This is a genomic window from Streptomyces sp. bgisy130 (assembly GCF_057708345.1).
Window position 1 is genome coordinate 1 of sequence record NZ_JBYISA010000010.1, and the last position, 56,187, is coordinate 56,187.

The window sequence follows — 56,187 nt, forward strand, 5'->3', positions numbered from 1 at the left end:
CCATCGAGCGCGTCATCGGCGTCCCGGGCCAGCCGGTCGGCGATGGCGGTGCCGCCGACGCCGTTGAGATAGGCGGACACCCCGAGCTGTACGACCTTGCTGAAGGTCTGGTAGTGCGCGCTGCGCGGGCGCGGTGCGGCCGCCATCAGCGCCGCGTGCAGGGTGCGGGGGTCGGGCCGGGGCTCCGGCCGCCCCGTGGCGCCGTGCTCACCGCGTTCGGCGTCGTCGGGCGGCAGCGGGCAGTGCGGTGCCGTGGCCGCCTCCCGGTAGGCCGAGTCGCGGGTGGCCGCGAACCCCCGCTCCAGCAGACAGCGTTCGCTGCCGGGGCCGGTCAGCGCCTCGATCAGGGACCGCGCGCCGGCGGGCCGGGTGCTGCCGGCCGCGAGGGCGAGATTCTGCCCGCCCAGCACGGACATCCGTTTGCCGTCGCTGGGGCGGGCCGGCAGCTGGGTGACGTCGAACTGCTCGCCGGGTGTGAGCTTCTCGGCGACCGAGGCGTATTCGACCGGCCAGTTGCGCATGAACAGCGCGCGGCCGTCGGCGAACCAGCGGCGGCTCTCCGTCTCGTCCATCGTGGTGGCCTCGTGCGGCATGATCGAGTCGAGCCGGAGTTTGAGGTCGGCGATGCCCTGCTGGAGCGCGCCGACCTGCGCGCCCTTGGTGAAGCTGGTGGCGTCCGGGTCGCCGCCGTTGACCCAGGCCGACTCCAGGGTGTTGACGGTCAGCCCCTCGTAGGGCCGCAGCTGGGCGACCATGCCGTACATCCTGGGCCGCTGTTTCTTGTGGCCGGAGGCAGCGTCCCGGGCGGATTCGCGGTTGTAGTCCTGCGCCACCTCGGTCGCCACGTCCTTCAACTCGCCCCAGTTGGACGGGGCGCCGTGGCCGTACGCGCGAAGGATGTCCTTGCGGTAGTAGAGCAGCCCGGCGTCGGTGTTGAAGGGCACCCCCCATACCTTGCCGTCGTACTCGACCGTCTTGGCCACGCTGTCCAGGAAGTCGCCGTTCAGGGCCGTGGCCCAGGGACGGATCACGCCCGCCTCGGCGAACTCCGCGGTCCAGGCGACATCGAGGTTGAGCACGTCGTAGCCGCCGTTGCCGGACTGGCCGGCCGCCAGCAGCTGGCTGCGCTGGCCGTCGGCGGTGTCCGGGAGTTTGACGATCCGGACCGTACGGCCGGTCCGCCGCTCCCAGTCGTGGATCAGGTCCTGACGGACACCGGAGCTGCTGAGGTCACTGCCGGTGGCGAGGACGATCGCGCCCTTCTCCGGGACGAGTTGCTCCCCCGGTGCGCAGCCGCTCGCCGCGAACATCAGGGCGAGACAGGCCAGGGCGGCGGGTGCGGCGGTGCGTGGTGCGGTCATCGGTCCCCCTTGGTGGCCGTGCCGATGGAGGCGATCCGTCCGGCCAGGGTGTCGACGGCCTGCGGGCCGCCGGGCACACACTGGCCGTGGGAGGCGTCGGCCAGCCGCTGGAGGGCGAAGGTGTCACAGCCGTTCTTGCCCAGCGCCAGCGCCAGGACGGGCACTTCGGGGCCCTCCTCGACGAGGGTGCCGAGGGTCCGCTCCACGCCCGCCGCGCGCCCCGGGCCCGCACCGTCGTCCTGGTCGAGGATCAGCACGATGGCCTTGTTGGTGGCCGGGGACTTCTTCATCCTGCGCACCGCGCGGGTCAGCGCTTCCTCCATCGCGGCCCCGTGCTCGACCAGTTCGCCGCCCGCGATCCGGTTCAGCGCGGCCCGGCCCGGTGCCGGGTCGGCGCTGCCGGGCGCGACGAGCTCGCGCACCGCGTCGGCGTCGGTGGGGTGCCCGCGGTCCGGGAAGGCCCACAGGCCGTAGGTGTGGCGGGCGCCGACCATCTCCAGGACGCGCCCGGCCGCGCGCAGGGCGGTCGGCAGCCGGCCGCCGTCGGCCATGGAGGTGGAGGTGTCGAGGAGGATCAGCACCTGGCTGGACTTCTGGGCCTTGTCGTAGCCGTCCAGTACCTGGGAGACCTGGTCCGGGTCCGCTGTGAAGGGGACGGTCGGGGCGAGGGGGCTGACGTCCGCGCGGCTGTCGAGCAGCGGTGAGCCCGCCCCCGGGCCGGTGCCGTGCACACCACGGTAGCCCTGGGCGGTGAGGGTGCGCCGGCCGCCGTCCGCGGCGCGCAGCCAGGTCGCGAAGCGGGCCACGGCGGCCTGCCGTGGGGTGGCGTCCCGGGTGCCGTGCCAGTCGACCCGGATCAGGGGGTGGTCGAGGGCGGGGACGTCCCGGGGGTAGTAGGCGACATAGCGGCTGCGGAGCGGGAGCGGGGCGTCCAGGGCCGGGCAACTGCCGGTGGCGCGGCCGAGGTTGTAGTCGGCGAGGGACTTCTCCGAGACCAGGGGGGCGGACTTCGTACGGTCGACGGAGCCGGCGGCGTCCGCGTCGGGGCGCAGCGAGCACAGCAGTTCGGTGCTGCCCGCGTACTGGCTGCCGGGGGCGGACAGCCGCTCCTCGGCGTGCCGGGCCAGGGTGAGGTCGGGCGCGCCGGACGAAGCGGCGTCCGAGCCGTCGTGGGTGAGGTAGAGGCCGAGGGTGTGCAGCAGTCCGGTGCCGGACAGCACCGGGCTCGGCCGCAGCAGCCGGAGGTCGCGGTGGGTGCGGTCGGTGCCGGTGAGCAGCTCCCGCCAGGAGGCGCCGGCCGGTTCGACGTCGTCCAGCCGGCGGTGTGCCGGGATGCCGACGACCAGGGGGGTGTAGGCGACCGGGGCGCTGTAGTGCAGGGTCGCCGGGGAGCCCTTGGCGGGCATCCCGCGGCGGGCCTCGTAGTAGTCGGCGGTGGATTCGGGGATCCAGATGTCGGGCTGGGGTCCGGGCCGGTAGAGGGGGTCGATGCCCTTGTCGTCCGGTCCGTCCTTGCCGGTGCCGTGGGCCTCGCCCTGCCAGCGGTCGGCGGCGGCGAAGCCCTGGTCGACCTGGTCCTTGGCAGCGGAGTAGACGGTGATCTGGGCGCGCCGGCAGCCGTCGGGGAGGTCGCCCTCGCCGTTGAGGGGCCGGGTGTTGGCGTCGGACATCTCGTAGTCGAAGGCCGCCTGGCGCAGCGCGGGTTCGGCCTCGGGCGCGGTGAGCAGCCGCAGTTCGAGGGCGGGCGGGCAGGCTGCGGCGGCGCCCGGGAGGTTCAGCAGGACGACGCCCGCGGTGGCCGGTACGGCGATGATCGCCAGCACCATCAGGATCCGGAACCAGTGCCGGAAGGAGGTGTTCAGCCGGCGCCGTAAGCGGATCCGCAGCGGGGTGGGGGGCCGGATGCCGGGGGTGGCGAAGGACAGGATGACGTCGTCGACGGTGTTCTGCTTGGCCGAGCGGGGCTCCCAGACGTCGCCCATCGGGGTCTGCTCGCCGGCCAGTTGGTCCCGCAGCTCCCGGACGAGGTCCTCGAAGGTGACGAACCGCTTGCCGGGGATGCCCTCTTCCAGGATCTGCCGCAGGGCGCGGGTGAAGACACTGCCGCCGGTGGGCTCCTCGCCGCTGAAGATCCGGCGGTTGGGCTGTGCGGCCATCAGCAGCGACGTGGGGGTGCGGCAGGCGTGGAAGGCCTCCCCGGCGTTGCCGGCGTAACAGCACTCCAGGACGATCACGATCCGGTCGGCCCGCGCGTTGTCCAGGTAGGACAGCACGGTGTCCTGCCAGGAGACGGTTTTGTGCCGCCGTTCCGACGCACCGACCATGAGCTGGAGATTGCCGCCGTCCCGGCCGACCCGGCCGTGGCCGGAGAAGTACACCAGCAGCAGTCCGCGGGCCTCCTGGGTGACGGCGTCCAGGGCCTGTTCGACCTCCCAGGGCTCCTGGGGCCGGCAGATGACGACCTCGCCCTTGGTGAAGAGGTCGGTGCCGGGGGCGAGCAGGACGCGTTCGAGTTCCTGGGGGTTGTCCCGTACGGCGGGCAGCGGCCGCAGGTGGCGGTAGTCGTCGACGCAGATCAGCAGCGCCCGGTTGACCTTGCCGCGTGCGTCGTATTCGGACATCCGGCTCAGTCCCCGGCGGTGCTGCCGCCCCCGTTCGCCGGGCTGCCGGGATCGGGGCGTTCGGGGGCCGGGGCGCCCGGTCCCGGGTCGCCCAGTGCGCGCAGTTCGCCGTCCCCGCCGCCGACCGCCACGGCGGGCCGTTCGCCGGTGTCGCGTTCCTCCCTGCGGCGGCGCAGCCACTCGCGCAGGGCGATGCTCAGGCTCTTGGTGATCTCGGCGGCGACCGCGCCGACCACGACCAGGATCAGGTCGTCGACGCCGATGGCCATGTCGCCGGGGCCGTCGTCGCGCTCCCCCGCCGGCCGCAGCTCCCAGTCGTGCGGCCGCCCGTTCAGCCAGGGCTCGCGCTCCAGCCACGCCTTGAGGTCCTCGGCGTCCTGGTCAGGATTGTTCGTGCCCGTGATCCTGATACGGATCTCGTGACGGTCAGCGCGCTGCGGCATCCCCCGGCCCCCTTCCGGCGGCCCCTTCGCCGCCGTGCACCAGATAGTGACGCGGGATCAGGTGCGCGGGCAACCGTCCGTGACCCCCCAGCCACGCTGTGGCGTGCGCCACAGCGCCTGCCACGGGGCAGCGTCGCAGGTCAAGGGTGAGTTGACGGCGTTCGCGGGGCGTGGTGGACTGCCGGAGCCAATCGGCGACAGCAGAGGAAGTCCGGTGCGAATCCGGCGCGGTCCCGCCACTGTCACCGGGGAGCGTTCCTCCAGCGAAGGCCACGGTCCGCCTCGCATACGTCGGATGACGTACGCGGGACTGGAAGGCCGGAGGACACGCCGATCCGGGAGCCAGGAGACTCTGGTCGCCGTCACGTCGAGCCAGGGCGCGGACCCTGAGTGAGGACATACCGCCATGCCCGGCCGCCCCTTGAGATCGCCACTGCCCGCTGCCGCAGGGCTCCTTCGGGGCCGGGCGGGACGTCACGGACGCGCCCTGACGGCGGTCTGACCCGATGCGCGGCGAACACGCGGGATATGCGTGCGGCGCGGCCCTCGGCTTTCTCGGCGACCTGATCGCGGCGGATCCGCGGCGCGGCCATCCGGTGGCCGCGTTCGGCCGGGCCGCGGGCGCCGTCGAGCGCCGGCTGTGGCGCGACCACCGTGGTTACGGGGCGGCTCATGCCGTGCTGTGTGCGGGCGGGGCCGCGGCCGGTGCGGCGCTGCTGGAGCGCGCGGTGCGGGGCTCGGCTTCCGCTTCTCTGCTGTCGCTCCGTGGTGGCGCCCGGGTCGCGCTGACTGCGGCGACGGCCTGGGCCGTGCTGGGCGGCACCTCGCTGGGCCGGGAGGCACGGGCCGTCGGCGGGGCGCTGACGGCGGGTGATCTGGACGTGGCACGGGAGCGGCTGCCGCATCTGTGCGGGCGCGATCCGCAGGCGCTGGACGGGCCGCAGATGGCCCGTGCGGTGGTGGAGTCGGTCGCCGAGAACACCTCCGACGCGGTGGTCGGCGCCCTGGTATGGGGCGCGTTGGGCGGAGTGCCCGGTCTGGTGGCGTTCCGTGCGGTGAACACCCTGGACGCGATGGTGGGGCACAAGTCGCCGCGCTACCGCCGCTTCGGCTGGGCCGCGGCCCGGCTCGACGATCTCGCCGGCTGGCCCGGCTCCCGGCTGACCGCCGCGCTGACCGTGCTCGCCGGCCCCGACCGGCGCGGTGCGCTGCGGGCCTGGCGGGCGGACGGCGGTGCGCATCCGAGCCCCAACGCGGGCCCGGTGGAGGCGTCGTTCGCGGGTGCGCTGGGCGTACGGCTGGGCGGCACGCTGGCGTACGGCGGGCGGGTGGAACACCGTCCGGTGCTCAACGGCCCGGCGCCGCCGGTGGCGGTGGACGACATCGAGCGCGCGGTGCGGCTCTCCCGGCGGGTAAGTGTGCTGGCACTGGCGACGACGGTGGCGGCGCGGGCGGCGGGCGGCGCCGCGCGGGCTGTGGTGGCCCGGGGGGCGTTGGCTCGGGGGGCCAAGGGGCTCGGGCGTGAGGCGGGCGCGGTATGAGGCCGTCCGTTTTTTCCCCGCCGCCCACCCCCCTTCGGGGGGTGGGCGGGTGTAGTGACCCGAAGCGCAGGAGGAGGAGGAGGAGCCGGTGAACGGGCGGTTGAAGGCAGCCGGCGGGGCGGTCGGCGGTGGCCTGTTGGTGGCCGGGACGACGTCCGACGCCGGTAAGAGCGTGGTGACGGCCGGGATCTGCCGCTGGCTGGTCCGGCAGGGCGTCCGGGTGGCGCCCTTCAAGGCACAGAACATGTCGCTGAATTCGTTCGTCACGCGCGAGGGCGCGGAGATCGGACGGGCCCAGGCGATGCAGGCCGCCGCGGCGCGGGTGGAGCCGACCGCGCTGATGAACCCCGTCCTGCTCAAGCCGGGCAGTGACCGCAGCAGCCAGGTGGTGCTGCTGGGGAAGCCGGTGGGAGAGCTCAGTGCCCGGGGGTACTTCGGGGGGACGTCCCAGGGGAAGACGCAGTACGCGGGCCGCCGGGAGCAGTTGCTCGGGACGGTGACCGACTGCCTCCAGGAGCTGCGGCGTACCCATGACGCGGTGATCTGCGAGGGCGCCGGCAGTCCCGCCGAGATCAATCTGCGGCGCACCGACATCGTGAACATGGGCCTCGCACGGGCCGCCCGTATCCCGGCGGTCGTGGTCGGTGACATCGACCGCGGCGGGGTGTTCGCCTCGTTCTTCGGCACCACCGCGCTGCTGTCCAAGGAGGACCAGGCGCTGGTCGCGGGCTATCTGGTCAACAAGTTCCGGGGCGATGTGACGCTGCTGGAGCCGGGCCTTGCGATGCTGCGCGGCCTCACGGGGCGGCAGACGCTGGGCGTGCTGCCCTTCGCGCACGGGCTCGGCATCGACGAGGAGGACGGCCTGAGGGTGTCGCTGCGCGGCGCGGTGCGCGAGAGCGTGGTGGCTCCGCCGCACGGCGCGGATGTGCTGCGGGTGGCGGTCTGTGCCGCACCGCTGATGTCGAACTTCACGGACGTGGACGCGCTGGCCGCCGAACCGGGCGTGGTGGTGCGGTTCGTGGACCGGCCCGAGGAACTGGCCGACGCCGACCTGGTGGTGCTGCCGGGGACCCGGGGCACGGTCCGGGCGCTGGCATGGCTGCGGGAGCGCGGGCTGGCGGACGCGATCACCCGGCGGGCCGCCGAGGGGCGCCCGGTGCTGGGCATCTGCGGCGGCTTCCAGATGCTGGGCGAGCGCATCGAGGACGAGGTCGAGTCGAGGGCGGGCGTGGTCGACGGGCTGGGGCTGCTGCCCGTACGGGTGCGGTTCGCGGCGGAGAAGACGCTCGCGCGGCCGGCCGGCGAGGCGCTGGGCGAGCCGGTGGAGGGCTACGAGATCCACCACGGTGTCGCCGAAGTGACCGGCGGGGAGGAGGCGTTCATCTCTGATGACCAAGGGCGCAGCCTGGACGGCTGCCGGGCCGGCTCCGTATGGGGCACGCACTGGCACGGGTCGCTGGAGAGCGACGGCTTCCGCCGGGCCTTCCTGCGGCGGGTCGCGGCGGACGCGGGCCGGGCGTTCGTCCCGGCCCCCGACACCCGGTTCGGCGTGCTGCGCGAGGAACAGCTGGACCGGCTGGGCGATCTGATCGAGGAGCACGCGGACACCGGCGCGCTGCTGCGGCTGATCGAGGAAGGGGTGCCGGAGGGACTGCCGTTCGTGCCTCCGGGGGCGCCATGAGGGGTACGCACAGGACGAATACGGAGCTCGACGGCGACGTGGAGGACGACACAGCATGACGACCGCGCACAACACGACCCCGCAGTACCCCTTCACCGCGGTGGTCGGGATGGCCGATCTGCGGCTCGCGCTGCTGCTGAACGCGGTGAGCCCCGCGGTGGGCGGCGTACTGGTCCGCGGGGAGAAGGGCACCGCCAAGAGCACCGCCGTCCGGGCGCTGTCGGCGCTGATGCCGGCCGTGGACGTGGTCAGCGGCTGCCGCTTCGCCTGCGCCCCGGCCGCCCCGGACCCCGGCTGTCCCGACGGGCCGCACGGGACGGGCGGCGTCGAGGAGCGCCCGACGCGGATGGTCGAACTCCCCGTCGGCGCCTCCGAGGACCGGCTGGTCGGCGCGCTGGACATCGAGCGCGCGCTGTCGGAGGGCGTGAAGGCCTTCGAGCCGGGCCTGCTGGCGGACGCGCACCGCGGCATCCTGTACGTCGACGAGGTCAATCTGCTCCATGACCACCTCGTGGACCTGCTGCTGGACGCGGCCGCCATGGGCGCCTCGTACGTGGAGCGCGAGGGTGTCTCCGTGCGCCACGCGGCCCGTTTCCTGCTCGTCGGGACGATGAACCCCGAAGAGGGCGAGCTGCGGCCGCAGTTGCTGGACCGCTTCGGGCTCACGGTCGAGGTCGCCGCCTCGCGCGAGCCCGACGAGCGGGTGACGGTCGTCCGGCGGCGGCTGGCCTACGACGCCGATCCGGCCGGTTTCGCGGCGGAGTGGGCGGCCGAGGAGGACGCGCTGCGCGGGCGGATCGCCGCGGCCCGGGAGCTGCTGCCGCGGGTGACGCTGGGCGATGCGGCGCTCCGGCAGATCGCCGCGACCTGTGCCGCGTTCGAGGTGGACGGGATGCGCGCGGACATCGTGATGGCGCGTACCGCCACCGCGCTGGCCGCCTGGGCGGGGCGGACGGACGTCCTGGAGGAGGACGTGCGACAGGCGGCGCTGCTGGCGCTGCCGCACCGCCGGCGCCGCAACCCCTTCGACGCCCCCGGCCTGGACGAGGACAAACTCGACCGGACGCTGGAGGAGTTCGGCGCGGACGAGAACGCCGACGAGAACGCGGACAAGGACACGGACGGCGACGACGACCCGGAGCCGGACGGTCCGGACGGCGGCCCCGACGGGGGCGGTCCGGACGGAGGCGGTCCGGAGGGCGGCGGGCATCCGCCGCAGGACGGCGGCCCGGAGGAGGCGCCGCTTCCCCCGGAGGCCGAACTCCCCCACCAGCAGGAGCGGGAGGCCCCGCAGACCCCGGAGAAGGCCGAGCCCGAGAGCGCGCCTCAGGGGGGCGCGGCCGGGGAGAAGGCGGCGGTCGGGGCCACCGAACCGTTCCGCACCCGGCGCCTGGATGTGCCGGGCCTGGGCGAGGGCGCGGACGGCCGCCGCTCCCGGGCCCGTACCGCCCACGGCCGGACGACCGGCGCCCGCCGCCCGCACGGTGCCCTGGGCAAGCTGCATCTGTCGGCGACCGTGCAGGCCGCGGCGCCGCACCAGCGGGCCCGTGGCCGCAGCGGGCGGGGGCTGGTGGTGCGCCGGGACGATCTGCGCGAGGCGGTCCGCGAGGGGCGGGAGGGCAATCTGGTCCTGTTCGTCGTGGACGCCTCCGGTTCGATGGCGGCCCGCAAGCGGATGAGCGCGGTCAAGGGCGCGGTGCTCTCGCTGCTGCTGGATGCCTACCAGCGGCGCGACAAGATCGGCCTGATCACCTTCCGCGGCACCGGCGCCGAGCTGGCGCTGCCCCCGACGTCCTCGGTCGAGGCGGGTGCCGCGCGGCTGGAGCAGCTGCCGACGGGGGGCCGTACGCCGCTGTCCGAGGGCCTGCTGAAGGCCCATGAGGTGCTGCGGGTGGAGCGGATGCGGGATGCCTCGCGGCGCCCGCTGCTGGTGGTCGTCACCGACGGCCGCGCGACCGGCGGCCCGGAGCCCGTCGTCCGGTCCGCCCGCGCCGCCCGGCTGCTGGCCGCTGAGGGCACCGCGTCGGTGGTCGTGGACTGTGAGGCGGGCCCGGTGCGGCTGGGTCTCGCGGGCGAGCTGGCCCGTGAGCTCCAGGGCACCGCGATCACCCTCGACGAACTGCGCGCGGACAGTGTCTCCGCGCTCGTACGGACCGTGCAGGGCAACAGGAAGGCCGCGTAATGCCGCAGGGACAGCCGTCCGTCGTACCGAACGACGGGCTCACCACCCGCCAGCGCCGCAACCGTCCGCTGGTGTTCGTCCACACCGGGCAGGGCAAGGGCAAGTCCACCGCCGCCTTCGGGCTGGCGCTGCGCGCCTGGAACCAGGGCTGGCCGGTCGGGGTGTTCCAGTTCGTGAAGTCGGCGAAGTGGAAGGTCGGCGAGGAGCGGGCGCTGAAGGTGCTCGGGGAGTCCGGTGAGGGCGGCACCGTCGCCTGGCACAAGATGGGCGAGGGCTGGTCCTGGGTGCAGCGCGACATCGCCTCCAGCGAGGACGCGGCGCGCGAGGGCTGGGAGCAGGTCAAGCGGGATCTGGCCGCGGAGACCTACAAGCTGCTGGTGCTGGACGAGTTCGCGTATCCGCTGAAGTGGGGCTGGATCGACACCGAGGAGGTGGTGTCGGCGCTGCGCGACCGTCCCGGTACGCAGCATGTCGTCATCACCGGGCGGGGCGCCCCCGAGGCGCTGCTGGACTTCGCCGATCTGGTGACGGACATGACCAAGGTCAAGCACCCGATGGACACGGGCCAGAAGGGCCAGCGGGGCATCGAATGGTGAACAGGGAGCACAGCGCGTGAGCGGCGGGTCGATTCCCCGGCTGGTGATCGCCGCGCCGTCGTCGGGCGCGGGCAAGACGACGGTGGCCACCGGCCTGATGGCGGCGTTCGCCGAGGCCGGGCTCACGGTGTCGCCGCACAAGGTGGGCCCGGACTACATCGACCCGGGCTACCACTCCCTGGCCACCGGACGCCCCGGCCGCAATCTGGACGCCTACCTGTGCGGGCCCGGCCGGATCGCGCCGCTGTTCCTGCACGGCGCGGCGGGCGCCGATCTCGCGCTCGTCGAGGGCGTGATGGGGCTGTTCGACGGGGCGTCCGGAATGGGCGAGCTGTCCTCGACGGCGCAGGTGGCGAAGCTGCTGCGGGCGCCGGTGGTGCTGGTGGTGGACGCGTCCTCGCAGTCCCGGTCGGTGGCCGCGCTGGTACACGGCTTCGCGTCCTGGGACCCGGAGGTGCGGCTGGCCGGGGTGATCCTCAACAAGGTCGGCTCGGACCGTCACGAGGAGCTGCTGCGGGAGGCGATGGACTCCTCCGGTGTGCCGGTGCTGGGCGCGCTGCGCCGGGACGGCCGGGCCGGTACGCCCTCCCGGCACCTGGGCCTGGTGCCGGTCGCCGAACGGCGGACCGAGGCGGTGGAGTCGGTGGCCGAACTCGCCGCCCGGGTCCGCGAGGGCTGTGATCTGGAAGCGCTGCTGGCGCTGGCGCGTACGGTGCCGGAGCTGCCGGACGCGGCCTGGGACCCGGCGGCGCAGCTCGCACCGGCCGGCGATGCGCCCACGCCGCAGAAGCCGCTGATCGCCGTCGCGGGCGGTGCCGCGTTCACCTTCTCCTACGCCGAACACGCCGAGCTGCTGGCCGCCGCGGGCGCCGAGGTGGCCCCGTTCGACCCGCTGCGGGACGAGCAACTGCCGCCCGGCACACAGGGGTTGGTGATCGGCGGCGGCTTTCCCGAGATGTACGCGCCGGACCTGTCGGCGAACGCCCCGCTGCGCGCCGCGGTGGCCGGACTGGCCGCCTCCGGGGCGCCGGTGTCCGCCGAGTGCGCCGGGCTGCTGTACCTCTCCCGGTCCCTGGACGGGAAGCCGATGTGCGGAGTGCTGCCCGCCGAGGCCCGGATGACCGAACGGCTCACCCTCGGCTACCGCGAGGCGGTGGCGCTGCGGGACAACGCGCTGGCCGCGGCCGGCACCCGGGTGCGCGGCCACGAGTTCCACCGCACGGCGCTGGAGCCGGGCGCGGGCGCGGATCCGGCGTGGGGGCTGACGCATCCGGAGCGCCGGGTGGAGGGCTTTGTCTCCGGCGGGGTGCATGCCTCATATCTGCATGTGCACTGGGCCGCCGAACCGTCGCTGGCCGGGCGGCTGGTGGCGAGCGCGGCACGGAGCGCGGCGGCATCGGGGGGCGCGCGATGAGCGGCGTACGGCTGGTGACCGGCGTAAGGCCGGTGGGCAGCGGCCGGCACCCGGGCCGGGGAGCCGTAGCGCTATGACGCACCGGGCCCCCGACGCGACCGACCAGACCGACGGGACCGACGGTGCCGCGGCGCCGCTGGTCGTCGGGGTCGGGGCGCGCCGTGGTGTGCCGATGGCCGAGGTGCTGGAGCTGATCGCGGCCGCCCGCGCGGCGGCGGGGTGTACGGACCGGCCGGTCGTCGCGCTGGCGACGGTCGCGGCCAAGGCGGCGGAGCCGGGCCTGCTCGGGGCGGCCCGCCGGCTGGGGGTGCCGTTGCGGTCGTTCCCGGCGGCGGCCCTGGCGGCGGTGCCGGTGCCCGGTCCGTCCGGCGCCGCGGCGGCCGCCGTCGGGACGCCGAGCGTGGCCGAGGCGGCGGCGCTGCTGGCCGCCGGGCCGGGCGCGGAACTGCTCGCCGGCAAACGGAAGTCGGCGCCGCGGGACCGGCCGCCCGGGGCAACCTGTGCGCTGGCCGGGCCCGCTGTAACGGAGAGCGGTGCCCTTACCGCTGGTAGGAGGGAGCGGCCACCGACCGCTCTTCCGCTGCGGATATCGTCATGACCTCCCCCAACCCGCCCCGCCGTGGCCCGGATCGGTGGACGGGGGCGGTCGCCGGCGACCCGGCGCCCGGCAGCGGACCCACCGGTACCAAGGAGACCTAGTGACGACCTCTCCCGCACTGCTCATCGCCGGTCACGGCACCCGCGACGAAGGCGGGGCCGACGCCCTGCGCGCCCTGGTGCATCTGCTCGCCGAGCGCCACCCCGAGGTGCCCGTCGCCGGCGGGTTCTTCGGCGTCCCCGGCTCGCCGCTGCCGCTGTCCGACGCCGTCGACGGTCTCGTCGAGCGGGGCGCCAACCGCCTCGCCGTCATACCCCTGCTGACGGCCCCGACCGGCCCGGTCCCGGAGGCGCTGCCCACGGTGCTGGCGCAGGCGAGCGAGCGCCACCCCGGGCTCGCCCATGTCTGCGGCGCCGAACTGGGGCCGCACCCCAAGCTGCTCGACGTACTGGAGCGGCGGCTGGACCAGGCACTGGGCAGCGGCGCCCGCAAGCCCGCGGACCGGGCCCGCACCACGGTGCTGCTGGTGGGCCACGGCGCGACCGATCCGTACGCCAACGCCGAGGTGGCCCGGGCCGCGCGGCTGCTGTGGGAGGGGCGCGGCTTCGCGGGCGTGGAGACCGCGTTCGTCGCGCAGGCGGCACCCGACGTCCCGGCGGGCCTGGACCGCTGCCGGGCGCTGGCGGCCGCGGCGGGCGCCGGCGAGGCGGGCCGGATCGTGGTGCTGCCCTACTTCCTGCTGCCCGGCGGCCCGGTGGAGCGGCTGCACATGCAGGCCGAGGGCTGGGCCGCGGCGCACCCCGGCACCGACGTCTTCGGCGCGACGGTGATCGGCCCGGAGCCCGAGGTGGCCGACGTGATCATGGAGCGCTACCGCGCGGCGGTGGCGGGCGAGCCGCCGTTCGGCGCCGCGCCGTGCAGTTGCCGGGCGGCGGCGGAGGACGCCCGGCGGGCACACGGCGCGGCCTGGCCGGGCGCTTCCCTGACCGCGGGCGCCGGGGAACGGTGAGCATGCCCCCACGCACCGCGGCCGCCCGGCTCCCGGACCCCGGCCCGGCCGCCCCGCACGAACCCGATCTGCGGCATCACGGCGACGCCGAGGTACGGGGCGCGGACGCCGGGCTGACGGATCTGGCGGTCAATGTCCGCACCGGCACTCCCCCGGCCTGGCTCAAGGCGCGGATCGCCGCGTCGCTGGACGGTCTCGCCGCGTACCCCGACGGCCGTGCGGCCCGCCGGGCGGTGGCGGCGCGGCACGGGCTGCCCACCGAGCGGGTGCTGCTCACCTCGGGGGCCGCGGAGGCGTTCGTGCTGCTCGCGCGCGCCGTGCCGGCCCGTCGTCCGGTGGTGGTGCATCCGCAGTTCACCGAGCCCGAGGCGGCGCTGCGGGACGCCGGGCACGTGGTCGGGCGGGTGCTGCTCGACGCGCGGGACGGCTTCCGGCTGGACCCGGCCGCGGTGCCGGAGGACGCGGATCTGGTCGTCGTCGGCAACCCCACCAACCCCACCTCGGTCCTGCACCCCGCCCAGGTGCTGGCCTCCTTGGCGCGGCCGGGCCGGACGCTGGTGGTGGACGAGGCGTTCATGGACGCGGTGCCCGGTGAGCGGGCGGCGCTGGCCGGGCGCACGGATCTGCCGGGGCTGGTGGTGCTGCGCAGCCTCACCAAGACCTGGGGGCTGGCCGGGCTGCGGATCGGCTATGTGCTGGCCGCCGCGGACACCGTCGCCGCCCTGGAGCGGGCCCAGCCGCTGTGGCCGGTCTCCAGTCCCGCCCTGGCCGCCGCCGAGGCGTGCTGTACGCCGCGGGCGCTGGCGGAGGCCGCCGCGGCGGCCGAGGAGATCGCCGGGGACCGGGCTCATCTGTTGGCCCGGCTCGGCGAGTTCCGGCAGATCCGGACGGCGGGGCCGGTGGCGGGCCCGTTCGTGCTGATCCAACTGCCGGCGGCGGACCGGGTGCGGGCCGCGCTGCGGGACCGCGGCTTCGCGGTGCGCCGTGGAGACACCTTCCCCGGCCTGGGCCCCGACTGGCTGCGGCTCGCGGTGCGCGACCGGGCCACGACGGACCGCTTCGTGACGGCCCTGGGCGAGGTGCTCGGGTAGCGCGCGGGCCTTCCCCGGCCGGCCCCGCCGGACCGCGCTGCGCGGGGTTCCCGGCGGGGGTGGGGTGTGCCGTACGGTCCGCGGCCCGCACGGCACACCCCGGGCCGTACACCGCGCGCGACGCCCCCACAGCACCGGCGCGGTGTACGGGGTCGGTCAGCCGCGGCCGCCCTGCGGTGCGGCGCTGCGGCGCCGGCGGGCGAAGGCCATCGCACCGGCGCCCGCGGCGAGCAGCAGCCCGGCGCCACCGGCGAGGTACGGGGTGGCCGAACTGCCGCCGGTCTCCGCGAGGTTCTGGGTGCTGGTCCCGGAGCCCGTCTGCGTCACCTCGGTGCCCTTGCCGCCGGCCGGCTCGGTGCCACCGCCGGTCTGGCCGCCGCTGGTGCCGCCGGAGCCGTTGTCCTCGGGTGCCTTGCCGCGCGGCGTGGTGCAGGTGGCCTTGGCCAGCGTGACCCGGCCGTGCACATCGGCGACGTTCAGCTTCAGCGGGTTGACGGAGACATCGAGGTCGAGGGCGGTGGCCGCGGCGCCCTTGGACGTGACGTTCTTCTTGGACAGGTCGAGCCGCACCTGGCCCACCCCCGGCACCTTGACCTTGGTCGTGCCGCCCGCGGTGAGCGTGACCTTCTGGCCCAGGACGCGCACCGTGCCCAGCACGTTCGCCTCGGCCCGGGCCCGCGCGCCCGCCTCACAGACCGCCTTGGCGGTGACCTGCTGGACCTCGATCACGGACAGCAGCGGCAGACCGGGCAGATGCACCTTCGCCCGGACGAGGTTGGCGTAGCCCTCGGCCTTGCGGCGGTCGGCGGTGGCCCGCGCGGTGGCGGCGTCGGCGCGCAGCACGCTGAACGGCTTGCCCTGGTCGATGCCGTCGAGCTTGACGGTGAGCGCGGTCTTGTTGGCGGAGGCCGGGGCGTGCACCTCGTTGAGGGCGACGTTCAGCGGGACATCGACCGTCTTGTTGAGCAGCCCGACGTTCACGCCGGTGCGCAGCACGACCGCGTCGGCGGTGCCGCGGGCCGGGCCATGGTCTCCGGTGGCATGCGCGGGGACGGCGCCGAGGAGGACGGCGGGACCGGCCGTGAGCGCGGTGGCGACGAGGGTCGCGGCGAGGCGTCGGGGCATGCCGGAGGAGCTGGTGGGACTGGTGGACACGTGTGTGGAACCCTCACAGGAGAAATGGAGCCGCCGGCCGCGCCAATGGGGGACATCGCGCGGGCCGACGGCATCGACCCGCACATCGTGTCCGTACCGAGGGTGAACGGGCAGCCACGTGGCGTCAGTTCATCCCAATGGGTGGTTTCCGTGCCTGTATTCGATTCCTGCGACACGAGGCACCACGGGCGCCCCAGCCGCCCCACCTCCCGGGTGACCCGCGTTGACCGGGCAGGTTCACCGGGTCACCCCGGCGGCTAGGGTCTTTCGTTCGGACCAGGCCGGATCAGGGAGCGGGGTCTGGTGCGTGCAGCTGCAAGGCGGAGGAGGGAGTCGACGCGGAGCGTCGGCGAGTGACGACAACGCCGCAGATGCGCGTGCCAGACCCCGCGAGCCCGGCCTGGTCCAAACGACAGGCCCTACCCCACGATCCGCCCGCGCAGCACCACCCGGTGCGGCGCCGCCAGCACCCGGACGTCCTCGCGCGGATCGCTCCCGTAGACCACCAGGTCCGCCGGGGCGCCCTCGGTGAGGCCGGGGCGGCCGAGCCAGTCCCGGGCGCCCCAGGTGGTCGCGGAGAGGGCCGCCACGGCGGGTAGCCCGGCCCGGGTCAGCTCAACGACCTCCTCGGCGACCAGGCCGTGGGCGAGCGAGCCGCCGGCGTCCGTACCGGCGAAGACGGGCACTCCGGCGTCGTAGGCCGCCCGGACGGTGTCGTAGCGGCGGTCGTGCAGGCGCCGCATGTGGTCCGCCCAGCGCGGGAACTTCGCCGCGCCCCCGTCCGCGAGCCGCGGGAAGGTGGCGATGTTGACGAGCGTGGGGACGATGGCCACGCCGCGCTCGGCGAACAGCGGGATGGTCTCCTCGGTGAGCCCGGTGGCGTGCTCGATGCAGTCGATCCCGGCCTCGACGAGCGGGGCGAGGGTCTCCTCGGCGAAGCAGTGTGCGGTCACCCGGGCGCCCAGGCGGTGGGCCTCGGCGATGGCAGCCTTGACCGCTCCCGGGGGCCAGCAGGCCGCCAGATCGCCCGTGGAGCGGTCGATCCAGTCACCGACGAGCTTGACCCAGCCGTCGCCGCTGCGGGCCTCCTGGGCGACGTAGGCGACCAGGTCCTCCGGCTCGATCTCGTGCGCGTAGTTGCGGATGTAGCGCTTGGTACGGGCGATGTGGCGGCCGGCGCGGATGATCCGCGGAAGGTCCTCGCGGTCGTCGACCCAGCGGGTGTCGGAGGGGGATCCGGCGTCGCGGATCAGCAGGGTGCCGGCGTCACGGTCGGTGAGCGCCTGCTTTTCGCTGGTGGGGGCGTCCACCGGGCCGTGCGCGTCCAGGCCCACGTGGCAGTGGGCGTCGACCAGGCCCGGCAGGGCCCAGCCCGTCACGGTGGTGGCATCCCGTGCCATCACCGGCCGGTCGAATGTCACCCGGCCGCCGACCACCCACAGCTCGTCGCGCACCTCGTCCGGTCCGACGAGGACCCTCCCCTTGAGGTGCAGCACCGCACCTTCACTCATGGACGTCATACCCGCACTGTAGGCGGCGCGGTACGGCGGCCGGCCGCGGCGGTCGCAGCCGTTGCCCGGCCGCATTTCCGCGGCCGTTTTCCGGGAACGCGGCACTCCGCCGGACTTTCGTCCCGGACCGTTCTCCGGGCACTCTCCGTGCGGCTTCCACTACCCTCGCCGCACAGTTCTCCGCGCGTTCTCCGCGACTCTCCGTACGTTTCGCGCAGTGTTCCCGAAGATCGCCTCGCGCATGTTCTTGCGGGTCTTGTCAGGGACTTGCCGCGCAGGTTTCCATGGGTCTTCCGACCCGCCTTCCGGCGGCGAATTCCCAATTTCTCAGACGTACAGCTTCCCGTATTCTTCTGCCCGCTTTTCCGCACCTCAAACGCCAAGATTTCGCTAGTGCCAAGTTCCGTAATTCGGACGGATCTCATGGGTGTTACGGAGCTGTGACCGACTACACAACGTGTCCGTTTCACCCCGAACCTCCCGGTCAAATGGGGACATCTCGCGGTGGCATCGCGCGTACGGGCGCCCACGCGCGATAACACACCTCGGCCGCTTCCGTAACCCCTGCCCGCGATGCAATTTCCTTTTTCCCTGGGTAAATTTAATTCCCATGACCGCCGCACAAGCAGACCATGCCGGTGCCCGAAGCGATATCAGAGAATTTCCGGAGGGCTTCAAGCTCGACACCCCACGCGTGGAGGACGGAGCCGCGATCTGGCGCATCGCCCGAGACTCGAAGGCGCTGGATCTCAACTCCTCGTACAGCTACCTCCTGTGGTGTCGCGACTTCGCCGCCACCTCCGTCGTCGCGCGCGACACGGAGGGCGAGCCGGCCGCCTTCATCACCGGATACCTCCGCCCGGAGCGCCCGGAGACCCTCGTCGTCTGGCAGGTCGCCGTCGACGACGCGCACCGTGGGCAGGGGCTGGCGGCCGCACTCCTGGACGGGCTCGCCGCCCGGGCCAGGGACGAGCTGGGCGTACGTTTCGTCGAGACCACGGTGACCCCCGACAACACCGCATCCAACCGGTTGTTCGCGTCCTTCGCCGAGCGGCACTCAGTGCCCCTCAAGAGCGAGGTGCTCTTCGACGCAGGGCTGTTCCCGGAGCAGGGCCACGAGCCGGAGGTGCTGCACCTCATCGGCCCGTTCGAGCCACCGGCCGGCACGGGGCACTCCTGACGCACCCAGGACCGCGCGGCGACGACGCCGCAGCGGTCGTGCGGGACCCGGCACCACACCCCCGTGACACCGCCGGTACCGCCCAGCCCCCTACAGACTTCTCATCCTTTCGCCACTCATCTCCCAGGAGCATGCTGTGACCATCACCCAGCCCGATCTGAGCGTCTTCGAGACCGTGGAGTCGGAGGTCCGCAGCTACTGCCGTAGCTGGCCCACCGTCTTCGACCGTGCGCAGGGCAGCCGCATGACCGACGAGGACGGCCACACCTACCTCGACTTCTTCGCCGGCGCCGGGTCACTGAACTACGGCCACAACAACCCCGTCCTCAAACGCGCCCTGATCGACTACATCGAGCGGGACGGCGTCACCCACGGCCTGGACATGTCCACCACGGCCAAGCGGGCGTTCCTGGAGTCGTTCCAGAACATCATCCTGCGGCCCCGTGACCTGCCCTACAAGGTCATGTTCCCGGGCCCGACGGGTGCCAACTCCGTCGAGGCCGCGCTGAAGCTGGCCCGTAAGGTCAAGGGCCGCGAGTCGATCGTGTCCTTCACCAACGCCTTCCACGGCATGTCGCTGGGCGCGCTGGCCGTCACCGGTAACTCCATGAAGCGGGCCGGCGCCGGTATCCCGCTGGTGCACGGCACCCCGATGCCGTTCGACAACTACCTCGACGGCACCTACCCGGACTTCCTGTGGTTCGAGCGGCTGCTGGAGGACCAGGGCTCCGGTCTGAACACCCCCGCCGCCGTGATCGTCGAGACGGTCCAGGGCGAGGGCGGCATCAACGTCGCCCGTGCCGAGTGGCTGCGCGCCCTCGCCGACCTGTGCGAGCGCTGGGACATGCTGCTCATCGTCGACGACATCCAGATGGGCTGCGGCCGTACGGGTGCCTTCTTCTCCTTCGAGGAGGCAGGCATCGTGCCGGACATCGTCACCGTCTCGAAGTCCATCAGCGGCTACGGCCTGCCGCTCGCGCTCACCCTGTTCAAGCCTGAGCTGGACATCTGGGAGCCGGGCGAGCACAACGGCACCTTCCGCGGCAACAACCCGGCCTTCGTGACCGCCGCCGCGACGCTGGACACCTACTGGGCCGACGGCCAGATGGAGAAGCAGACTCTCGCCCGCGGTGAGATCGTCGAGGCACACCTGAAGGCGATCGCCGAGGAGCACCCGGACACCATCGCCGAGTACCGCGGCCGCGGTCTGGTGTGGGGCCTGGAGTGCAACGACAAGCCCCTGGCCAACAAGATCGCGGCCCGCGCCTTCGAGCTGGGCCTGCTGATCGAGACCTCCGGCCCGGAGAGCGAGGTCGTCAAACTGCTCCCCGCGCTGACGACCACCCCCGAGGAACTGGACGAGGGACTCCGCATCCTCGCCCGCGCGGTCCGCGACTGCGCCTGATCGGCCCAACGGCCCCAGAGATCCTTACCGTTCCACAGAAAGGCACCGAGTCACCGTGATCGTCCGATCCTTCAAGGACATCGAAGGCACCGACCGCCACGTCAAGGCCAAGTCCGGCACCTGGGAGAGCAAGCGCATCGTGCTCGCCAAGGAGCGCGTCGGCTTCTCGCTGCACGAGACCACGCTGTACGCCGGGACCGAGACGTCGATGTGGTACGCGAACCACATCGAGGCCGTACTCTGCGTAGAGGGTGAGGCCGAGCTCACGAACGATGAGACCGGCGAGAAATACACCATCACGCCGGGCACGATGTACCTGCTCGACGGGCACGAGAAGCACACCATGCGGATCAAGGAGGACTTCCGCTGCGTGTGTGTCTTCAACCCGCCCGTCACCGGCCGCGAGGACCACGACGAGAACGGGGTCTACCCGCTTCTCACCGAACCGGAGTCTGAGCCCGAGACGGTCTGAGGCGCCGCCCGCCTGCTGCCCCGTCCGGCAGCACCCAGGAGGCATGCACGCGCACGTAAGCCAGATTCCGTACGAGAGGAGAGGAAGGCAACACCATGACCACCGCACCCGAGCGCACCGCCGACCTGTACCCGACCCGTGGGACCGCTGAGGTCATCACCCCGCGGAAGGACCCGGTGGTGTGGTCGCAGCCCGGAACGGCCGGCCCCTTCGAGCCGTCCGAGCTGAGCGACTTCGAACGCGACGGCTTTTTCGCCATCGGGGAACTGCTCACGCCGGAAGAAGTCGCGGTGTACCGCGCCGAACTGGACCGGCTCGTGCTCGACCCGACGATGCGCGCCGACCCGCGCTCCATCGTCGAGCCGAAGTCACAGGACGTACGGACCGTGTTCGAGGTGCACAAGATCAGCGAGGTGTTCGCCAAGCTGGTCTCCGATCCGCGGGTGGTCGGCCGGGCCCGCCAGATCCTCGGCTCGGACGTGTATGTCCACCAGTCACGGATCAATGTGAAGCCGGGCTTCGGTGCCTCCGGCTTCTACTGGCACTCCGACTTCGAGACCTGGCACGCCGAGGACGGGCTGCCCAACATGCGCACCGTGTCGGTCTCGATCGCGCTGACGGAGAACTACGACACCAACGGCGGCTTGATGATCATGCCCGGCTCGCACCAGCACTTCGTGGGCTGTGAGGGCGAGACGCCGAAGGACAACTACAAGCGGTCACTCCAGATGCAGGACGCGGGCATCCCGTCGGACGAGGTGCTGACGAAGATGGCGGACAAGCACGGGATCCGTCTCTTCACGGGTTCGGCCGGCTCGGCGACGTGGTTCGACTGCAACGCCATGCACGGCTCGGGCGACAACATCACGCCCTACCCGCGCAGCAATGTCTTCATCGTCTTCAACAGCGTGGAGAACGAAGCGGTGGAGCCGTTCGCGGCACCGGTCCGGCGCCCGGAATACATCGGGGCCCGCGACTTCACTCCGGTGCGTTAGGGGACGTTCGCACCGGTGGCGCGGCCGCCGCACAGCAGGTCTGTGCGGCGGCCGCGCCGTGTTTACGGGCAGGTGCGCAGGGCCCCTCCAGGGCGCCCGCACCCGACCGCCGGCCCTCAGACCTCCAGCGCCGGATAGTCGAGGTAGCCCGAGTCGTCGCCGCCGTAAAAGCTGGCCCGGTCCGGGGTGTTGAAGGGCCCGCCGAGCGCCAGCCGCCGGGGCAGATCGGGGTTGGCGAGGAACAGCGCGCCGTACGCCAGCAGATCCGCCGCGCCCTCCTCGACGAGTGACAGCTCCTCGGGACCGGTGGGCCGGCCCTCGGTGGCCGGGTTGAGCAGGAACGTCCCGCCGAAGCGCTTGCGCAGCCGGGCCAGCAGCTCCAGGTCGAACACATCGCAGGTGTGCAGATAGGCCAGGCCCAGCGGGGCGATGGCCTCGACCAGGGTGGTGTAGGTGGCCTCGGGCGCGGGCTCGTCGATGTCGTTGAAGGGGTTGCCGGGCGACAGCCGCAGACCGGTGCGGTGCGCACCGGCCTCGGCGGCGACGGCCTTGACGACCTCGATGGCGAAGCGGGCGCGGGCCTCGTCGGAGCCGCCCCAGGCGTCGGTCCGCCGGTTGGCGTTGGGCGCCAGGAACTGGTGGATCAGATAGCCGTTCCCGCCATGGAGCTCCACGCCGTCGAACCCGGCCTCCAGGGCGTTGCGGGCCGCGGCCGCGAAACCCTCGATGGTCCGGTGGATCTCCTCGTCGGTCAGCTCGCGCGGGGTGACGAAGTCCGTCGGGCCGTCCTGGGTGAAGCCCTGGCCGGCCGCGGCGACCGCGGAGGGCGCGACCGGCACCAGGCCGTCGGGCAGCAGCACCGGGTGACCGATACGGCCGCCGTGCCACAGCTGGGCGAAGATCTTGCCGCCCGCGGCGTGCACGGAGTCGGTGACCCGGCGCCATCCGGCGACCTGCTCCGGGGTGTGCAGTCCCGGGGTGAGCGGGTAGCCACGGCCGACCGGCTCGGTCTGCGATGCCTCGGTGATGATGAGTCCGGCGGAGGCCCGCTGGGTGTAGTAGCGGACCATCGACGGGGTCGGGACGCCCTCGGCGCTGGCGCGGTTCCGGGTCATCGGGGCCATGACGAGGCGGTTGGCGAGGGGGATGCCGGCGAGGTCTATCGGGTCGAACGCGGTGGTCACTGCGGGCCTTTCCTGCGGTCCGGAACAAGATCGTTTCCCATTACACCAGCTGCCGCATCGCCGCCCGCCCGCCCCCTGTTCCCCGCCCGCGCTACCCCAACAGGGCCAGCAACCGGTCCACGTCATCCGTCGAGTTGTAGAGGTGGAAGGCCGCGCGGAGCAGCCCGCCGCGCACCGAGATCCGCACCCCCGCGGCGGCGGCCCGGTCCTCCGCGTCCGCGATCCCGGGGGTGGAGACGATCGCCGAACCCGGCGCGGGCCGCGGCGTCAGACCCCGCTCGGCCAGCCCCGCGCGGTAGTGGTCGGCGAGCGCCGTGTTGTGGGCATGGACGGCGTCCACGCCCAGTTCCTCCAACAGGCCGAGGGACTGCTCGGCGCCGATGTAGGAGAAGTGCGCATAGGGTTCGTCGAAGCGCCGGGCGGTGGCCGCCGGCTGGATCAGCCCGTAGTTGGACGCGCCGATGTCCTCCCCCGCGACCCAGCCCGCATGCAGCGCGGCCGGCCACTCCGCGCCCCGCCCGTAGTCCCCGCCGAACGCCATGAAGGTCGCCCCGCGCGGGCACAGCAGCCACTTGAACGCCCCGGCGACGACGAAGTCGAAGTCGGCGGCGCGCAGCGGCAGCCAGCCGGCGGCCTGGGTGAGGTCGAGGTAGGTACGCGCCCCATGGGCCCGGGCGGCCTCGCGCACCGCCGCCATATCGGCGATCCGGCCGTCCAGCGACTGCACGGCGCTGAAGGCGACCAGCGCGGTGCCCGGGCGCACGGCGTCGGCGAGCGCCTCCAGCGGCACGGTGCGCAGCTTGATGCCCGGGCGGGCGGCGAGCGGATTGACCAGGGAGCTGAAGTCGCCCTCGGGGGCCAGCACTTCGGCGCCCTCCGGGAGCGTGGCGGCGACGAACGCGGACTGCACCGCGACCGAACTGCCCAGGGCGACCCGCTCGGCGGGCACGTCCAGCAGCCGGGCGAAGGCGGCACGGGAGGCGGTGGCGGCGGCGAAGTAGTCGCGGCCCATGGTGCCGTAGGAGGCGGACTCCACCAGGGCCGCGCGCAGGGCGTCGGCGCTGCGGCGCGGGAGGAGTCCGCTGGAGGCGGAGTTCAGATAGGTCGTCTCGGGCGCGAATTCGGCCCCGCCGAGTGGCTCACGTCGATGCATGTCCCCACTCTGCTCGGCCGCTCGCGCCGCGTAAATGGCGTATCTGCCGGGCCGGCCCGCGACAGCTCCTTATCGGCGCAGGTCACGCCGGGTGCGCACGGACCGGCCCCGGCTCATTTCCCGGGCACGGCGCAGCCGTCGTCGGCGCACACCGGGGCCGAACCGGCCGCGTCACCGGCGGCCTGCGGCTGCCCGGCACCGTCGGTCTGTGACTGGGCTCCGTCGGCGTACGCACGCTCCAGGGCCTCCCGGAACACCTCCGCGGGCTGCCCGCCGGAGATGCCGTACCGGCGGTCGATGACGAAGAACGGCACCCCCGTGGCACCCAGCTCCGCGGCCTCCCGCTCCTCGGCGCGCACCTCCTCCGCATACGCCTCGGGATCGGCCAGCACCCGCGCGACCTCCTGGGCGGGCAGCCCCGCGCCGACGGCGATCTCCTGGAGCACGGCGGGATCACCGAGCCGCCTGGCCTCGGCGAAGTTGGCCCGGTAGAAGGCATCGAGCAATGCCTCCTGGACACCGTGCTCCCGGGCGAGGTGCAGCAGCCGGTGCAGCGCGAAGGTGTTGCCGTGGATCCGGTCGGACCGGTAGTCCAGCCCCTCCCCCGCCGCCGCCTCGGCGACCCGGGCCTCCATCGCCTCGGCCTGCGCACGGCTCACGCCGTACTTCCTGGCGAGCATGTCGACCACCGGGATATCCGTGGCGGCCGGCGCATCCGGGTCCAGCTCGAAGGAGCGGTGCACCACCTCGACACCATCCCGGTGCGCAAAGGCCGCAAGCCCGGCCTCGAACCGGGCCTTGCCGATGTAACACCAGGGACAGGCGATATCCGACCAGATTTCGACGCGCATGAGCTGACTTTCCTCGGGGTGGGTGTGCGGCCGGTGCAACGTCGGGGGTGGGGGCAGTATTCCCGGGCGGAACGCCCGGCCTTCGCGTACGCCCCGGATCAAGAGCGTGCCGATCGTCCCGTACCTCGTGGATCTCCCGTGGGGGAAGGAGGCAGGGCTTCTTGAGCCCGCACGCAGCGGGGGCAGCCGCACGGGGGCCAGACTCCCGATGCCTCGGGGCCGAGGGAGCTGTCAGTGCCGTCGGCCGGGTACGTGACCAGGGCCTCCCACGTCTTGCAGGAGTCACGGGAGACCCGCACGGTCATGGTCACGGGCGGTTCCCCACGTGGTCACGGTGGTTCCGGAGGCGCACGTTCGCGTCCGTTGCGGCGGACAGGTCACCGCGTTCGCGAGCTTCCTGGCGCCGCACGGCGAGGTCGCCGCAGACGGCGCAGCACTCCACAGGGGTGGGCTGAAGCTCTGGCAGCGAAAGGAAGACCGCTGCGCCGACACCGCCTCCGGGTGCCCCCTCATTGCCTGTGGTCACGTACTCCGCCTCTCTCTGGCCGGCTCCTCAGCGCTTCGATGCTCTCGCCGCAGAAGGGACATAACGACGACGCTTCAGACGTCGCCGGGGCGTCACTCGGGAGGGCGTCAACGACACCTGCGTGGGCGTCAAACCGGTGTCATTCGGAGGTGATTCGGTCTAGCTTTGACGTCATGACGACGACCGCTGTGGTGCCGAATGATGTGCTGCGGGCCGTACGGCTGGGGCTGCGCATGAGTCAGGACGAGTTGGCGACCGCGTTACGGCGCGCGGGCGTCGAGCTGGGAGAACCCAACGAGGCATCAAAGCGCTTGGTACAGCGCTGGGAATCCGGGGTCAGCAGGACGCCGAGGGGTGTGTACGCACGGGCCCTGGAGCGGGTGACGGGCCGCCCCGTGGAAGCCCTCGGGTTCTGCCTGCCGCTACCGATGGCACGGGTTCACGCAGATGGGACAGGAGGGCATGACATGGATGCCGGGGCGGAGGGCGTCGCCGCTGCGGGAGTGGGCCCGCAGAAGGCCACGCGGCTGGGCGAGGAGGCTTTCACGGGCGTGTGGCTGAGCCGGTACGAGTTCTACTCCTCCAGCAGGGAAGCCACGTACGAGGGCCGGCACCACGTGGTGATCGTGCAGCACGGGAACCGGCTGACCGCGCAGAGCCTGCCCGGTGCGAGCAGCAACCCGGACAGCCCTCTCACGCTGGACCTCACCGTGGACCGCAACATCATCACCGGTACGTGGGTGGAGCAGACGGCCACCGACGGCTACTACAACGGTGCCCGCTACCACGGCGCCCTCCAGATGCTGGTCGAGCCGACCGACCGCCGCATGGCGGGCAAGTGGGTCGGATTCGGCAAGGACTTCGACGTGAACACCGGTCCCTGGGAACTGCGCCTGGTGGATCGCTCGACCGGCAAGGCCGCGCTGGAGCGGTACAGCGCCCCGCCCGAGTGACCCGGTTCCTCAGCGGGGTGGCCTGCTGTCCGGCGGGTACCGTCCCCGCATGACCTCGTCACAAGGATTTCTCGGGTTCTGGGAGACGACCGGGTCCGCCAAGACCTTCACCCACCCGCTCGACCCGGCGCTGCTGGACGCGTATGTGCCGCGGAGCGCGCGGGTGCTGGACTACGGATGCGGCTACGGGCGGCTGACCGCCGAGCTGGCCGGGGCCGGGTACCGCGCGGTGCGTGGGGTGGATGTCTCGGCGGCGCTGATCGCGCGGGGGAAGCGGGAGCATCCGGAGCTGGAGCTGCTGCGCTGTCCCGGTTTTCCGCTGCCGTTCGGGGACGGTGCATTCGATGCGGCGCTGCTGTTCGCGGTGCTGACCTGTGTTCCCCGGGACGCGGACCAGACGGCGATCGTCGGGGAGCTGGGGCGGCTGGTGCGGCCCGGTGGGGTGCTGTATCTGAGCGATGTGCCGTTGCAGGGGGATGCGCTCAACCGGGAGCGGTATGCGCGGTTCGCGGAGCAGTACGGGACGTACGGGGTGTTCGAGACGCCGGACGGCGGGGTGTTCCGGCACCATCCGCCGGAGCGGCTGCGGGGGCTGGTGCGGGAGGCGGGCTTCTCGGTGCTGAAGGAGCGGGCGGGGTCGGTGGCCACGCTCGACGGGCGGACGGCCGAGCGGCTTCAGATCATTGCCCGGCGGGAGCCGGTGCCGACGGAGGTGTCGCCAGGTCCAGCGTCAGGGTGAGGTGGGTGGCGTCCGGAGCGGGGCGGCGGTCCGGGTCGGGGCGCCAGCCGAGCCGGGTGTAGAAGGCGCGGGCGCGGTGGTTGTGCCAGAGCACGTCGAGGACGGCCCGGGAGACACCGGCCGCGTGCCAGGCCCGTAAGCAGGCGTGGTGCAGGGCCAGGCCGACGCCGGTGCCCCAGTGTCCGGGGTCGACATGGAGCTGGTGGAGGGTGACGGCCGGCCGGTGGCGGTCGTCGGCGCGGTGGCGGTAGGAGGCCACGCCGACCACGGTGCCGCGGCGGGTGGCGCAGAGCGCGGGGGTGTCGCCCCGGTCCAGGTCACGGGCCCAGGCGTCGTGCCATCGGGCCCGTTCGGCGGGGACGTCGAAGGGCGCGTCCGGGAAACGGGCGCGGTGGTACGCGGCACGGGCCCCGGAGTGCAGGGCGGCGATCGCGGCCAGCTCGGCGGCGGTCGCGGGGCGGACCAGAATCGCGGTCTCGTCGGGCGCGGGGCCGACCGGGAGAGCCTCGCCTGGCGCGGCACGGACCTGGAGGGCCTCGTCGGAAGCAGCGCGAGCCTGGGCCTCACCCGCCTCGGCGCGGACCTGGAGGCCCTCGTCAGGAGCAGGGCGCACGACCGCTATGCGCCCTCGGCGCGGCCGTCGACCCGGCGCGGCAGGCCGAGTGGGTTGTCCTCGCGCAGTTCGGGCGGCAGCAGCGCCGGCGGGGTGTCCTGGTAGGCGACCGGGCGCAGCCAGCGTTCCACGGCGCTGCCGCCGACGGAGGTGGCGGTGGAGGTGGTGGCCGGGTAGGGGCCGCCGTGGTGCTGGGCGGGGGCGACCGCGACGCCGGTCGGCCAGCCGTTGACGACCACCCGGCCGGCGAGCGGGGTGACCGCGGCCAGCAGCCGGGCGCCGCGGCCCGCGGCATCGGTGCCGGCGCTCTCCGCGTCGCCGAGCTGAAGGGTCGCGGAGAGGTTGCCGGGGAGCCGGGCGAGTACGGCGCCGATCTCGGCCTCGTCGGTGTAGCGGGCGACGACGGTGACCGGGCCGAAGCACTCCTCCAGGAGGAGGTCGTGCGGCCCTTCGGCGGCCAGGTGGGCGGCGGGGAGCGCGAGGAAGCCGGCGCTGACGGTGTGCTCGCTGCCCGCGCCGGGGGTGACCGGCGCGTGGACACCGGGGAGCGCGGCGCGGGTGCGGACCCCTTCGAGGAACGACTCCCGCATCCGTTGGTCGAGCAGCACCCCGGCCTCGGTGTCGCTGACCGCCGCGGTCAGCGCCGTCAGCAGCCGGTCGCCGGTCGCACCGTCGGGCGCCAGGACCAGGCCCGGCTTGACGCAGAACTGGCCGACGCCGAGGGTCATCGACCCGGCCAGCCCGGCACCGATCTGCTCGGCGCGCTCGGCGGCCGCGGCCTCGGTGATCACCACGGGGTTGAGGCTGCCCAGCTCGCCGTGGAAGGGGATCGGGTGCGGGCGGGCGGCGGCCGCGTCGTACAGGGCACGGCCGCCGCGCACCGAGCCGGTGAAGCCGGCCGCGCTGATCAGCGGGTGGCGCACCAGGTCGATACCGGCCTGGAAGCCGTGCACCAGATTGACCACACCTTCCGGCAGGCCGACCTCCCTGGCGGCGCGGTGCAGCAGCGCGGCACACAGCTCGGAGGTGGCCGGATGGTCCGGGTGTGCCTTGACGACGACCGGGCAGCCGGCGGCGAGGGCGCTGGCGGTGTCGCCGCCCGGTACCGAGAAGGCGAGCGGGAAGTTGCTGGCGGCGTAGACCGCGACGGGGCCCAGCGGGATCTTGTAGCGGCGCAGGTCGGGCCGGGGCGGGGTGAGTGCGAGGTCGGCGTGGTCGATCAGTACGTCGAGGAACGCGCCGTCCTCCACCAGGTCCGCGAAGGCCCGCAACTGGTAGGTGGTGCGGGCGAGTTCACCGGTGAGCCGGCCGGGGCCGAGCGCGGTCTCGGCGTCGGCGGCCTCGATGACCGCCTCACCCGCCTCGTCGAGCAGATCGGCGGAGCGGCGCAGCAGGGCGGCGCGTACGGTGCGGTCGGCCAGCGCGCCGCGGGCGGCGTGTGCCGTGCGGACCGCGGTGTCCACCTCGTCGGCGGTGGCCTCCACCGCAACCTGTTCCCGCTGCTTCCCGGTTCGGGGGTCGACACTCCAGACTGGTGCCGCTGCTGTCGCTGCCACCGTGCATTCCTCCCGGGCGATGCTGCCGAGTCGTTCCGCGCCTTGCCGCACACCGGAGCACGTTCGATATCGTGAACGCCGTCCCAGATGATGAACAACAACCGGGACTCTATGGCGGTCCGAACAGAGGGGTCAAGGGCGATGTCAGCTGCCGAAACCGGTGGATCGCAGGTCAAATCTGCGGTGCGGACGGTCGAGTTGCTCGAGTACTTCGCGGGTCGTCCCGGTATGCACAGTCTGGCCTCGGTCCAAGAAGCGGTCGGCTACCCGAAGTCCAGCCTCTACATGCTGCTGCGCACCCTCGTCGACCTGGGCTGGGTCGAGACCGACGCGACCGGCACCCGCTACGGCATCGGGGTGCGCGCCCTGCTCGTCGGCACCTCGTACATCGACGGCGACGAGGTGGTGGCCGCGGCCCGGCCGACACTGGACCGGCTCTCCGACGACACCACCGAGACCATCCACCTCGCCCGGCTCGACGGCACCAATGTCGTCTATCTCGCGACCCGGCAGTCGCAGCACTATCTGCGCCCCTTCACCCGCGTCGGCCGGCGGCTGCCGGCGCACTCCACCTCGCTGGGCAAGGCACTGCTCGCCACGTACACCGACGAGCAGGTCCGGGCGCTGCTGCCGCCGGCCCTCGCCCCGCTGACCGAGCACACCCTCACCGACCGCGAGCAGCTGATCGAGGAGCTGCACGCGGTACGCGAACAGGGCTATGCGGTCGACCGCGAGGAGAACACGCTGGGCCTGCGCTGTTTCGGCGTCGCCATCCCCTACCGCACCCCGGCGCGGGACGCGATCAGCTGCTCGGTGCCGGTGGCCCGGCTGGCCCCGGGGCACGAGCAGATGATCAAGGACGCCCTGTTCGACGCCCGCGACCGGCTGACGCTGGCCACCCGGCGGCTGTGAGGGGACCGACGGAGCGCTGACGGCCCCCTCCCCCGTACGGCGGAGGGGAATCGTCGGCGCGACCGAGGCCCGGCCGGCCGACCTCCGGAAGACTGGCCGCCATGAGCACCCGGACCACCCCTACGGCAGCCGAACCGAAGCCACCCCCACCGCCGATGAGCCTCACTTACGCTGTGCGGATGAGCGTCGGGGCGAGGGTGGTGGCGGGGGCCGGGGCCCGTTTTTTCGCCGTACGCGAGGCCGCGCGGTGCCGCTGATGGGCCGGCGCTGGGTCCATCTGGTGCTGGGCGGCGCGCTGTTGATGCCGTTCTTCCTGCTGGCCTCGGTCGTCGTGCCGCTGCTCGTGGACGGCGCCGACCCGTTGCGCGACCTGGGCTGGCAGTTCGTCGCGTTCGGCGGTGCGCTGCCGCTTGCCGCCCTGGCCGCGCTGCTCTTCCCGCTGCTGCGGCCGCTGGAGGTGGCCGCCGTACGGTCGCTGTGCGGGGTGCCGGCGGAGCGGCTGGCCGAAGGCCCGGCGGTCTCCTGGGCGGCCCGGCGGCGTACGGCGCTGTGGTTCGTGGCGCATCTGCTGGCCGGGGGGATCGTCAGCGGGATGACGCTGTCCGCGCCGCCGGCCGCGGTGGTGCTGCTGTTGCAGCCGTTCGCCGACCCCCTGCGGAACACCGCGCTGGGGGTGCCGGACCTCTTCCACGGCGTGCTGGGCCCGCTCGCCGGGCTGGCGCTGCTGGCCCTGGTGGTGGGCACGGCCTGGGGGGCGGGAGTACTGCTGGCCCGCGTCGCCCCCGTGTTGCTGGGTCCCACACCTGCCGACCGGCTGGCGGCCGCCGAGCGCCGGGCCGCCGAGCTGGCCTCCCGCAACCGGCTGGCCCGCGAGCTGCACGACGCGGTCGGACACGCGCTGAGCGCGGTCACCCTCCAGGCGGGCGCGGCCCGCCGGGTCCTGGACACGGACCCGGAGTTCGCCCGCCGGGCGCTGGCCGCCATAGAGGAGACCACCCGCGACGCGGTCGCCGAACTGGACACCGTCCTCGGCCTGTTGCGCGAGGAGGACGGCAGCGATCCGGCCGCGCCCGCGCCCACCCTGGACGGCCTGGAGGCGCTGCTCGGCCGTACCCGGGCGGCGGGCGTACCGGTCGAGGCGACGGTGGAGGGACCGTGCGCAGGGCTGGCGCCGGTGGTCTCCCGGGAGGCCTACCGGATCGTGCAGGAGGGCCTCAGCAACGCGCTGCGGCACGCCGGTCCGGTACCGGTCCGGCTGCATCTCGGCGTCGGGGAGGGCGAGTTGCTGATACGGGTGGAGAATCCGGTGGCGGGGGCGGTGAGCGGTGCGGCGGAGGCGGTGGCCGGTGCCGCGGCGGGCCCGGCGGACCGGCCGGGCGGGGGCCGCGGGCTGCGCGGGATCGCCGAGCGCGCACGGCTGCTGGGCGGGGCCGCCACGGCGGCGGAACGGGACGGCGTATGGCGGCTGACGGCCCGGCTGCCACTGACGGGGGCGGCGGCGGGGACGGGCACGGGGGCAGAGACGAGCACGGCGACGGGGACGGGAACGGGGACCGAGGAATGGTGAGCGGGCGGCGGATGGCACACGGCCGGTGGCCGGGTACGGGGATGAGCGGAGCATGACCACGACGCAGGACGACGACCAGCGGGACCACGACGGGCGGAGCCCCGACCGGCAGGCCCACAACGCGAACACCCCCCGCCCCCTCCGTATCGTGCTCGCCGACGACGAGCAGATGGTGCGCTCGGCGCTGCGCGCCATCCTGGGCGCCGAGGGCGATATGGAGGTCGTCGGCGAGGCGGCGACCGGCGCCGAGGCGGTGCCGCTGATCCGTGAACTGCGCCCGGACATCGTGCTGATGGACGTCCGGATGCCGGAGATCGACGGGATCCGGGCGACCGAGCAGGTGCTCGCCGGAATGGACCGGCCGCCGCGCATCATCGTGGTGACGACCTTCGAGAACGACGCCTATGTCTATGACGCACTGCGGGCCGGTGCCAGCGGGTTCCTGCTCAAACGGTCCGGCGCGGAGGACCTGGTGCAGGCCGTACGACTGGTGGCGCGCAGCGACTCGCTGCTGTTCCCGGCCGCGGTGCGCCAACTGGCCGCCCGGCACGCCGCACAGCGCGCCGCGGACGACGCGGTGCGGACGCTGCGGACCCGGCTGTCGGAGCGGGAACGGGCGGTGCTGCGGCTGATGACGGCCGGCATGACGAATGCCGAGATCGCGGACCGGCTGGGGGTGGGCCCGGCCACGGTCAAGACACATGTGGCCGGGGTGCTGGCCAAGCTCGGGGTGCGGGACCGGACCCAGGCGGTGATCGCCGCGTACGAGTGCGGGTTCGTGCGGCCGGGGTGAGGGGCGCCGGGACGGGGTGCATGAAGCCATCGGGGCGGGGTGCGTACGGCGCCCCCCACTCACCCCGCCCCGTCCGCCACCAGCCCCAGGCCGTGTTCGATCAGCCCGGCGAGCTCCTTCACCTGCGCGGGGGACGGTTCGCCGAGGGGCGGCCGGACCTCCCCGACGTCCCGGCCGCGCAGGCGGACGCCTGCCTTGACCAGGGATACGGCGTAGCCGCGGCCCTGGTTGCGGAGTTCGGCCAGGGGCCGGTAGAAGCCGTCGAGCAGCCGCTGCACGGTGGGGTCGTCGCCGGTGTCCAGCGCGCGGTGGAAGGCCAGCGCGATCTCGGGGGCGAAGGCGAAGACGGCGGAGGAGTAGCGGGCGACACCCAGGGCCCGGTAGGCGGGGGCGGTGAGTTCGGCGGTGGGCAGGCCGCTGAAGTAAAGGAAGTTCTCGTCGGGGGCCTCGGTGCGGACGGTGCTGATGATGCGCTGGAGCAGATCGAGGTCGCCCAGCCCGTCCTTGAGGCCGATGATGCCGGGGGTCCTGGCCAGGGCCGCGACGGTGGCGGGGGCGAAGACGGCGTTGTCGCGCTGGTAGACGATGACGGGGAGCGGGGTGGCGGCGGCGATTTCGGTGTAGTGCGTCAGCAGGCCCTGCTGGCCGGGGACGACGAGATAGGGCGGCAGGGCGAGCAGTCCGTCGGCGCCCGCGGCGTGTGCGAGCCCGGCGAACTGCACGGCGAGCGCGGTGCCGTAGCCCGTACCGGCGATCACCGGGACCCGGCCCGCGGCCTCCTCGACCGCGGCCGCGACGCAGTCCGCGAACTCCCCGGGGGTGAGCGCGTGGAACTCGCCGGTGCCGCAGCAGGTGAAGACGGCGCCCGCGCCCGCGCCGATGCCGTCGCGTACATGGGCACGGAAGACGGCCGGGTCCGGGGCGCCGTCCGGTCCGAACGCGGTCACGGGGAAGAACAGCGGTCCGTCGAGGCGGTCGGCGAGCTGCGGGGGCTTCCCGGCGGTGGCGGGGGGACGGGCTGAGGTCACGGGCGCTCCCTGGCGTAGTGCCTGTGCATGTTCCTGATCGACGTCCATATTTCTGAACTGCGCCAAGCTAGGGCAGTCGCACCACACCGGTCAAGGACCCACAACTGCCGTGCCACAAGCCGTTTCACACCACCCGTCAAGCGGCTTGACCGGCCAAGATCCGGCTTTCTACGGTCGTTGTCCATCCCTCTGAATGACGTCCGCACCCGCGGCCCTGCCGCCCGGCCGGAGGAGTCGCCGCCCATGACCGCACCCCGCACCGTCCTGCTCACCGGCGCCGCCGGCGGCGTCGGCACCCTGATGCGCGAGCTGCTGCCGCCCTTCGGCTACCGGCTGCGCCTCTTCGACCAGCGGCCCGTCGACGGCGAACCGGACGCGATCACCGCCGAGTTGGCCGACACGGAGGCGCTGCGCGCGGCCGTGGACGGGGTCGACGCGATCGTCCACCTCGCCGGTATCTCGCTGGAAGCCCCGTTCGAGAAGATCCTGCGCGCCAATATCGAGGGCACCTACCACCTTTACGAGGCGGCCCGCGCGGCAGGTGTCCGCCGGGTCGTCTTCGCCTCCTCCAACCACGCCGTCGGTTTCACCCCGCGCCCCGCGGACGGCTCCGCCGCCATCCCCGTCGGCACCCCCCGCCGCCCCGACACCTACTACGGCCTGTCCAAGGGCTTCGGCGAGGACCTCGCCTCGCTCTACTGGGACCTGCACGGCATCGAGACCGTCTCGGTCCGGATCGGCTCCTGCCGCCCGGAGCCGACCTCGGTACGGATGCTGTCGATCTGGCTCAGCCCGGCCGACTGCGCACGGCTGCTGGACGCCGCGCTCAGCGCGTCCGGCGTGGGCCACACCGTCGTCTACGGCTCCTCCGCCAACACCCGTCTGTGGTGGGACCTGTCGACCGCCCGCGCGCTGGGGTACACCCCGCGGGACGACTCCGAGCCGTACGCGGCGGAGCTGATCGCCGCCCAGGGCACGCTGGACCCGCGGAACCCCGCCCATGCCCATCTCGGCGGCTCCTTCTGCACCGACCCGCCCCAGTGGCCGCACTGACCGCCCGCCCCGCGGCCGTACCAGAGACCACACGGGGCACGCCACGGAACCCGTGCCGCCCACCAGGCGTCCTCGTCTACGTACCGAATCTCCGCGCAGGAACGAGGAACGCATCATGGGCATCGTCAGCTGGCTCGTACTCGGGCTGATCGCGGGCGTCATCGCCAAGGTTCTGCTGCCGGGACGGGACCCGGGAGGGCTCATCGGCACGACCCTGATCGGCATCGTGGGGTCCTTCATCGGCGGCTGGCTCTCCACCAAGTTTCTCAACGAGCCGATCCCGAAGGACTTCGGCGAGCCGAGAATGTGGGTCGCCTCGATCGCCGGGGCCCTGGTCCTGCTGATCGCCTACCGGCTGCTCTTCGGCAACTCCCGCGAACGCCGGTGAACGGGCCGGGCGGCCATCCGGCGGCAGGTAATGGAACCGCAAAGGCGCGCCGATCGTTGAGCCCGGCATGACCGCTATGACTCCTGGCTCGAACCTCCCGCTCAGTGCCGTGCGGGTGGCGGTGGATGTCACCGCCCCCGTGCGGCTGGACGTCTCGGGCCTGCTGCTGGCCGCCGACGGCAAGGTGCGCTCCGACGACGACTTCGTGTTCTACAACCAGCCCGCCGGGCCGGGCGTGACGCACTCCGCGGCGGCCGGCGGCGACACCATCACGGTGGACACCGCCGCGGTGCCCGACGGCATCGAGAAGATCGTGGTCACCGCGAGCCTGGACACCCCCGGCGCGACCTTCGCCGGCACCGAACCGACCGGCACGGTCCGCAACGCCGACGACGGCAGCGTCCTCGCCTCCTTCACCCCGCCGCAGCTCGGCACCGAGACCGCGCTGGTGGTCGTCGAGATCTACCGCCGCGCCGGCGCCTGGAAGGTCCGCGCGGTCGGCCAGGGCTACGCCAACGGCCTGGCGGGGATCGCCACCGACTTCGGCGTCAGCGTGGAGGAACCGGCCTCCCCGGCCGCACCGCCCGCCGCCCCGCAGGCACCCCCCGCTCCCCCGGCCGCGGCCCCGGCGCCCGCGGCACCCACCGGCCAGTGGGGACCTCCCGCCGGCGCCCCGGCCCCGGTCGCGCCGCCGGCCGCCGCCGCACCGGCCGCACCGGCCGCCGCCCCGGGCAAGATCAACCTCGACAAGGGCCGCGTCAGCCTCCAGAAGAACCAGACCGTCTCCCTGGTCAAGGGCGGCCGGCCGCTGCTCAGCTCGGTGCGGATGGGCCTCGGCTGGGAGCCCGCCTTCCGCAGCAAGAGCATCGACCTGGACGCCTCCGTCATCGCCTACGGCCCGGACCGCAAGAAGATCGACAACTGCTTCTTCGGCAAGCTGATGATCCTGGGCGGCGCGATCCAGCACTCCGGCGACAACCTCACCGGTGAGGGCGCCGGTGACGACGAGGCGATCACCGTCCACCTCGGCGGGCTGCCCCCGGAGGTCACGGGCCTGGTCTTCGTCGTGAACTCCTTCTCCGGCCAGAAGTTCTCCGATGTCGCCAAGGCGTACTGCCGTCTGCTGGACGCCCAGAGCGGCGAGGAGCTGGTCCGCTTCGACCTCACCCACTCGGAGCCCCGTACGGGCGTGATGATGGCCAAGCTCATCCGCCAGTTCTCCGGCGAGTGGGAGATGACCGCACTGGGCGAGTATGTCGACTCCCGCACGGTCCGCGGCATGGTGAAGCCGGGCGGCCAGGCGCTGTGAGCCGAGGACACCCGCTTCCCTGACGGTCCCGCCGCCGTCGGGGAAGCGGGCCGCGGCCCCTCACCCAGGCGGCCGCCACCCGCGCGAGCCCTGCGGAGGACGCCACCCGCGCCGGACGGTCACACCCCGCGGCGCCGCCGCCGGCCGGTGCTGCCTTCCCTGGTGCGTCAACGCTCCAGGATCGAGAATTGTCTCGTCCGTACCGTCGAGCCCGGCAACCTCTCCTCCCCCGTCCGCAGACCGCCAGGAGTCCCCCTCTCCGCACGCCCTTCCGCCACGCCTTCCGTCTCGCCCCGGCACGGCGGAGCCCGTCACGGCATGTCCCCCACGGCACGCATGAGGAGCGTTCGATGATGCAGCAGCCGCCGCCGGCCGGCCCCGCGGATCCCCCGGACGGCCCAGCGCCCCCGGACCTTCCGGAGCGGGTCGCGCGGGTCTACGGCGAGTTCGACCTCAGCACCGTCCCCGCCTTCGCCGGCGGGTTCATCAATTTCGGGTACTGGACGGGCCTGCACGGCCCCGCGGACCGCACGCTGACCCGGGCCGACCGGGTGCGCAGCGAGGAGGACCTCTACCGTCTGGTGCTGCGCACCTTCGACCGCCCGCGGGGCCGCACCGCCCTGGACGTCGGCTGCGGACGCGGGCTGGGCTGTGCGCTGGCGCTGCGGGAGTCCGGGTTCGGCACGGTCATCGGGCTGGACGCGCACCCCGACCAGATCGCCCGTGCCCGGAAGGCCAACGCGGACCTGCTCGCCGCGGCCGGGGAGAGCCCCGGCCGGCTGGAGTTCGTCCTGGGCGCGGCCCAGCGCATCCCGCTGCCCGACGGCTCCGTCGACTGTCTGTTCTCGGTCGAGGCGGCGCAGCACTTCCGCGATCTGCCCGGTTTCGCGCGGGAGGCCGCGCGGGTCCTGCGCCCCGGCGGCCGGCTGGCGCTGACCACGTTCTTCGCCCGCACCCGGGCGGCCGCCCGCGCCCTGCCCGAGCTGCTGCCCCCGTTCGCCGACGGCCTGGACGTCCCGCATGTGGTCGACGAGGTCGCCGCGACACTGACCGCGGCGGGGCTGCGGGACATGCGGGTCCGGCCGATCGGCGACGGGGTCTGGGAAGCCTACGACCGCTATATGGCCCAGCAGCCGGAGCTCCACGACGACGAGTGGCCGCGCCGCTATCTGACGGCGTATGAGACCGGTCTGCTGGACTACTACCTGCTGACGGCAGCGGCGGCCGGCTGAGCCGCCGACCGCCGCCCGCCGTGCGGCTACCGCTGCCGGCTCTGCCGCTGCCACGGGCCGGTGATGGCCAGCATGATGCCGGGCTCCTGGATGTTGGCGAACAGCGTCTGCCCGTCCGGGGAGAACACCGGCCCGGTGAACTCGCTGAACGCGGGCTCGGCCGCGGTACCGATGTTGAGGTCGTTGCGGGCGATCGGGTAGGTCCGGCCGTCGTCGGTGGCCCCGAAGAGGTGCTGGACGCCCTCGCCGTCCTCGGCGATGATCAGCCCGCCGTAGGGCGAGACGGTGATGTTGTCCGGGCCGTCCAGCGCGCCGTCCTTCGACGGGTCGGGGTTGACGCCCAGCAGCACCTTCAGGGTCAGGGTCCGCCGCCGCGGGTCGTAGAACCAGACCTGGCCGTCGTGCTGGACCGGGCTCTCGTCACGGGCGTAGGAGGAGACCACATACGCGCCACCGTCGGCCCACCACAGGCCCTCCAGCTTGCGGGCGCGGGTGACCTCGCCGTCCTTGAACTGCTTGCGCACCGAGACGTTACGGGCGTCGCGGTCGGAGACCTCGACCCAGTCGACGCCGTAGACGGTGCCGGCCTTGGTGGCACGGGAGAGGTCGTCGACGAACCGGCCGCCGGAGTCGAAGCACTTGAAGGCTTCCAGTACGCCGGAGTCGGCGGCGAGGGAGCGCAGCTGACCGCGGCCGTGGCGGAAGCCGTGCGGCGGGGTCCAGCGGTAGAAGAGGCCGTTGGGGCCGGCGGCGTCCTCGGTCAGGTAGAGGTGGCCGCGCCTGGGGTCGACGACGACGGCCTCGTGGGCGTAGCGGCCCAGCGCCTTGAGGGGCTTGGGGTCGAGGCCGGCCCGGCGGTCGTGGGGGTCGACCTCGAAGACATAGCCGTGGTCCTTGGTCATGCCGTGCTCGCCGGCCTTGTCCTCGGTCTCCTCGCCGGTGAGCCAGGTGCCCCAAGGGGTGGTGCCGCCCGCGCAGTTGGTGGAGGTACCGGCGACGCCGACCCACTCGCCGACCGGGCTGCCGTCCTTGGCGACCTCGACGACGGTGCAGCCGCCGGACGCCGCCGGGTCGTAGACCAGTCCTTCGGTCAGCGGCACCGGGTGCGGCCAGTTGGCGCGCGGTCCCTTCAGCTCATGGTTGTTGACCAGGAGGGTGGTGCCGCGCGGCCCCTCGAAGGTGCCGGTGCCGTCGTGGTTGGAGGGGGTGGACTCACCGCTGTCGAGCTTGGTGACCCCGGTCCGGGTGATGATCCGGTACGAGAACCCGACGGGCAGCGCGAGGATGCCGTCCGGGTCCGCGACCAGCGGGCCGTAGCCGATGCCGGTTCCGTCCGCCGCGCCCTCCTGGCCGCCGTCCGGTGTCTCCGCGCCGATGGCACCGGGCGCGGTGGCCAGCACGCCGACGCTGCCGGCCAGGGCTACCCCGGCACCGGTGAGGGCGGAACGCTTGGCGAAGTCTCTGCGGGTGAGCGGCATTGTCATCTCCTGGATGGCCGGATTCGTCTCCCCTTGCCTGCGGGCTCACGTTCTCGTGCGCCTTCGAACTCCAGTTGAACGTGATGCGACATCCGGGCAGCAGTTGGCACGCGGCGGCGCCTCCTCAGCCACCGGGCGGCCGCCCGGAGAAACAGACCGCGGCGCAAAGGAATGTCCGGCAGACCGGGGGCGCGCCCCGTCCGCCGGACATCCCCGGGTGCACCGCCCCGGTCCGGCCGTTCGCTGTGCTCAGCCCGACTGCCGCGCTGCGCTCAGCCCGATTGCCGCGAGCGCGCCTTGAACGCGGCCTTGCGGGCCTCCTTGGCGGCCTTCTTGTCCGGGTGCAGCCGGCCCATGGCCTCCAGGACATCGGCGGTGGCCGGGTGGTCCACCCGCCAGGCGGTGTCGAAGAACCCGCTGTGCTGGTCGGTCAGGCCCTGGACCAGGTCACGCAGCTCGGTCGTGGCGTCCTCGTCGGCGCTGTCCAGCTGGGCCGCGATGGTGTCCACCGTCAGCCAGAAGATCATCTCCTGGGACGGCTCGGGGATGCCGGACAGCGCGCGCTCGGCGAGCCAGACCCGGGCCAGGCCGCCGAGCTGCCGGTCGTCGAGCACCTCGCGCAGCGCGGCCTCGGCGTCCGGCGAGACCAGCGAGAGGGTCTGCTGGGCGGCGAGCCGGCGCCGCGGGGCGCGCTCGTCGTCCCCGCGGGCGGCGGTGAGCAGGTCCCGGGCGGCGTCCAGGGGGGTACGGGCGGCGAGCCAGAGCTCGGACTCGGCCTGGGCGAGCGCCTCGGGGTAGTCGGGCAGCGCGTCCAGGAGGACACCGGCGCCCTTGTCGCTGAGGTCGCCGACCGCGGGGGCGTGGACGCCCGCGTCCAGCATCCGGGCGCGCACGGCGTAGACACCGAGCGGGGTGAGGCGGACCAGGCCGTAGCGGGAGACGTCCTCGTCGGTGAGCGGCTCGGCGGCGGAGGTCCCCCCGGACTTCCGGGGAAGGGTCTCGCCGTCCTCGTCCAGCTCCTCGATGAGCGCCTCGTCGACGGGCTGGTAGGCGACCAGACCGATCGGCTCCAGCACCCGGAACTGGTCGTCCAGGCGCATCATCGCCTCGGAGACCTCTTCGAGGACATCGTCCGTGGGCTCGTCCATATCGTCCGGGACGATCATGGAGGCGGCCAGCGCGGGCAGCGGAACCTCCTGGTCAGGGCGCTCGTTCAGGGCCGTGAGCAGATAGAGGTTGCCGAGGATGCCGTCCAGCATCTCGGCCTCCTCCTCGGGGTTCCAGTCGAGCGCGTCCAGGTCCAGCTCGCCGCCCTCGGTGAGCTGGTCGGCGAGGTCGGCGAGGTCGGGGGCGGCCGCGTCGGCGAGCACGGTCTCCATGCCGCCGAGCCAGATGTCGAGGATGTCCTGCGGGCTGCCGGAGGTGAGCAGGCCCAGCTCCTCGCCGGGGGTGGCGATACCGGCCGCGGCGTCGTCGGGCAGGTCGGCGCCGTCCTCGCTCTCCTCGGTCTCCGCGATCTCCACCAGACCGGTGTCCACCGCGAGCTGCCAGGCCTCGGCGGCGTAGGCCGGGCCGTCCTCGTCACCGGCCAGGCCGAGGTGTTCGGTGGCGGCGGCCAGCGGCTCCGCCAGGATCTCGCCGCCGACGCCGACCGGGACGCCCCGCTCGGCCCAGCGGGCGAGCTTCGCGGCGCGGGCCATCAGCGGGGCGCTCAGCGCGTCCCGGGCCAGTTCCGCTTCGGAGTGCAGCCGCACCGGCGGCAGGGTGGGGCGGTCTGCGGACATCGGGTGCTCAGCTCCTCGGACGGACTACGGCTGGGGTACTCCCCCAGCTACCGCTGGGGGGACCCCCACCAGCGGTAGCTGGGGTGTGCGCCGCCCAAGCGTAGACGGAATTCTCCTCATCTCGGACGGTTCACCCCCGCGCCCCCTTCTGGTTACCCGCAGAAGCTTGACAACTCCCTTGCGTGCACAAGAGATTGACGCAGATCGACGCGCGTAGCGCGCGCCGGTCCCGCTTCGTATCGACGTTGCCCCAGCCACCCCCCAAACCCTCGGAGGCATGCATGCCGTCCCGTCGTTCGCTCCGCAGACCGGTCGCCGTCACCGCGGTGGTCTGCGCCGCCCTGGCCGGCGGACTGCTGACCGCCACCCAGTCCGCCTCGGCGGCCGGCGCCCGGATCCACGACATCCAGGGCAGCACCCGCATATCCCCGCTGGCCGGACAGCAGGTCAGCGAGGTGCCCGGTACGGTCACCGCGATCCGCTCGTTCGGCTCGGCGCGCGGCTTCTGGGTGCAGGACCCGCACCCGGACCGCGACCCGGCCACCAGTGAGGCGGTCTTCGTCTTCACCGGCAAGGACACACCGAAGGTCACGGTCGGTGACGCGATCACCTTCTCCGGCACGGTCAGCGAGTACTACCCCGGCGGCAAGGACGCCGGTCTCCAGTCGGTCACCGAGATCACCGACGCGACCTGGAAGACGGTCTCCGCCGACGCCCCGCTGCCGGCCGCCTTCAAGCTCAACGCGGCCTCGGTGCCGAACCGTTACGCCCCCGACGCGGACGGCAAGAGCATCGAACCCCTGAAGCTGCGCCCCGGCTCGTACGCCCTGGACCGCTACGAGTCACTGGAGGGCATGCGCGTCGCGGTGGCGAACGCGCCGGTCGTCGGGGCGACCAACACCCATCACGAGCTGTGGGTGACCGCCGAGCCGAAGCACCACCGCACGGCCCGCGGCGGCACGCTCTACGGCTCGTACGCGGACCCCAACGGCGGCCGGGTCAAGGTGGCGTCGCTGATCCCGTTCGCGCAGCAGCCGTTCCCGGTGGCCGATGTCGGCGACGCGCTGACCGGCACCACCGCCGGGCCGCTGGACTACGACAACTTCGGCGGCTACACCCTCCAGGCCACCGAGCTGGGCAAACTCGACGACAAGGGCCCGGAGCCGGAGAAGACCCGCAAGCAGAAGTCCGACGAGCTGGCGGTGGCCACCTACAACGTCGAGAACCTCTCCCCCAGCACCCCGCAGGCCAAGTTCGACCGGCTGGCCAAGGGGCTGGTGGAGCACCTCGCCACCCCCGATGTGGTCGCACTGGAGGAGGTCCAGGACGACAACGGCCCCACCAACAACGGCGTGGTCACCGCCGGGGCCACCCTCAAGAAGCTCACCGAGGCCATCAAGGCGGCCGGCGGCCCGGCGTACGAGTGGCGGCAGATCGACCCGGTCGACGGCCAGGACGGCGGGCAGCCCGGCGGCAACATCCGGGTGGCGTTCCTGTTCAACCCCGAGCGGGTCTCGTTCACGGACATCAAGGGCGGCGACGCCACCACGCCGGTGCAGGTGGTCGCCGACCACGGCAAGGCCACGCTGTCCGCCTCCCCGGGCCGGATCGCGCCGGCCGACCCGGCGTGGAAGACCAGCCGCAAGCCCCTGGTCGGCCAGTTCTCGCTCAAGAGCCGCCCGGGGAGCCGGGTGTTCGTGATCGCCAACCACTTCAACTCCAAGGGCGGCGACCAGGGTCTGGACAGCCGCTTCCAGCCGCCGGCCCGGAGCTCGGAGACCCAGCGCACCGCCCAGGCCGGGCTGGTGAATACGTTCGTCAAGGAGCTGCTGGCCAAGGACCCGAAGGCCGCGGTGGTGGTGGCCGGTGACCTCAACGACTACCAGTTCTCGCCGGCCCTGAAGGCCCTCACCGCCGGGGGTGTGCTCACCGACCAGGTCAACCGGCTGCCGGCCGCCGAGCGCTACGGCTATGTCTACAGCGGCAATTCGCAGGTGCTGGACCACATGCTCACCAGCCGCCCGCTGGCCCGTGCCGACTACGACATCGTGCACCTCAACGCCGAGTACGCCGACCAGGCCAGCGACCACGACCCGCAGGTGCTGCGGATGCGCCCGTAGCCCGGCGGAAGGTCACCGCACGTGACTCCCCCGTCACCCGTCCGGCCCACGCCCGGGGGCCAACTGCCGCCGGGGGTGCGGTACTGGGCAGGTAAGCACCATTCGGCGAGACATAGGGAGTCATCATGCCGAAGTCCCAGAACCGTAAGTCGGGCAACAAGGACCGTGCCGCCGAGCGGCGCGCCGACCAGCGGAAGCCGAAGTCGTCGGAGGAGTCCGCTTCCGAGCGGACCCAGGACCTGAAGCGTTCGCGGAACGGCCTGACTGGCGCGTGATGGGCCTGTGATGCCCGAGCGGCCGTCGCACCGAAGGGTGCGGCGGCCGCTGCGCGTTTCCGGGCCCCACTGGCGTAGTGATGCTTAACGAACTCATCAGAACAACTAAGTGGACGTGAATTATGAGGCGCCCCCACACTCCAGCCATGACCACGCTGACCGCCCCCCGCACCGCCGCACCGCCCTTCGGGCGCACCGCGGCCGCCATGATCACCCCGTTCACCGCCGACGGCGCGCTCGACCCGGACGGTGCGCAGCAGCTCGCCACCCGCCTCGTCGACGACGGCGGCTGCGAGGCACTCGTACTGAGCGGCACCACCGGGGAGTCCCCGACCACGTCGGACGCCGAGAAGGAGACCCTGCTGCGGGCCGTGGCCGAGGCCGTCGGCGACCGGGCGCGGATCATCGCGGGGGTCGGCACCAGCGACACCCGGCACACCGTCTCCCTGGCCCGCGACGCCGAACGGGCGGGCGCCCACGGCCTGTTGGTGGTCACGCCGTACTACTCGCGGCCCACCCAGGAGGCCGTCGGCCACCATCTGCGGACGGTCGCGGACGCCACCGGACTGCCGGTGATGCTCTACGACATCCCGGGCCGCACCGGCACCGCGCTGACCGCCCGGACCCTGCTGCGGCTGGCCGCCCATCCACGGATCGTGGCGGTCAAGGACTGCGGCTACGACCTGCTGAAGACGGCGAAGGTGCTGGCCGCGACGGACCTGGCCTACTACGCGGGCTGCGATGAACAGATCCTGCCGCTACGGGCCCTCGGCGGCGCCGGCTGCGTCAGCACGGTCGCCAATGCCGCGCCCCGGGCGGTGCGCGCCGTACTGGACGCCTATGACGCCGGCGACACGGCCGCGGCGGCCCGCCGTCAGCTCGCCCTGGTACCGCTCATCGAGGCGGTGACCGGCGGGGAGGCCCCCGGCACGGTCACCACGAAGGCACTGCTGCAGCACCTCGGGCTGCCCGCGGGACCGGTGCGCGGCCCGCTGCTGGCGGCGGACGCCGAGCTCACCAGCCGGCTGGTGGACGCGCTGCGGACGACCCTGGACCGGACTGCTGATGCGGATACCGCGGTGCCTGCGGGGGTCCCTGGTTAGGCGGGAAGGGGGCGGGCGGCGGCCCGAAGCCGTCCGGCGCGCCCGGCTGCCCGTACGGAGCCGCGGCCTGGTCCGGCCCGGCGGCCGCCTCGCCCCGCGCGGGCTCCGACGGCTCGTCCGGGCCCGGCACCAGATCGCGGACGAGCAGCGTCGCACCGGCGACCGCGCCCGGCATCAGCACCACCGCGACGAACGGGATCAGGAACAGCAGCACGATGGGGGTGCCGAAGCCGACCGCGAGCCCCTTGCGGCCGCGCAGCAGCCGGAGCCGCTCGCGCACCGGGATGTCCCGGCGCTGCATGGCCACCGAGGTCAGCTCGACGGCGAGGAAGAAGCCGGAGACACAGAAGCCGATGGCGGGGATCACGGTCTGCCCGATGACGGGCACGAAGCCGAGGAAGAACAGCAGGATGCCGAAGCCGGCGGCGCGCAGCAGCACATGCACGCTGTCCCGCAGCGCGATCCAGATCTCCTGCCACAGCGGCCGGTCCGGGGACGGCGGGCAGTTCCCCTCGGACTCCTCAACCTTCTCCGAGAGCGACTCGTAGAAGGGGTCGCCGATCAGCAGGGTGACCGCGGTGAACGTCAGCACCGACAGCATCAGCCCGCCGGCGAACAGCAGCGCCACGAACAACCCGCGCAGCAGCCCCTGCCAGGGCGAGCCCCAGCCGTCGGCGAACGGCGTCGCCCAGGCCGCGATATCGCCGGACCAGATGGCCAGCACGGTGAGCACCGCGGCATACAGCACCAGGGCGATCAGCGCCGGAATCAGCCCGAAACCCCACCACCGGCCGTGCTGGGCGACCCAGCGCTGCCCCTTGCCCAGATACCGCATCCCCGCTACAAGATCACGCATGGGCGCAAGCCTATCGGCGTCCGGCCGGGCCGGGCAGCGGGGTGGCGACAACAACGGCCCGGCGGGACGCCCGCCGGGCCGTGGTGCGACCGTGACCGCTCAGTTGTGGCTGTGCAGCACCTCGTTGAGGCCGCCCCAGTCCGCCTTGTTCGGGCGGGCCTCGACGGCGCCGGTGGTGGAGTTGCGGCGGAAGAGGATGTTGTCCGCGCCGGAGAGCTCCAGGGCCTTGACGATCTGGCCGTCGGGCAGCGTGACCCGGGTGCCGGCGGTGACGTACAGACCGGCCTCGACGACGCACTCGTCGCCCAGCGCGATCCCGATACCCGACTCGGCGCCGAGCAGGCAGCGCTCGCCGACCGCGATGATCTGCTTGCCGCCGCCGGACAGGGTGCCCATGGTGGAGGCGCCGCCGCCGATGTCGGAGCCGTCGCCGATGACCACACCCGCGCTGATCCGGCCCTCGACCATGGAGGTGCCCAGCGTCCCGGCGTTGAAGTTGACGAAGCCCTCGTGCATGACGGTGGTGCCGGCCGCCAGGTGCGCGCCCAGCCGCACCCGGTCGGCGTCCGCGATCCGCACGCCGGTGGGTGCGACATAGTCCGTCATCCGCGGGAACTTGTCGATGCCGGTGACCATCAGATGCAGGCCCTCGGCACGGGCGTTCAGCCGTACCGTCTCCACCCGGTCGACGGCCACCGGGCCGAGCGAGGTCCAGGCGACGTTGGACAGCAGGCCGAAGACGCCCTCCAGGTTCTGCCCGTGCGGCTTGACCAGCCGGTGGCTGAGCAGGTGGAGGCGCAGGTACGCGTCGTGGGCGTCCAGCGGCTTGTCGTCGAGGGAGGCGATGACCGTGCGGACGGCGACGACCTCGACCTCGCGGACCGGGTCGGGCCCGATCGCCTTGAGCACGGCGGCGCCCAGCAGTTCGGTGGCGCGCGCGTCGTCGAGGCGCTCGGTGCCGGCGGGGCCCAGGCCGTCGGTGGCGGCCAGCTCGGGCGCCGGGAACCAGGTGTCGAGAACGGTGCCGTCGGAGGTGACGGTGGCGAGCCCGGCGGCGACGGCGCCGGTCGTACGGGAGGCAGCAGCTTCGGTCATGTTCGAAACCTAACCGGAGGGCGCCCGTCGAGGCGAACCGGTCTCAGCGATCGGGCCGGTCCGTAGGGTCGCACCACCGGGTTCGTACGGGCACACAAGGCGCGCGCCGCCGGGCCGCCGGGGCCGCCGCTCAGCCCAGCACCCCGGCCAGCCCGGCCCGTACCGAACTGGGGTCGAAGGGCTGCCCGGTCAGCAGATGCTGGAGCGTCAGCCCGTCGGTGAAGGCCACCACGGCCCGCGCGGTCGGGACGTCGCCGATCCGCTGTCCGAGCAGCCGCACCATCTCGTCCAGACACTCCGCGGCGATCGGCCGCACCGCCTCGTGCCGCAGCGCCGCCAGATAGAGCTCGTACTCCAGCTCCATCCGCGAGCGGTCCCCGGCCAGGGTGTCCCCGACGAGCCGGGCGACCTCCTCGGCGAGCGGCACCGCCGGATCGATCCCCTCGACCCAGCGCGCGAACTCGGCCAGGCATACGCCGTTGACCTGCCGCAACGCGGCGACCAGCAGCTCGTCCAGGGTCGCGAAGTGGTACGTGGTCGAGCCGAGCGGGACATCCGCCGCGGCGGCCACCGAGCGGTGGCTGAGCCCGGCGATCCCGCGCTCGCCCACCACGGTGATCGCCGCGTCAATGATCCGCTGCCGCCGGTCCGGGTCGTAGCGCCGGGCCATCAGTGCGCCCCGCCCAGATTCAGCACCACGACACCGGCGATGACCAGCAGCACCCCGAGGACCTTCAGCGCACTGGCGCTCTCCCCCAGGAAGACCATCCCGATCGCGGCGATCAGCGCCGTGCCGACCCCGGCCCAGATGGCGTAGGCGGTGCCGACGCTCATCGTCCTGAGCGTCTGCGCGAGCAGGAAGAAGGCGAGCAGATAGCCCGCCGCGGTGTAGAGCGACGGCCACAGCTTGCTGAAGCCGTCGCTGTACTTCATCGCGGTGGTCGCAAGGACCTCGGACAGGATCGCGCCGGCGAGCATCAAAGGGGCCATGCGTACGAGCGTACACAACGTTGCGTACGGGTGTACATACCCCTGCGCGGGCCCCGGAACGACGGAACGGCCGTGCCCACCAGTGGTGACTGGCGGGCACGGCCGAACGCTTAAGGAGATCTCGTCAGACGTTGAAGCCCAGCGCGCGGAGCTGCTCGCGGCCGTCGTCGGTGATCTTGTCCGGGCCCCACGGAGGCATCCAGACCCAGTTGATCTTCAGCTCGTTGACGATGCCGTCCGTGGCGGACTTCGCCTGGTCCTCGATGACGTCGGTCAGCGGACAGGCCGCGGAGGTCAGCGTCATGTCGATGGTGGCGATATTGGCGTCGTCGACGTGGATGCCGTAGATCAGCCCCAGGTTGACGACATCGATGCCCAGCTCGGGGTCCACGACGTCGTACAGCGCCTCGCGGACCTCCTCCTCGGAGGCGGGCTTGGTGGTGGTCGGAGTCTCGGTCATGCGGTCTTCGCCTCCTCGGAGAGGGCCTTGGCCGTGGCGTCCTTCCAGGCCATCCAACTGAGCAGCGCGCACTTCACGCGCGCCGGGTACTTCGAGACACCGGCGAACGCGACCGCGTCCTCCAGCACCTCTTCCATGGCGTCATCAGGCTCAACCTGCCCCTTGGACTGCATCAGCTCCAGGAACGTCTCCTGGATCTTCTGCGCCTCGCCGAGCTCCTTGCCGACCAGGAGGTCGTTGAGCACCGACGCGCTGGCCTGGCTGATGGAGCAGCCCTGGCCCTCGTAGGAGACATCCTCAATCGTCGCGCCGTCGAGCCGCACGCGCAGCGTGATCTCGTCGCCGCACGTGGGGTTGACATGGTGCACCTCCGCGTCGCCGTCCCGAAGACCGCGCCCATGGGGGTGCTTGTAGTGGTCCAGGATGACGTCCTGGTACATGGAATCCAGCTTCACGGCTCAGTCAGTCCTCGTCCTCATCCGCTGTGCTTGGTTTACCGGCTGTGTCTGTCTAACCGAAAAAGTTGCGGACGTGCTCCAGGCCCTCGACCAAGGCGTCGACCTCGGCGGGCGTGGAGTACAGATAGAACGACGCTCGCGTGGTCGCAGGAATTCCGTAGCGCAGGCAGACCGGCCGTGCGCAGTGGTGGCCCACCCGGACCGCGATGCCCTGCTCGTCCAGCACCTGGCCGACGTCGTGGGGATGGATGTCGCCGAGCGTGAAGGAGATCGTCGCCCCGCGGTCCTCGGCCGTGCTCGGGCCGATGATGCGCAGGTCGGGGACCTCCAGCAGCCGCTTGACGGCGTACTCGGTGATCGCGTGCTCATGCACGGCGATGTTGTCCATGCCGATCGAGGTGAGGTAGTCCACGGCCGCGCCGAGGCCGACGGCCTGGGCGATCGGGGGCGTACCGGCCTCGAACTTGTGCGGCGCGGGCGCATAGGTCGAGGAGTGCATCGAGACGGTCTCGATCATCTCGCCGCCGCCGAGGAACGGCGGAAGGTCCTCCAGCAGCTCCTGGCGGCCCCAGAGGACGCCGATGCCGGTCGGACCGCACATCTTGTGGCCGGTGAAGGCCACGAAGTCGGCCTGGAGCGCCTGCACGTCCAGCACCATGTGCGGGGCGGCCTGCGAGGCGTCGATGCAGACCAGCGCGCCGACTTCCTGCGCGCGGCGGATGATCGTCTCGACCGGGTTGACGGTGCCCATGATGTTGGAGACCAGCGTGAAGGAGACGATCTTCGTCTGCTCCGTGATGACCTCTTCGATGTTGGACAGGTCGAGGCGGCCGTCGTCGGTGATGCCGAACCACTTCAGCTTCGCGCCGGTGCGCTGCGAGAGCAGCTGCCACGGGACGATGTTGGAGTGGTGCTCCATCTCCGTGATGACGATCTCGGTCTCGCGGTCCACCCGGTAGGGCTCATCGGCCCAACCGAGCATGTTGGCCACGAGGTTGAGCGACTCGGAGGCGTTCTTGGTGAAGATCACCTCGTCGCGGCTCGGCGCGTTGATGAAGGCAGCGACCTTGTCACGGGCGCCTTCGTACAGCGCCGTGGCCTCCTCGGCGAGCACATGCACGCCGCGGTGGACGTTGGCGTTGTGACGTTCGTAGTAGGCGTTCAGGGCGTCGAGAACCTGGCGCGGCTTCTGGGAGGTCGCCGCGTTGTCCAGGTACACGACCTTCTTCCCGTCATGAACCTGGCGGTCCAGAAGGGGGAAGTCCTTACGGATCGCCTCTGTGTCGAGGAGGCCCGGCAGCTGTGTCACGCGGTTGCGCCACCCTTCGTGTATGCCTCGTAGCCCTCGGCCTCGAGCTTGTCCGCGAGCTCCGCGCCACCGGACTCGGCGATCCGGCCGTTGGCGAAGACGTGGACATGGTCGGGCTTGATGTAGCGCAGGATGCGCGTGTAGTGGGTGATCAGCAGGGTGCCGACCTCGCCGGTCTCGCGGACGCGGTTGACGCCCTCGGAGACGGTGCGCAGCGCGTCGACGTCGAGGCCGGAGTCGGTCTCGTCGAGGATCGCGATGGCCGGCTTGAGCAGCTCCAGCTGGAGGATCTCGTGGCGCTTCTTCTCACCGCCGGAGAAGCCCTCGTTGACGTTCCGCTCCGCGAAGGAGGGGTCCATCTGGAGGCGCTGCATGGCCTCCTTGACCTCCTTGACCCACAGCCGCAGCTTGGGGGCCTCGCCGCGGATCGCGGTCGCGGAGGTGCGCAGGAAGTTGGAGACCGAGACGCCGGGCACCTCGACCGGGTACTGCATGGCGAGGAAGACGCCGGCCCGCGCGCGCTCGTCGACGGACATCTCCAGGACGTCCTCGCCGTCGAGGGTGACGGTGCCGCCGGTGATCGTGTACTTGGGGTGACCCGCGAGGGAGTAGGCGAGGGTCGACTTGCCGGAGCCGTTGGGGCCCATGATGGCGTGCGTCTCGCCCTGCTTCACGGTCAGGTCGACGCCCTTCAGGATCTCGCGCGGGCCGTTCTCGGCCTCGACGGAGACGTGCAGGTCGTGGATCTCAAGCGTTGCCATGGGGAACTCAGGACTCCTGGGTGACGGAGACGAGCACGTCGTCCCCTTCGATCTTTACGGGGTATACGGGGACGGGGCGCGTCGCGGGAAGGCCGTTCGGCTTGCCGGTGCGCAGGTCGAAGCTCGAACCGTGCAGCCAGCACTCGATCGAGCAGTCCTCGACCTCGCCTTCGGAGAGCGAGACGTTCGCATGCGAGCAGATGTCGTTGATCGCGAACACCTCCCCCTCGGTGCGGACCAGAGAGACGGGCGTGCCGTCGAGTTCCACCCGCTTGGGGGTGTCCTCCTCCAGCTCGCTGAGCGCCGCTGCGCGTACGTACGTCATGCCGCGGACGCTTCCAGCTCGGCCTCGATCTTGCTCATCAGACGCTCTTCGACGTCCGGGAGACCGATCTGCTGGACCAGCTCGGCGAAGAAGCCGCGCACGACCAGTCGGCGGGCCTCGTCGGCCGGGATCCCGCGGGCCATCAGGTAGAACAGCTGCTCGTCGTCGAAGCGGCCGGTCGCCGAGGCGTGGCCGGCGCCGACGATCTCGCCGGTCTCGATCTCCAGGTTGGGCACCGAGTCGACCCGCGCGCCGTCGGTGAGGACGAGGTTGCGGTTGAGCTCGTAGGTGTCCGTACCGGTCGCGGACGCCTGGATGAGGACATCGCCGATCCAGACCGCGTGCGCGTCCTGGCCCTGAAGCGCGCCCTTGTACGTGACGTGGGAGCGGCAGTTGGACGCCTCGTGGTCGACGAAGAGGCGGTGCTCCTGGTGCTGGCCCTCTTCGGTGAAGTACAGACCGTAGAGCTCGGCCTCGCCGCCGGGTCCCGCGTACGTGATGCGCGGGTGCAGCCGGACGAGGTCGCCGCCGAAGGTGACCACCACGGACTTGAAGGAGGCGTCCCGGCCGACGAGGGCGTTGTGCTGCCCGACGTGCACGGCCTGATCGTCCCAGTCCTGCACGGAGACGACGGTCAGCTTGGCGCCGTCACCGAGGAGGTAGTCGACGTTGGCGGCGAGCACCGCGTCACCGGTGTGGTCGATGACGACGACCGCCTCGGCGAACGCGCCCAGCTCGATGACCTGGTGGCCGAAGGCCGTGCCGCCCTCACCATGGACGGTGATCCGGATCGGCTCGGCGAGCACGGTCTCCTTGGGGACCGTGACCACCGAGGCCTTCTCGAAAGAGCTGTACGCCTGGGCGGCGACCCGGTCCACGGGCTTGCCTGCCTTGCCGACCCGCGGGTCGGTGCGGTCGACCAGCTCGTGGGTGACGCCCTCGGGAGCGGTGATGTCGATCTTCAGGTCAGGACCGCCGGCCACGGCGCTGCCGTCGTGCAGGCCCTTCAGGCGCGCGAGGGGCGTGAAACGCCACTCCTCCTCGCGGCCGTACGGCACCGGGAAGTCCGCCACGTCGTAGGACGGCGGGGCGCTCATCCTCGTGGCGACGGTGGACTCCGCCGCCACCGCAAGGGAGCCGGTGGTGGTGGAGCCCGCCGGGATGTTCTGAGCCTCAGCCATGGCTGTCGTAGTGCTCGCTTTCTGCAATCAGGGAGTCAGTCGCTGCTGGGGGCCGGCCGTCAGCCGACCGAGCCTTCCATCTGCAGCTCGATCAGCCGGTTGAGCTCCAGCGCATACTCCATCGGCAGCTCACGGGCGATCGGCTCGACGAAGCCGCGCACGATCATCGCCATGGCCTCGAACTCCGTCAGGCCGCGCGCCATCAGGTAGAAGAGCTGGTCCTCGCTGACCTTGGAGACGGTCGCCTCGTGGCCCATCGACACGTCGTCCTCGCGGACGTCGACGTAGGGGTAGGTGTCCGAACGGGAGATGGTGTCCACCAGCAGGGCGTCACACAGCACGTTGGACTTGGAGCCCGCGGCGCCCTCGCCGATCTCGACCAGACCGCGGTAGGAGGTCCGGCCGCCGCCTCGCGCCACCGACTTGGAGACGATGTTGGAGGAGGTGTTCGGCGCCATGTGGACCATCTTGGAGCCGGCGTCCTGGTGCTGGCCCTCGCCCGCGAAGGCGATGGACAGGGTCTCGCCCTTGGCGTGCTCGCCCATGAGGTAGACGGCCGGGTACTTCATGGTCACCTTGGAGCCGAGGTTGCCGTCGACCCACTCCATGGTCGCGCCCTCGTAGGCGACGGCGCGCTTGGTGACCAGGTTGTAGACGTTGTTCGACCAGTTCTGGATGGTCGTGTAGCGGCAGCGGCCGCCCTTCTTCACGATGATCTCGACGACCGCGGAGTGCAGCGAGTCCGACTTGTAGATCGGCGCCGTGCAGCCCTCGACGTAGTGGACGTAGGCGTCCTCGTCGACGATGATCAGCGTCCGCTCGAACTGGCCCATGTTCTCGGTGTTGATCCGGAAGTAGGCCTGGAGCGGGATGTCGACGTGGACACCCTTGGGCACGTAGATGAACGAGCCGCCGGACCACACCGCGCTGTTCAGCGAGGCGAACTTGTTGTCGCCGACCGGGATGACCGTGCCGAAGTACTCCTGGAAGAGCTCCGGGTGCTCCTTGAGCGCGGTGTCGGTGTCCAGGAAGATGACGCCTTGCTCCTCCAGGTCCTCACGGATCTGGTGGTAGACGACCTCGGACTCGTACTGCGCGGCGACACCGGCGACCAGGCGCTGCTTCTCCGCCTCGGGGATGCCGAGCTTGTCGTAGGTGTTCTTGATGTCCTCGGGCAGGTCCTCCCAGGAGGCGGCCTGCTGCTCGGTGGAGCGGACGAAGTACTTGATGTTGTCGAAGTCGATGCCCGACAGGTCGGAGCCCCAGTTCGGCATGGGCTTCTTGTCGAACAGCTTCAGCCCCTTGAGGCGGAGCTTGAGCATCCACTCCGGCTCGTTCTTCTTGCCCGAGATGTCGCGGACGACGGCCTCGGAGAGACCGCGCTTGGCGGAGGCGCCGGCCACGTCGGAGTCGGCCCAGCCGTATTCGTACTTGCCCAGGCCCTCGAGCTCAGGGTGAGCAGTCTCCGTGGGGAGCGTCATGCGGGGTTCCTCCCGGCCGTGCTTGCAGATGCTGTGGTGGTCTTACTGGTGCGTGCGGTGCTGTGAGCGGCCTTGCCGGCACCGGCCTTCGGAACGAAGGTCGTACACACCCCGTCGCCATGGGCGATGGTGGCAAGACGCTGTACATGGGTCCCGAGCAATCGGGAGAAGACCTCGGTCTCCGCCTCGCACAGCTGCGGGTACTGCTCGGCGACATGGGCGACCGGGCAGTGGTGCTGGCAGAGCTGTTCACCGAGCTGGGGATTGGGGGCGCTGCGCGCCGTAGCAGCGTACCCGTCCGCGGTCAACGCCTTCGCAAGGGCCTCCGTACGGGCCTCCGGCTCGGCGGCCTCGACGGCCTCGCGATAGCCCTCGGCCTGCGCGGCGAGGCGCGCGCGGGCGAACGCGGCGACGGCCGCCTCGCCCTTCTCCCCGCCGCCCGCGCTCTGCGCGATCCAGCGCAGCGCGTCGGAGGCGAGCTGGTCGTAGGCCTGGTCGAAGGCGTCCCGTCCGCAGTCGGTGAGGGCGAAGGCCTTCGCCGGGCGGCCACGGCCACGGGTGCCGTAGACGCGCTTCTCGCGGGGCTCGACGACGCCCTCCGCGGCCAGCGCGTCCAGATGCCGCCGGACGGCCGCCTGGGTCAGCTCCAGGCGCAGGGCGAGCTCGGCCGCGGTGGACGGACCGTGGTCGAGAATGGAGCGGGCGACCCGGTTGCGGGTGCCCTGCTGTTCGTCGTGCGGCGCCGCGGCGTGGCTGGCGGGCCCTCGCCGCTCGGTCTTCTCGGGCGCGGAGGCGGCCGGCCCGTCGGTCTGCTCGACCGCGGGCCCTTCCTGTTCCTCGCTCGCGTATTTCACAACGCCATTGTTGCGTAATTCGTCAAAGCGATTCAAGCCTCGCCGGGCCACCGGCGGGTGGCCTCTATCACTTAGGGTTACCTAATTCAAGTACCCGGCGGAGCGGCGGAAAGCGGCGCCGACCTGCACGGGCGTCCGCCGGGCCGGCAGCGGCGCACCAGGGGTCGCGGGCCCTCGAAATTCGTTCGGTCACACACCGCCGGACGGGGAACGAGAGCGTTCCGGGCCCTCGCCCCCATTGAAGCCCGGCCCGCCACTCTCCGTAGACTGCCCGGCATGCCCAGCACCTCCCCGGGGGGCGACCCCCGGCCCCCCGGCCGCGAGCCCGCCGTCGAAATCACCGGCCTGGTCAAGCGCTACGGGACCAAGACCGCCGTGGACGGACTCGACCTGACCGTCGCACGCGGCGCGGTGACCGCCGTGCTCGGCCCGAACGGCGCCGGCAAGACCACCACCATCGAGACCTGCGAGGGCTACCGCCGCCCGGACGCCGGCCGGGTACGGGTCCTGGGCCTGGACCCGGTCGCCGACGCCGCCGCGCTGCGGCCGCGCATCGGCGTGATGCTCCAGTCCGGCGGCGTCTACGCGGGCGCCCGGGCCGACGAGATGCTGCGGCACACCGCCACCCTGCACGCCCACCCGCTCGACGTCGGCACCCTCATCGACCGGCTCGGCCTGGGCAGCTGCGGCCGGACCCCCTACCGGCGGCTCTCCGGCGGCCAGCAACAACGGCTGGCGCTGGCGATGGCCGTGGTCGGCCGCCCCGAGCTGGTCTTCCTGGACGAGCCGACGGCCGGACTCGACCCACAGGCCCGGCACGCCGCCTGGGACCTCGTACGGGAACTGCGCGCCGACGGCGTCAGCACCGTACTGACCACGCACTTCATGGACGAGGCCGAGCAGCTCGCCGACGATGTCGCGATCATCGACGGCGGCCGGGTGATCGCCCAGGGCAGCCCGGACGCGCTGTGCCGCGGCGGCGCGGAGAACAGCCTGCGCTTCACCGGCCGCCCCGGACTCGACCTCGCCTCGCTCCTCAAGGCGCTGCCCGCGGACAGCGCCGCCACGGAGCCCGCCTCCGGCGTCTACCGCGTCCACGGCAAGGTCAACCCTCAGCTGCTGGCCACCGTCGCCTCCTGGTGCGCCCAGAACGGCGTGATGCCCGACGCGATAGCCGTCGAGCGCCACACCCTGGAGGACGTCTTCCTGGAGCTCACCGGCAAGGAGCTGCGCGCATGACACGGCAGGGCCACGCGATCAACGGCCGGGGGTCCGGGGGTTGTCCCCCGGAACGGCACAGTCTGGAGCTCACCGGCAAGGAGCTGCGCGCATGACCACCACCGAGGCCGGTGGCGTCACCGGCACCTTCAGCCCGCGGCCCGGCGCGGCTCCGCTGCCCCGGATGATCCGCGCACAGGCGGCCCTGGAGACCAGGATGCTGCTGCGCAACGGTGAGCAGCTGCTGCTGACCGTGATCATCCCGACGCTGCTGCTGGTCCTGTTCTCCGCCGTCGACATCATCGCGGTGCCCACCGCCACGGCCGGCGGCGCGGGCAGCTCCGTCGACTTCCTGGCGCCCGGCATCCTGGCGCTCGCCGTGCTGTCCACCGCCTTCACCGGCCAGGCGATCGCGACCGGCTTCGAGCGGCGCTACGGCGTGCTCAAGCGGCTCGCCGTCTCGCCGCTGCCGCGCTGGGGGCTGATGACCGCCAAGACCTGTGCGGTGCTGGTCACCGAGGTCCTCCAGATCACGCTGCTGACGGCGGTCGCGCTGGCCCTGGGCTGGTCGCCGCAGGGCAACCCGCTCGCGGTCGCCGCGCTGCTCCTCCTGGGCACCGCCGCCTTCTCGGGCCTGGGCCTGCTGATGGCCGGCACGCTCAAGGCGGAGGCCACCCTCGCCGCGGCCAACCTGGTGTTCCTGCTGCTGCTGGTCGGCGGCGGCGTGATCGTCCCGCTGGAGAAGTTCCCGGCGGCCGCCCAGAGCGTGCTCGGACTGCTGCCGATCACGGCGCTGTCCGACGGGCTGCGCGAGGTGCTCCAGCACGGCGCCGCCCTCCCCTGGCCGGACCTCGGCATCCTCGCCGGGTGGGCGGTGCTCGGACTGGGGGCCGCGGCCCGGTTCTTCCGCTGGGAGTGAGCGGCCGGGCACGGCTCGGACGGGTGGTTCGGTCGCGAACGCACCCCTCGTGAAAGTTTGCACAAGGGGCCGCTTACGATGGCTCCCGTGCCGAACACGCTGAACCCCCTTGAGCTGATCGCCCGCCGCTGGCAGCCGTCCGCGGCCTTCGTACGACGGGCCGCGCTGGCCACCGTCGTGATGGCCGTGATCATCGTCGTCACGGGTGGCGCGGTCCGGCTCTCCCAGTCCGGGCTGGGCTGCTCGACCTGGCCCAAGTGCACGCCGGACAGCCTGACCCCGACTGCCGCGATGGGCATCAACGGCCTCATCGAGTTCGGCAACCGCCTGCTGACGTATGTGCTGTGCGCGGTCGTCGGGCTGTTCATCATCGCCGCCCGCGCCCGTCACCCCCGGCGCCGCTCG

52 protein-coding genes and 1 riboswitch (1 of these 53 only partly in view) are annotated in these 56,187 nt (G+C 72.6%); of the genes, 27 read left to right on the forward strand and 25 right to left on the reverse strand.

The genetic code is table 11. The features are described from left to right. The 3 genes from AC3EUV_RS15675 to AC3EUV_RS15685 form a co-directional block, all read right to left on the reverse strand. The coding region (locus AC3EUV_RS15675; protein ID WP_435603167.1) for an extracellular solute-binding protein at positions 1–1,361 on the reverse strand (1,361 nt) is incomplete at its 3' end. Next, complete coding sequence (locus AC3EUV_RS15680) at positions 1,358–3,982, reverse strand: caspase family protein (protein WP_435603168.1); 2,625 nt, start codon at positions 3,980–3,982, stop codon at positions 1,358–1,360. The genes AC3EUV_RS15675 and AC3EUV_RS15680, both read right to left, overlap by 4 nt. A 5-nt stretch (positions 3,983–3,987) precedes the next feature. Further along, positions 3,988–4,425 (reverse strand): effector-associated constant component EACC1, encoded by a 438-nt coding sequence (locus tag AC3EUV_RS15685; RefSeq protein WP_432147019.1) that lies wholly within the window; start codon positions 4,423–4,425, stop codon positions 3,988–3,990. A gap of 203 nt (positions 4,426–4,628) precedes the next feature. Then, positions 4,629–4,778: riboswitch (cobalamin riboswitch) on the forward strand. A gap of 153 nt (positions 4,779–4,931) precedes the next feature. Between AC3EUV_RS15685 and AC3EUV_RS15690 the strand changes: the two genes are divergently transcribed. From AC3EUV_RS15690 to cobC, 8 genes are all read left to right on the forward strand, one after another. Then, on the forward strand, positions 4,932–5,966 hold the full coding sequence (locus AC3EUV_RS15690; RefSeq protein WP_435603169.1) for a cobalamin biosynthesis protein: 1,035 nt from the start codon (positions 4,932–4,934) through the stop codon (positions 5,964–5,966). Between the two features lie 88 nt (positions 5,967–6,054). Further along, the gene (locus AC3EUV_RS15695) at positions 6,055–7,650 is read left to right on the forward strand and encodes a cobyric acid synthase (RefSeq protein WP_435603170.1); all 1,596 of its coding nucleotides are present in this window, start codon (positions 6,055–6,057) and stop codon (positions 7,648–7,650) included. A gap of 55 nt (positions 7,651–7,705) precedes the next feature. Next, positions 7,706–9,832 (forward strand): putative cobaltochelatase, encoded by a 2,127-nt coding sequence (locus tag AC3EUV_RS15700; RefSeq protein WP_435603171.1) that lies wholly within the window; start codon positions 7,706–7,708, stop codon positions 9,830–9,832. Then, a complete protein-coding gene (cobO, locus tag AC3EUV_RS15705) occupies positions 9,832–10,428 on the forward strand; it encodes a cob(I)yrinic acid a,c-diamide adenosyltransferase (RefSeq protein ID WP_387248754.1) in 597 nt (198 codons plus the stop codon). Before AC3EUV_RS15700 ends, cobO begins: the two co-directional genes overlap by 1 nt. A gap of 16 nt (positions 10,429–10,444) precedes the next feature. Further along, positions 10,445–11,842: a cobyrinic acid a,c-diamide synthase CobB gene (locus tag AC3EUV_RS15710; protein ID WP_435603172.1), complete on the forward strand. Its 1,398-nt coding sequence runs from the start codon at positions 10,445–10,447 to the stop codon at positions 11,840–11,842. A gap of 73 nt (positions 11,843–11,915) precedes the next feature. Beyond that, complete coding sequence (locus tag AC3EUV_RS15715; RefSeq protein WP_435603173.1) at positions 11,916–12,440, forward strand: cobalamin biosynthesis protein; 525 nt, start codon at positions 11,916–11,918, stop codon at positions 12,438–12,440. A gap of 100 nt (positions 12,441–12,540) precedes the next feature. Beyond that, entirely contained in the window at positions 12,541–13,449 is a 909-nt protein-coding gene (locus tag AC3EUV_RS15720) for a sirohydrochlorin chelatase (RefSeq protein ID WP_435603174.1), read from the forward strand. A 2-nt stretch (positions 13,450–13,451) separates the two neighbouring features. Next, complete coding sequence (gene cobC, locus AC3EUV_RS15725; protein ID WP_435603175.1) at positions 13,452–14,540, forward strand: Rv2231c family histidinol phosphate aminotransferase CobC; 1,089 nt, start codon at positions 13,452–13,454, stop codon at positions 14,538–14,540. A 156-nt stretch (positions 14,541–14,696) separates the two neighbouring features. Here the strand turns inward: cobC and AC3EUV_RS15730 are convergent, their stop codons facing one another. Continuing rightward, positions 14,697–15,665: an SCO1860 family LAETG-anchored protein gene (locus AC3EUV_RS15730; RefSeq protein WP_435603232.1), complete on the reverse strand. Its 969-nt coding sequence runs from the start codon at positions 15,663–15,665 to the stop codon at positions 14,697–14,699. A gap of 449 nt (positions 15,666–16,114) precedes the next feature. Continuing rightward, the gene (locus AC3EUV_RS15735; protein ID WP_432145397.1) at positions 16,115–17,206 is read right to left on the reverse strand and encodes an amidohydrolase family protein; all 1,092 of its coding nucleotides are present in this window, start codon (positions 17,204–17,206) and stop codon (positions 16,115–16,117) included. Positions 17,207–17,816: 610 nt separating this feature from the next. On the opposite strand from AC3EUV_RS15735, the gene ectA reads away from it, so the two are divergent. The 4 genes from ectA (at position 17,817) to thpD (ending at position 21,258) form a co-directional block, all read left to right on the forward strand. Further along, complete coding sequence (ectA, locus tag AC3EUV_RS15740; RefSeq protein ID WP_432145336.1) at positions 17,817–18,386, forward strand: diaminobutyrate acetyltransferase; 570 nt, start codon at positions 17,817–17,819, stop codon at positions 18,384–18,386. Between the two features lie 136 nt (positions 18,387–18,522). Then, the gene (gene ectB / locus AC3EUV_RS15745) at positions 18,523–19,791 is read left to right on the forward strand and encodes a diaminobutyrate--2-oxoglutarate transaminase (protein ID WP_386691719.1); all 1,269 of its coding nucleotides are present in this window, start codon (positions 18,523–18,525) and stop codon (positions 19,789–19,791) included. 55 nt (positions 19,792–19,846) lie between these two features. Next, positions 19,847–20,263 (forward strand): ectoine synthase, encoded by a 417-nt coding sequence (locus AC3EUV_RS15750; protein ID WP_018091828.1) that lies wholly within the window; start codon positions 19,847–19,849, stop codon positions 20,261–20,263. A gap of 95 nt (positions 20,264–20,358) precedes the next feature. After that, complete coding sequence (gene thpD / locus AC3EUV_RS15755) at positions 20,359–21,258, forward strand: ectoine hydroxylase (RefSeq protein WP_387248739.1); 900 nt, start codon at positions 20,359–20,361, stop codon at positions 21,256–21,258. Positions 21,259–21,374: 116 nt separating this feature from the next. On the opposite strand, the gene AC3EUV_RS15760 is transcribed toward thpD, so the two are convergent. The 3 genes from AC3EUV_RS15760 to AC3EUV_RS15770 all read right to left on the reverse strand — a co-directional run bounded on the left by AC3EUV_RS15760 (position 21,375) and on the right by AC3EUV_RS15770 (position 24,446). Beyond that, the gene (locus AC3EUV_RS15760; protein WP_435603176.1) at positions 21,375–22,442 is read right to left on the reverse strand and encodes an alkene reductase; all 1,068 of its coding nucleotides are present in this window, start codon (positions 22,440–22,442) and stop codon (positions 21,375–21,377) included. A gap of 91 nt (positions 22,443–22,533) precedes the next feature. Next, positions 22,534–23,595 carry an aminotransferase class V-fold PLP-dependent enzyme gene (locus AC3EUV_RS15765; RefSeq protein ID WP_435603177.1) on the reverse strand — a complete coding sequence of 354 codons (1,062 nt, stop codon included), beginning with the start codon at positions 23,593–23,595 and terminating at the stop codon, positions 22,534–22,536. A 113-nt stretch (positions 23,596–23,708) separates the two neighbouring features. Continuing rightward, positions 23,709–24,446, reverse strand: a complete 738-nt coding sequence (locus AC3EUV_RS15770) for a DsbA family oxidoreductase (RefSeq protein ID WP_432145339.1) — start codon at positions 24,444–24,446, stop codon at positions 23,709–23,711. A 699-nt stretch (positions 24,447–25,145) separates the two neighbouring features. Here AC3EUV_RS15770 and AC3EUV_RS15775 point away from each other — a divergent pair. Both AC3EUV_RS15775 and AC3EUV_RS15780 read left to right on the forward strand, forming a co-directional pair. After that, complete coding sequence (locus AC3EUV_RS15775) at positions 25,146–25,925, forward strand: helix-turn-helix domain-containing protein (protein WP_432145340.1); 780 nt, start codon at positions 25,146–25,148, stop codon at positions 25,923–25,925. A gap of 49 nt (positions 25,926–25,974) precedes the next feature. Then, positions 25,975–26,664, forward strand: coding sequence for a class I SAM-dependent methyltransferase (locus tag AC3EUV_RS15780; RefSeq protein ID WP_435603178.1), 690 nt, complete (start codon positions 25,975–25,977; stop codon positions 26,662–26,664). Here AC3EUV_RS15780 and AC3EUV_RS15785 read toward each other — a convergent pair. Then, positions 26,606–27,277: a GNAT family N-acetyltransferase gene (locus tag AC3EUV_RS15785; RefSeq protein WP_435603179.1), complete on the reverse strand. Its 672-nt coding sequence runs from the start codon at positions 27,275–27,277 to the stop codon at positions 26,606–26,608. The genes AC3EUV_RS15780 and AC3EUV_RS15785 overlap by 59 nt on opposite strands. Before the next feature lie 5 nt (positions 27,278–27,282). After that, positions 27,283–28,833, reverse strand: a complete 1,551-nt coding sequence (locus AC3EUV_RS15790; RefSeq protein WP_435603180.1) for an aldehyde dehydrogenase (NADP(+)) — start codon at positions 28,831–28,833, stop codon at positions 27,283–27,285. Between the two features lie 141 nt (positions 28,834–28,974). Here AC3EUV_RS15790 and AC3EUV_RS15795 point away from each other — a divergent pair, with 141 nt between their 5' ends. The 3 genes from AC3EUV_RS15795 (at position 28,975) to AC3EUV_RS15805 (ending at position 32,105) form a co-directional block, all read left to right on the forward strand. Then, entirely contained in the window at positions 28,975–29,745 is a 771-nt protein-coding gene (locus AC3EUV_RS15795; RefSeq protein ID WP_432145344.1) for an IclR family transcriptional regulator, read from the forward strand. Positions 29,746–30,001: 256 nt separating this feature from the next. Further along, entirely contained in the window at positions 30,002–31,312 is a 1,311-nt protein-coding gene (locus AC3EUV_RS15800; protein ID WP_435603181.1) for a sensor histidine kinase, read from the forward strand. A gap of 52 nt (positions 31,313–31,364) precedes the next feature. Further along, the gene (locus AC3EUV_RS15805) at positions 31,365–32,105 is read left to right on the forward strand and encodes a response regulator transcription factor (RefSeq protein ID WP_432145346.1); all 741 of its coding nucleotides are present in this window, start codon (positions 31,365–31,367) and stop codon (positions 32,103–32,105) included. Between the two features lie 59 nt (positions 32,106–32,164). Here AC3EUV_RS15805 and AC3EUV_RS15810 read toward each other — a convergent pair whose 3' ends face one another. After that, positions 32,165–33,181: a 5-dehydro-4-deoxyglucarate dehydratase gene (locus AC3EUV_RS15810; protein WP_432145347.1), complete on the reverse strand. Its 1,017-nt coding sequence runs from the start codon at positions 33,179–33,181 to the stop codon at positions 32,165–32,167. Positions 33,182–33,376: 195 nt separating this feature from the next. On the opposite strand from AC3EUV_RS15810, the gene AC3EUV_RS15815 reads away from it, so the two are divergent. The 4 genes from AC3EUV_RS15815 (at position 33,377) to AC3EUV_RS15830 (ending at position 37,115) form a co-directional block, all read left to right on the forward strand. Next, positions 33,377–34,186 carry an NAD-dependent epimerase/dehydratase family protein gene (locus AC3EUV_RS15815; protein ID WP_432145348.1) on the forward strand — a complete coding sequence of 270 codons (810 nt, stop codon included), beginning with the start codon at positions 33,377–33,379 and terminating at the stop codon, positions 34,184–34,186. 115 nt (positions 34,187–34,301) lie between these two features. Continuing rightward, positions 34,302–34,574 (forward strand): GlsB/YeaQ/YmgE family stress response membrane protein, encoded by a 273-nt coding sequence (locus AC3EUV_RS15820; protein WP_327227149.1) that lies wholly within the window; start codon positions 34,302–34,304, stop codon positions 34,572–34,574. Positions 34,575–34,650: 76 nt separating this feature from the next. After that, entirely contained in the window at positions 34,651–35,883 is a 1,233-nt protein-coding gene (locus AC3EUV_RS15825) for a TerD family protein (RefSeq protein ID WP_432145398.1), read from the forward strand. Positions 35,884–36,233: 350 nt separating this feature from the next. Next, positions 36,234–37,115, forward strand: coding sequence for a class I SAM-dependent methyltransferase (locus tag AC3EUV_RS15830; RefSeq protein ID WP_432145349.1), 882 nt, complete (start codon positions 36,234–36,236; stop codon positions 37,113–37,115). A 26-nt stretch (positions 37,116–37,141) separates the two neighbouring features. Here the strand turns inward: AC3EUV_RS15830 and AC3EUV_RS15835 are convergent, their stop codons facing one another. Continuing rightward, positions 37,142–38,593, reverse strand: a complete 1,452-nt coding sequence (locus AC3EUV_RS15835) for an alkaline phosphatase PhoX (RefSeq protein ID WP_432145350.1) — start codon at positions 38,591–38,593, stop codon at positions 37,142–37,144. A gap of 272 nt (positions 38,594–38,865) precedes the next feature. Next, entirely contained in the window at positions 38,866–40,377 is a 1,512-nt protein-coding gene (locus AC3EUV_RS15840) for a hypothetical protein (RefSeq protein WP_432145351.1), read from the reverse strand. 281 nt (positions 40,378–40,658) lie between these two features. Between AC3EUV_RS15840 and AC3EUV_RS15845 the strand changes: the two genes are divergently transcribed. From AC3EUV_RS15845 to dapA, 3 genes are all read left to right on the forward strand, one after another. Then, on the forward strand, positions 40,659–42,497 hold the full coding sequence (locus tag AC3EUV_RS15845; RefSeq protein WP_435603182.1) for an endonuclease/exonuclease/phosphatase family protein: 1,839 nt from the start codon (positions 40,659–40,661) through the stop codon (positions 42,495–42,497). A gap of 125 nt (positions 42,498–42,622) precedes the next feature. Then, positions 42,623–42,772, forward strand: a complete 150-nt coding sequence (locus AC3EUV_RS15850) for a hypothetical protein (protein WP_167536074.1) — start codon at positions 42,623–42,625, stop codon at positions 42,770–42,772. 146 nt (positions 42,773–42,918) lie between these two features. Next, positions 42,919–43,875: a 4-hydroxy-tetrahydrodipicolinate synthase gene (dapA, locus tag AC3EUV_RS15855; RefSeq protein WP_435603183.1), complete on the forward strand. Its 957-nt coding sequence runs from the start codon at positions 42,919–42,921 to the stop codon at positions 43,873–43,875. On the opposite strand, the gene AC3EUV_RS15860 is transcribed toward dapA, so the two are convergent. The 12 genes from AC3EUV_RS15860 to AC3EUV_RS15915 all read right to left on the reverse strand — a co-directional run bounded on the left by AC3EUV_RS15860 (position 43,787) and on the right by AC3EUV_RS15915 (position 53,645). Then, positions 43,787–44,731, reverse strand: coding sequence for an EI24 domain-containing protein (locus tag AC3EUV_RS15860; RefSeq protein WP_435603184.1), 945 nt, complete (start codon positions 44,729–44,731; stop codon positions 43,787–43,789). The two genes, dapA and AC3EUV_RS15860, sit on opposite strands and share 89 nt — an antisense overlap. A 99-nt stretch (positions 44,732–44,830) precedes the next feature. After that, on the reverse strand, positions 44,831–45,826 hold the full coding sequence (gene dapD / locus AC3EUV_RS15865) for a 2,3,4,5-tetrahydropyridine-2,6-dicarboxylate N-succinyltransferase (RefSeq protein WP_432145355.1): 996 nt from the start codon (positions 45,824–45,826) through the stop codon (positions 44,831–44,833). A gap of 130 nt (positions 45,827–45,956) precedes the next feature. Then, entirely contained in the window at positions 45,957–46,496 is a 540-nt protein-coding gene (locus AC3EUV_RS15870) for a TetR/AcrR family transcriptional regulator (protein WP_432145356.1), read from the reverse strand. After that, positions 46,496–46,816, reverse strand: a complete 321-nt coding sequence (locus AC3EUV_RS15875; RefSeq protein WP_432145357.1) for a DMT family transporter — start codon at positions 46,814–46,816, stop codon at positions 46,496–46,498. Before AC3EUV_RS15875 ends, AC3EUV_RS15870 begins: the two co-directional genes overlap by 1 nt. A 124-nt stretch (positions 46,817–46,940) precedes the next feature. Further along, positions 46,941–47,276 carry a metal-sulfur cluster assembly factor gene (locus AC3EUV_RS15880; protein ID WP_085927731.1) on the reverse strand — a complete coding sequence of 112 codons (336 nt, stop codon included), beginning with the start codon at positions 47,274–47,276 and terminating at the stop codon, positions 46,941–46,943. After that, entirely contained in the window at positions 47,273–47,731 is a 459-nt protein-coding gene (gene sufU, locus AC3EUV_RS15885) for a Fe-S cluster assembly sulfur transfer protein SufU (RefSeq protein WP_030411905.1), read from the reverse strand. The genes AC3EUV_RS15880 and sufU overlap by 4 nt, the downstream gene beginning before the upstream one ends. A 55-nt stretch (positions 47,732–47,786) precedes the next feature. Continuing rightward, positions 47,787–49,043 (reverse strand): cysteine desulfurase, encoded by a 1,257-nt coding sequence (locus AC3EUV_RS15890; protein ID WP_042161682.1) that lies wholly within the window; start codon positions 49,041–49,043, stop codon positions 47,787–47,789. Continuing rightward, the gene (gene sufC, locus AC3EUV_RS15895; RefSeq protein ID WP_235467137.1) at positions 49,040–49,804 is read right to left on the reverse strand and encodes a Fe-S cluster assembly ATPase SufC; all 765 of its coding nucleotides are present in this window, start codon (positions 49,802–49,804) and stop codon (positions 49,040–49,042) included. Before sufC ends, AC3EUV_RS15890 begins: the two co-directional genes overlap by 4 nt. A gap of 7 nt (positions 49,805–49,811) precedes the next feature. Then, on the reverse strand, positions 49,812–50,129 hold the full coding sequence (locus AC3EUV_RS15900; RefSeq protein ID WP_018091858.1) for a non-heme iron oxygenase ferredoxin subunit: 318 nt from the start codon (positions 50,127–50,129) through the stop codon (positions 49,812–49,814). After that, a complete protein-coding gene (gene sufD / locus AC3EUV_RS15905) occupies positions 50,126–51,310 on the reverse strand; it encodes a Fe-S cluster assembly protein SufD (protein ID WP_435603185.1) in 1,185 nt (394 codons plus the stop codon). Before sufD ends, AC3EUV_RS15900 begins: the two co-directional genes overlap by 4 nt. A 59-nt stretch (positions 51,311–51,369) precedes the next feature. Next, on the reverse strand, positions 51,370–52,791 hold the full coding sequence (sufB, locus tag AC3EUV_RS15910; protein ID WP_085927735.1) for a Fe-S cluster assembly protein SufB: 1,422 nt from the start codon (positions 52,789–52,791) through the stop codon (positions 51,370–51,372). Further along, a complete protein-coding gene (locus AC3EUV_RS15915) occupies positions 52,788–53,645 on the reverse strand; it encodes a helix-turn-helix transcriptional regulator (RefSeq protein ID WP_435603186.1) in 858 nt (285 codons plus the stop codon). Before AC3EUV_RS15915 ends, sufB begins: the two co-directional genes overlap by 4 nt. Before the next feature lie 276 nt (positions 53,646–53,921). Between AC3EUV_RS15915 and AC3EUV_RS15920 the strand changes: the two genes are divergently transcribed. The 3 genes from AC3EUV_RS15920 to AC3EUV_RS15930 form a co-directional block, all read left to right on the forward strand. After that, positions 53,922–54,884 (forward strand): ABC transporter ATP-binding protein, encoded by a 963-nt coding sequence (locus AC3EUV_RS15920; RefSeq protein ID WP_432145360.1) that lies wholly within the window; start codon positions 53,922–53,924, stop codon positions 54,882–54,884. 91 nt (positions 54,885–54,975) lie between these two features. Further along, positions 54,976–55,782, forward strand: a complete 807-nt coding sequence (locus tag AC3EUV_RS15925; protein WP_435603187.1) for an ABC transporter permease — start codon at positions 54,976–54,978, stop codon at positions 55,780–55,782. Positions 55,783–55,869: 87 nt separating this feature from the next. Continuing rightward, a protein-coding gene (locus AC3EUV_RS15930; RefSeq protein ID WP_432145362.1) for a COX15/CtaA family protein crosses the window boundary here: on the forward strand, positions 55,870–56,187 show its 5' end (the start). It continues 687 nt past the right edge of the window; the window shows 318 of its 1,005 coding nt (coding positions 1–318); its start codon is at positions 55,870–55,872; the stop codon falls past the right edge of the window.

Coding starts and splice junctions, on each gene's coding strand:
- AC3EUV_RS15680 (WP_435603168.1), bottom strand. CDS start 3,982: ATGTCCGAATACGACGCACGCGGCAAGGTCAACCGGGCGCTGCTGATC.
- AC3EUV_RS15685 (WP_432147019.1), bottom strand. CDS start 4,425: ATGCCGCAGCGCGCTGACCGTCACGAGATCCGTATCAGGATCACGGGC.
- AC3EUV_RS15690 (WP_435603169.1), top strand. CDS start 4,932: ATGCGCGGCGAACACGCGGGATATGCGTGCGGCGCGGCCCTCGGCTTT.
- AC3EUV_RS15700 (WP_435603171.1), top strand. CDS start 7,706: ATGACGACCGCGCACAACACGACCCCGCAGTACCCCTTCACCGCGGTG.
- cobO (WP_387248754.1), top strand. CDS start 9,832: ATGCCGCAGGGACAGCCGTCCGTCGTACCGAACGACGGGCTCACCACC.
- AC3EUV_RS15715 (WP_435603173.1), top strand. CDS start 11,916: ATGACGCACCGGGCCCCCGACGCGACCGACCAGACCGACGGGACCGAC.
- cobC (WP_435603175.1), top strand. CDS start 13,452: ATGCCCCCACGCACCGCGGCCGCCCGGCTCCCGGACCCCGGCCCGGCC.
- AC3EUV_RS15730 (WP_435603232.1), bottom strand. CDS start 15,665: ATGCCCCGACGCCTCGCCGCGACCCTCGTCGCCACCGCGCTCACGGCC.
- AC3EUV_RS15735 (WP_432145397.1), bottom strand. CDS start 17,206: ATGAGTGAAGGTGCGGTGCTGCACCTCAAGGGGAGGGTCCTCGTCGGA.
- ectA (WP_432145336.1), top strand. CDS start 17,817: ATGACCGCCGCACAAGCAGACCATGCCGGTGCCCGAAGCGATATCAGA.
- thpD (WP_387248739.1), top strand. CDS start 20,359: ATGACCACCGCACCCGAGCGCACCGCCGACCTGTACCCGACCCGTGGG.
- AC3EUV_RS15765 (WP_435603177.1), bottom strand. CDS start 23,595: ATGCATCGACGTGAGCCACTCGGCGGGGCCGAATTCGCGCCCGAGACG.
- AC3EUV_RS15770 (WP_432145339.1), bottom strand. CDS start 24,446: ATGCGCGTCGAAATCTGGTCGGATATCGCCTGTCCCTGGTGTTACATC.
- AC3EUV_RS15775 (WP_432145340.1), top strand. CDS start 25,146: ATGACGACGACCGCTGTGGTGCCGAATGATGTGCTGCGGGCCGTACGG.
- AC3EUV_RS15780 (WP_435603178.1), top strand. CDS start 25,975: ATGACCTCGTCACAAGGATTTCTCGGGTTCTGGGAGACGACCGGGTCC.
- AC3EUV_RS15795 (WP_432145344.1), top strand. CDS start 28,975: ATGTCAGCTGCCGAAACCGGTGGATCGCAGGTCAAATCTGCGGTGCGG.
- AC3EUV_RS15800 (WP_435603181.1), top strand. CDS start 30,002: ATGGGCCGGCGCTGGGTCCATCTGGTGCTGGGCGGCGCGCTGTTGATG.
- AC3EUV_RS15805 (WP_432145346.1), top strand. CDS start 31,365: ATGACCACGACGCAGGACGACGACCAGCGGGACCACGACGGGCGGAGC.
- AC3EUV_RS15810 (WP_432145347.1), bottom strand. CDS start 33,181: ATGGACGTCGATCAGGAACATGCACAGGCACTACGCCAGGGAGCGCCC.
- AC3EUV_RS15815 (WP_432145348.1), top strand. CDS start 33,377: ATGACCGCACCCCGCACCGTCCTGCTCACCGGCGCCGCCGGCGGCGTC.
- AC3EUV_RS15820 (WP_327227149.1), top strand. CDS start 34,302: ATGGGCATCGTCAGCTGGCTCGTACTCGGGCTGATCGCGGGCGTCATC.
- AC3EUV_RS15825 (WP_432145398.1), top strand. CDS start 34,651: ATGACTCCTGGCTCGAACCTCCCGCTCAGTGCCGTGCGGGTGGCGGTG.
- AC3EUV_RS15830 (WP_432145349.1), top strand. CDS start 36,234: ATGATGCAGCAGCCGCCGCCGGCCGGCCCCGCGGATCCCCCGGACGGC.
- AC3EUV_RS15835 (WP_432145350.1), bottom strand. CDS start 38,593: ATGCCGCTCACCCGCAGAGACTTCGCCAAGCGTTCCGCCCTCACCGGT.
- AC3EUV_RS15840 (WP_432145351.1), bottom strand. CDS start 40,377: ATGTCCGCAGACCGCCCCACCCTGCCGCCGGTGCGGCTGCACTCCGAA.
- AC3EUV_RS15845 (WP_435603182.1), top strand. CDS start 40,659: ATGCCGTCCCGTCGTTCGCTCCGCAGACCGGTCGCCGTCACCGCGGTG.
- AC3EUV_RS15850 (WP_167536074.1), top strand. CDS start 42,623: ATGCCGAAGTCCCAGAACCGTAAGTCGGGCAACAAGGACCGTGCCGCC.
- dapA (WP_435603183.1), top strand. CDS start 42,919: ATGACCACGCTGACCGCCCCCCGCACCGCCGCACCGCCCTTCGGGCGC.
- AC3EUV_RS15860 (WP_435603184.1), bottom strand. CDS start 44,731: ATGCGTGATCTTGTAGCGGGGATGCGGTATCTGGGCAAGGGGCAGCGC.
- dapD (WP_432145355.1), bottom strand. CDS start 45,826: ATGACCGAAGCTGCTGCCTCCCGTACGACCGGCGCCGTCGCCGCCGGG.
- AC3EUV_RS15870 (WP_432145356.1), bottom strand. CDS start 46,496: ATGGCCCGGCGCTACGACCCGGACCGGCGGCAGCGGATCATTGACGCG.
- AC3EUV_RS15875 (WP_432145357.1), bottom strand. CDS start 46,816: ATGGCCCCTTTGATGCTCGCCGGCGCGATCCTGTCCGAGGTCCTTGCG.
- AC3EUV_RS15880 (WP_085927731.1), bottom strand. CDS start 47,276: ATGACCGAGACTCCGACCACCACCAAGCCCGCCTCCGAGGAGGAGGTC.
- sufC (WP_235467137.1), bottom strand. CDS start 49,804: ATGGCAACGCTTGAGATCCACGACCTGCACGTCTCCGTCGAGGCCGAG.
- AC3EUV_RS15900 (WP_018091858.1), bottom strand. CDS start 50,129: ATGACGTACGTACGCGCAGCGGCGCTCAGCGAGCTGGAGGAGGACACC.
- sufD (WP_435603185.1), bottom strand. CDS start 51,310: ATGGCTGAGGCTCAGAACATCCCGGCGGGCTCCACCACCACCGGCTCC.
- sufB (WP_085927735.1), bottom strand. CDS start 52,791: ATGACGCTCCCCACGGAGACTGCTCACCCTGAGCTCGAGGGCCTGGGC.
- AC3EUV_RS15920 (WP_432145360.1), top strand. CDS start 53,922: ATGCCCAGCACCTCCCCGGGGGGCGACCCCCGGCCCCCCGGCCGCGAG.
- AC3EUV_RS15925 (WP_435603187.1), top strand. CDS start 54,976: ATGACCACCACCGAGGCCGGTGGCGTCACCGGCACCTTCAGCCCGCGG.